Source organism: Streptomyces sp. R41 (assembly GCF_041053055.1).
Classification (GTDB): Bacteria; Actinomycetota; Actinomycetes; order Streptomycetales; family Streptomycetaceae; genus Streptomyces.
On the sequence record NZ_CP163443.1, the window covers coordinates 1,190,254 to 1,247,523 of the forward strand.

Annotated in this window: 51 protein-coding genes (2 of these 51 cut by a window edge); 26 read left to right on the forward strand and 25 right to left on the reverse strand. The window is 70.7% G+C overall.

Annotation, left to right across the window (positions count from 1 at the left end; genetic code table 11):
- The 4 genes from AB5J53_RS05850 to sbnA form a co-directional block, all read left to right on the forward strand.
- A protein-coding gene (locus AB5J53_RS05850; RefSeq protein WP_369244530.1) for an amino acid adenylation domain-containing protein crosses the window boundary here: on the forward strand, positions 1–575 show its end. Its footprint begins 2,713 nt before the window's first position; the window shows 575 of its 3,288 coding nt (coding positions 2,714–3,288); its start codon lies beyond the left edge, outside the window; it ends in the stop codon at positions 573–575.
- Positions 576–598: 23 nt separating this feature from the next.
- Complete coding sequence (locus AB5J53_RS05855; RefSeq protein WP_369244531.1) at positions 599–1,603, forward strand: TauD/TfdA family dioxygenase; 1,005 nt, start codon at positions 599–601, stop codon at positions 1,601–1,603.
- Positions 1,600–2,670, forward strand: coding sequence for a 2,3-diaminopropionate biosynthesis protein SbnB (sbnB, locus tag AB5J53_RS05860; RefSeq protein ID WP_369244532.1), 1,071 nt, complete (start codon positions 1,600–1,602; stop codon positions 2,668–2,670). The genes AB5J53_RS05855 and sbnB overlap by 4 nt, the downstream gene beginning before the upstream one ends.
- Positions 2,671–2,881: 211 nt before the next feature.
- Positions 2,882–3,967 carry a 2,3-diaminopropionate biosynthesis protein SbnA gene (gene sbnA, locus AB5J53_RS05865; protein WP_369244533.1) on the forward strand — a complete coding sequence of 362 codons (1,086 nt, stop codon included), beginning with the start codon at positions 2,882–2,884 and terminating at the stop codon, positions 3,965–3,967.
- A gap of 18 nt (positions 3,968–3,985) precedes the next feature.
- On the opposite strand, the gene glpK is transcribed toward sbnA, so the two are convergent.
- Entirely contained in the window at positions 3,986–5,500 is a 1,515-nt protein-coding gene (gene glpK / locus AB5J53_RS05870; protein WP_369244534.1) for a glycerol kinase GlpK, read from the reverse strand.
- A 39-nt stretch (positions 5,501–5,539) separates the two neighbouring features.
- Complete coding sequence (locus AB5J53_RS05875) at positions 5,540–6,307, reverse strand: IclR family transcriptional regulator (RefSeq protein ID WP_369244535.1); 768 nt, start codon at positions 6,305–6,307, stop codon at positions 5,540–5,542.
- A 197-nt stretch (positions 6,308–6,504) separates the two neighbouring features.
- Between AB5J53_RS05875 and AB5J53_RS05880 the strand changes: the two genes are divergently transcribed.
- Entirely contained in the window at positions 6,505–6,930 is a 426-nt protein-coding gene (locus AB5J53_RS05880; RefSeq protein ID WP_369244536.1) for an ATP-binding protein, read from the forward strand.
- Between the two features lie 56 nt (positions 6,931–6,986).
- Here the strand turns inward: AB5J53_RS05880 and mca are convergent, their stop codons facing one another.
- The 5 genes from mca to AB5J53_RS05905 form a co-directional block, all read right to left on the reverse strand.
- Positions 6,987–7,868 carry a mycothiol conjugate amidase Mca gene (mca, locus tag AB5J53_RS05885; protein WP_369244537.1) on the reverse strand — a complete coding sequence of 294 codons (882 nt, stop codon included), beginning with the start codon at positions 7,866–7,868 and terminating at the stop codon, positions 6,987–6,989.
- Between the two features lie 413 nt (positions 7,869–8,281).
- On the reverse strand, positions 8,282–8,842 hold the full coding sequence (locus tag AB5J53_RS05890; protein ID WP_369244538.1) for a DoxX family membrane protein: 561 nt from the start codon (positions 8,840–8,842) through the stop codon (positions 8,282–8,284).
- A gap of 340 nt (positions 8,843–9,182) precedes the next feature.
- Entirely contained in the window at positions 9,183–9,440 is a 258-nt protein-coding gene (locus tag AB5J53_RS05895) for a hypothetical protein (RefSeq protein ID WP_369244539.1), read from the reverse strand.
- 313 nt (positions 9,441–9,753) lie between these two features.
- The gene (locus AB5J53_RS05900) at positions 9,754–11,262 is read right to left on the reverse strand and encodes an MFS transporter (protein ID WP_369244540.1); all 1,509 of its coding nucleotides are present in this window, start codon (positions 11,260–11,262) and stop codon (positions 9,754–9,756) included.
- A gap of 577 nt (positions 11,263–11,839) precedes the next feature.
- On the reverse strand, positions 11,840–12,403 hold the full coding sequence (locus tag AB5J53_RS05905; protein WP_369244541.1) for an NADPH-dependent FMN reductase: 564 nt from the start codon (positions 12,401–12,403) through the stop codon (positions 11,840–11,842).
- 141 nt (positions 12,404–12,544) lie between these two features.
- Here AB5J53_RS05905 and AB5J53_RS05910 point away from each other — a divergent pair, with 141 nt between their 5' ends.
- Entirely contained in the window at positions 12,545–13,093 is a 549-nt protein-coding gene (locus AB5J53_RS05910) for a MarR family winged helix-turn-helix transcriptional regulator (RefSeq protein WP_369244542.1), read from the forward strand.
- 247 nt (positions 13,094–13,340) lie between these two features.
- Positions 13,341–14,285 (forward strand): ornithine cyclodeaminase family protein, encoded by a 945-nt coding sequence (locus AB5J53_RS05915; RefSeq protein ID WP_369244543.1) that lies wholly within the window; start codon positions 13,341–13,343, stop codon positions 14,283–14,285.
- Positions 14,286–14,437: 152 nt separating this feature from the next.
- Here AB5J53_RS05915 and AB5J53_RS05920 read toward each other — a convergent pair whose 3' ends face one another.
- A complete protein-coding gene (locus AB5J53_RS05920; RefSeq protein ID WP_369244544.1) occupies positions 14,438–14,977 on the reverse strand; it encodes an FABP family protein in 540 nt (179 codons plus the stop codon).
- Positions 14,978–15,228: 251 nt separating this feature from the next.
- Between AB5J53_RS05920 and AB5J53_RS05925 the strand changes: the two genes are divergently transcribed.
- Together AB5J53_RS05925 and AB5J53_RS05930 are read left to right on the forward strand one after the other, a co-directional pair.
- Positions 15,229–15,816, forward strand: coding sequence for an RNA polymerase sigma factor (locus AB5J53_RS05925; RefSeq protein WP_369252078.1), 588 nt, complete (start codon positions 15,229–15,231; stop codon positions 15,814–15,816).
- A complete protein-coding gene (locus AB5J53_RS05930; protein WP_369244545.1) occupies positions 15,806–16,561 on the forward strand; it encodes a hypothetical protein in 756 nt (251 codons plus the stop codon). Before AB5J53_RS05925 ends, AB5J53_RS05930 begins: the two co-directional genes overlap by 11 nt.
- Positions 16,562–16,601: 40 nt before the next feature.
- Here AB5J53_RS05930 and AB5J53_RS05935 read toward each other — a convergent pair whose 3' ends face one another.
- From AB5J53_RS05935 to AB5J53_RS05975, 9 genes are all read right to left on the reverse strand, one after another.
- A complete protein-coding gene (locus AB5J53_RS05935; RefSeq protein ID WP_369244546.1) occupies positions 16,602–17,516 on the reverse strand; it encodes a serine/threonine-protein kinase in 915 nt (304 codons plus the stop codon).
- Positions 17,513–19,375: an ABC transporter ATP-binding protein gene (locus AB5J53_RS05940; RefSeq protein WP_369244547.1), complete on the reverse strand. Its 1,863-nt coding sequence runs from the start codon at positions 19,373–19,375 to the stop codon at positions 17,513–17,515. Before AB5J53_RS05940 ends, AB5J53_RS05935 begins: the two co-directional genes overlap by 4 nt.
- A 503-nt stretch (positions 19,376–19,878) precedes the next feature.
- Entirely contained in the window at positions 19,879–21,312 is a 1,434-nt protein-coding gene (locus tag AB5J53_RS05945; RefSeq protein WP_369244548.1) for an aminobutyraldehyde dehydrogenase, read from the reverse strand.
- On the reverse strand, positions 21,305–22,618 hold the full coding sequence (locus AB5J53_RS05950) for a flavin monoamine oxidase family protein (protein WP_369244549.1): 1,314 nt from the start codon (positions 22,616–22,618) through the stop codon (positions 21,305–21,307). The genes AB5J53_RS05945 and AB5J53_RS05950 overlap by 8 nt, the downstream gene beginning before the upstream one ends.
- Before the next feature lie 41 nt (positions 22,619–22,659).
- Positions 22,660–23,730: an ABC transporter ATP-binding protein gene (locus AB5J53_RS05955; RefSeq protein WP_369244550.1), complete on the reverse strand. Its 1,071-nt coding sequence runs from the start codon at positions 23,728–23,730 to the stop codon at positions 22,660–22,662.
- A 4-nt stretch (positions 23,731–23,734) separates the two neighbouring features.
- Positions 23,735–24,610, reverse strand: a complete 876-nt coding sequence (locus AB5J53_RS05960; RefSeq protein ID WP_369244551.1) for an ABC transporter permease — start codon at positions 24,608–24,610, stop codon at positions 23,735–23,737.
- Positions 24,607–25,506: an ABC transporter permease gene (locus AB5J53_RS05965; protein WP_369244552.1), complete on the reverse strand. Its 900-nt coding sequence runs from the start codon at positions 25,504–25,506 to the stop codon at positions 24,607–24,609. The genes AB5J53_RS05960 and AB5J53_RS05965 overlap by 4 nt, the downstream gene beginning before the upstream one ends.
- Position 25,507: 1 nt before the next feature.
- On the reverse strand, positions 25,508–26,692 hold the full coding sequence (locus AB5J53_RS05970) for a spermidine/putrescine ABC transporter substrate-binding protein (RefSeq protein WP_369244553.1): 1,185 nt from the start codon (positions 26,690–26,692) through the stop codon (positions 25,508–25,510).
- Positions 26,693–26,818: 126 nt separating this feature from the next.
- A complete protein-coding gene (locus AB5J53_RS05975; protein ID WP_369244554.1) occupies positions 26,819–28,003 on the reverse strand; it encodes an aromatic ring-hydroxylating dioxygenase subunit alpha in 1,185 nt (394 codons plus the stop codon).
- A 512-nt stretch (positions 28,004–28,515) separates the two neighbouring features.
- Between AB5J53_RS05975 and AB5J53_RS05980 the strand changes: the two genes are divergently transcribed.
- The 9 genes from AB5J53_RS05980 (at position 28,516) to AB5J53_RS06020 (ending at position 38,134) form a co-directional block, all read left to right on the forward strand.
- The gene (locus AB5J53_RS05980; protein WP_369244555.1) at positions 28,516–28,929 is read left to right on the forward strand and encodes a hypothetical protein; all 414 of its coding nucleotides are present in this window, start codon (positions 28,516–28,518) and stop codon (positions 28,927–28,929) included.
- Complete coding sequence (locus tag AB5J53_RS05985; RefSeq protein ID WP_369244556.1) at positions 28,926–30,158, forward strand: NADH-ubiquinone oxidoreductase-F iron-sulfur binding region domain-containing protein; 1,233 nt, start codon at positions 28,926–28,928, stop codon at positions 30,156–30,158. Before AB5J53_RS05980 ends, AB5J53_RS05985 begins: the two co-directional genes overlap by 4 nt.
- 56 nt (positions 30,159–30,214) lie before the next feature.
- Positions 30,215–30,406 (forward strand): ferredoxin, encoded by a 192-nt coding sequence (locus tag AB5J53_RS05990; protein WP_369244557.1) that lies wholly within the window; start codon positions 30,215–30,217, stop codon positions 30,404–30,406.
- 1 nt (position 30,407) lies between these two features.
- Positions 30,408–32,459, forward strand: a complete 2,052-nt coding sequence (locus tag AB5J53_RS05995) for an acetate--CoA ligase family protein (protein WP_369244558.1) — start codon at positions 30,408–30,410, stop codon at positions 32,457–32,459.
- 41 nt (positions 32,460–32,500) lie between these two features.
- Complete coding sequence (locus tag AB5J53_RS06000; RefSeq protein WP_369244559.1) at positions 32,501–33,673, forward strand: acyl-CoA dehydrogenase family protein; 1,173 nt, start codon at positions 32,501–32,503, stop codon at positions 33,671–33,673.
- A gap of 41 nt (positions 33,674–33,714) precedes the next feature.
- Entirely contained in the window at positions 33,715–34,890 is a 1,176-nt protein-coding gene (locus AB5J53_RS06005; protein WP_369244560.1) for an acyl-CoA dehydrogenase family protein, read from the forward strand.
- Positions 34,891–34,982: 92 nt separating this feature from the next.
- Positions 34,983–35,885 (forward strand): 3-hydroxybutyryl-CoA dehydrogenase, encoded by a 903-nt coding sequence (locus tag AB5J53_RS06010; protein ID WP_369244561.1) that lies wholly within the window; start codon positions 34,983–34,985, stop codon positions 35,883–35,885.
- Between the two features lie 47 nt (positions 35,886–35,932).
- A complete protein-coding gene (locus AB5J53_RS06015; protein WP_369244562.1) occupies positions 35,933–36,544 on the forward strand; it encodes a TetR/AcrR family transcriptional regulator in 612 nt (203 codons plus the stop codon).
- A gap of 195 nt (positions 36,545–36,739) precedes the next feature.
- Complete coding sequence (locus tag AB5J53_RS06020) at positions 36,740–38,134, forward strand: MFS transporter (RefSeq protein ID WP_369244563.1); 1,395 nt, start codon at positions 36,740–36,742, stop codon at positions 38,132–38,134.
- A gap of 54 nt (positions 38,135–38,188) precedes the next feature.
- On the opposite strand, the gene AB5J53_RS06025 is transcribed toward AB5J53_RS06020, so the two are convergent.
- The 4 genes from AB5J53_RS06025 to lnt all read right to left on the reverse strand — a co-directional run bounded on the left by AB5J53_RS06025 (position 38,189) and on the right by lnt (position 43,193).
- Positions 38,189–40,114, reverse strand: a complete 1,926-nt coding sequence (locus AB5J53_RS06025) for a helix-turn-helix domain-containing protein (protein ID WP_369244564.1) — start codon at positions 40,112–40,114, stop codon at positions 38,189–38,191.
- An 80-nt stretch (positions 40,115–40,194) separates the two neighbouring features.
- Positions 40,195–40,995: a 3-hydroxybutyrate dehydrogenase gene (locus AB5J53_RS06030; protein ID WP_369244565.1), complete on the reverse strand. Its 801-nt coding sequence runs from the start codon at positions 40,993–40,995 to the stop codon at positions 40,195–40,197.
- Between the two features lie 60 nt (positions 40,996–41,055).
- Entirely contained in the window at positions 41,056–41,529 is a 474-nt protein-coding gene (locus AB5J53_RS06035; RefSeq protein WP_369244566.1) for an NUDIX domain-containing protein, read from the reverse strand.
- Between the two features lie 50 nt (positions 41,530–41,579).
- Complete coding sequence (lnt, locus tag AB5J53_RS06040; protein WP_369244567.1) at positions 41,580–43,193, reverse strand: apolipoprotein N-acyltransferase; 1,614 nt, start codon at positions 43,191–43,193, stop codon at positions 41,580–41,582.
- A gap of 238 nt (positions 43,194–43,431) precedes the next feature.
- Between lnt and AB5J53_RS06045 the strand changes: the two genes are divergently transcribed.
- Entirely contained in the window at positions 43,432–44,493 is a 1,062-nt protein-coding gene (locus AB5J53_RS06045; protein WP_369244568.1) for an O-antigen ligase family protein, read from the forward strand.
- A 29-nt stretch (positions 44,494–44,522) separates the two neighbouring features.
- Here the strand turns inward: AB5J53_RS06045 and AB5J53_RS06050 are convergent, their stop codons facing one another.
- Together AB5J53_RS06050 and AB5J53_RS06055 are read right to left on the reverse strand one after the other, a co-directional pair.
- Entirely contained in the window at positions 44,523–45,065 is a 543-nt protein-coding gene (locus AB5J53_RS06050) for a hypothetical protein (protein ID WP_369244569.1), read from the reverse strand.
- A 116-nt stretch (positions 45,066–45,181) separates the two neighbouring features.
- Positions 45,182–45,967 (reverse strand): glutamate racemase, encoded by a 786-nt coding sequence (locus tag AB5J53_RS06055; RefSeq protein WP_369244570.1) that lies wholly within the window; start codon positions 45,965–45,967, stop codon positions 45,182–45,184.
- A gap of 58 nt (positions 45,968–46,025) precedes the next feature.
- Here AB5J53_RS06055 and AB5J53_RS06060 point away from each other — a divergent pair, with 58 nt between their 5' ends.
- Entirely contained in the window at positions 46,026–47,201 is a 1,176-nt protein-coding gene (locus tag AB5J53_RS06060) for a glycosyltransferase (protein WP_369244571.1), read from the forward strand.
- Between the two features lie 4 nt (positions 47,202–47,205).
- Here the strand turns inward: AB5J53_RS06060 and AB5J53_RS06065 are convergent, their stop codons facing one another.
- Positions 47,206–48,573, reverse strand: coding sequence for a TerD family protein (locus AB5J53_RS06065; protein WP_369244572.1), 1,368 nt, complete (start codon positions 48,571–48,573; stop codon positions 47,206–47,208).
- A gap of 280 nt (positions 48,574–48,853) precedes the next feature.
- On the opposite strand from AB5J53_RS06065, the gene AB5J53_RS06070 reads away from it, so the two are divergent.
- The 4 genes from AB5J53_RS06070 (at position 48,854) to AB5J53_RS06085 (ending at position 53,545) form a co-directional block, all read left to right on the forward strand.
- Entirely contained in the window at positions 48,854–49,291 is a 438-nt protein-coding gene (locus tag AB5J53_RS06070; RefSeq protein ID WP_369244573.1) for a DUF6643 family protein, read from the forward strand.
- Between the two features lie 45 nt (positions 49,292–49,336).
- Positions 49,337–50,161, forward strand: coding sequence for an MOSC domain-containing protein (locus tag AB5J53_RS06075; protein WP_369244574.1), 825 nt, complete (start codon positions 49,337–49,339; stop codon positions 50,159–50,161).
- A gap of 187 nt (positions 50,162–50,348) precedes the next feature.
- Positions 50,349–50,954: a hypothetical protein gene (locus AB5J53_RS06080; protein ID WP_369244575.1), complete on the forward strand. Its 606-nt coding sequence runs from the start codon at positions 50,349–50,351 to the stop codon at positions 50,952–50,954.
- Between the two features lie 158 nt (positions 50,955–51,112).
- Positions 51,113–53,545, forward strand: a complete 2,433-nt coding sequence (locus AB5J53_RS06085; RefSeq protein WP_369244576.1) for a right-handed parallel beta-helix repeat-containing protein — start codon at positions 51,113–51,115, stop codon at positions 53,543–53,545.
- A gap of 65 nt (positions 53,546–53,610) precedes the next feature.
- Here AB5J53_RS06085 and AB5J53_RS06090 read toward each other — a convergent pair whose 3' ends face one another.
- Positions 53,611–55,965: a hypothetical protein gene (locus AB5J53_RS06090; protein ID WP_369244577.1), complete on the reverse strand. Its 2,355-nt coding sequence runs from the start codon at positions 55,963–55,965 to the stop codon at positions 53,611–53,613.
- Positions 55,966–56,245: 280 nt separating this feature from the next.
- Here AB5J53_RS06090 and AB5J53_RS06095 point away from each other — a divergent pair, with 280 nt between their 5' ends.
- Positions 56,246–57,076 carry a DeoR/GlpR family DNA-binding transcription regulator gene (locus AB5J53_RS06095; protein ID WP_369244578.1) on the forward strand — a complete coding sequence of 277 codons (831 nt, stop codon included), beginning with the start codon at positions 56,246–56,248 and terminating at the stop codon, positions 57,074–57,076.
- Between the two features lie 129 nt (positions 57,077–57,205).
- A protein-coding gene (locus AB5J53_RS06100; RefSeq protein ID WP_369244579.1) for an SRPBCC family protein crosses the window boundary here: on the forward strand, positions 57,206–57,270 show its 5' portion. 415 nt of this gene lie beyond the right edge of the window; the window shows 65 of its 480 coding nt (coding positions 1–65); its start codon is at positions 57,206–57,208; its stop codon lies beyond the right edge, outside the window.

Consider the following 57,270-nt stretch of genomic DNA (forward strand, 5'->3'; position numbering starts at 1 on the left):
TGGTCGAGCAGGTCGTCGTCGAGATCATCCGGCGTGGCCTGACCAGGGTCCTGCTGTGGGGCCACTCCTCGGGCACCGCGTTCGCCCTGGAGACGGCCGGAAAGCTGCGCGAGCGCGGAGTGGACGTCCAACGGGTGTTCCTCGGCGCGCAGTTGCTCGGCAACGCCGCCGACCGGCGCGCCGCCATCACGGAACTGACCGGGCGGAGCAACGCCGAGATCGCCGCGAGGCTGAGCGCGGACGGCGGGTACACCGAGCTCGGTGAGCTGGATACGCGGCACGCCGAGCACATCGGTGCCGCCTACCGGCACGACTGCGTGTCCGCACACCGCTATTTCGCCGATGTCCTGGACAGCCCGCCAACGCTGAAGCTGTCCGCGCCGGTCACCGTGGTCGTCGCCGCCGACGACCCGAGCACGACGGAGTACCGGCGCCAGTACCGCGACTGGCAGCTCCTGGCCGACCAGGTCGACCTGCACGAACTCGCCGATGGCGGCCACTACTTCCTGCGCACCCGTCCGGCCGAGGCGGCACAGGCCGTGCTGCGCGCCGCCGAATTGTTCGCTTCCTCCTGAGTGGCAACGGAAAGGAAATCGAGATGTCGTCCCAATCCACGGCGTCGCTGGTCGACGTGGAACTCAAACCCGGCAAACCTCCGCTTCTGCGGGCCGAGGCCACCAGCGGCGCGCCGAGTTGGGCGGCCGAGCACCGGGACGCGCTGCGCGCTGTCGTCGCCGAGCACGGATCGGTCCTGGTCCGCGGCCTCGGGCTGCGCGACGCGGCCGACACCGGCGCCGTCTTCTCGAGGCTGGCCACTGGTCTGATGACCGAGAAGGAGGCCTTCACGCCCCGGCAAACCTACTCCGACGGCGTGTACTCCTCGTCGAAGTGGCCGCCGAACCAGCCGATGTGCATGCACCACGAACTGAGCTACACGCTCGAGTTCCCCGGCCTGATGATGTTCGCCTGTCTCAGCGCGCCCACCGAGGGCGGGGCGACCGCGGTGGCCGACTCGACGACCGTACTTGACGCGCTGCCCGCCGAGTTGACCGAGCGGTTCGAGCGGGAGGGCTGGCTGCTCACCCGCAGCTACAACGACGAGATCGGGGCGTCCATCGCCGAGGCGTTCGGCACCGAGGACCGTGACGCCGTCGAGAGCTACTGCCGCGCCAACGCGATCACGTTCGAGTGGCAGACCGACGGTGGGCTGCGGACCAGGCAGCGCCGCAGCGCCGTGGTGCGTCACCCGGGCACCGGCCGACGCTGCTGGTTCAACCAGATCGCGTTCCTCAACGAATGGACGATGGCCCCCGAGGTGCGCGAGTACCTGGTGGACGTCTACGGCGCCGACGGGCTGCCGTTCAATACTCGCTTCGGCAACGGCGACCCGATCGGCGAGGACGTCGTGCAGCTGCTCAACAGCGTCTACGAGGCCAACACCGCACGCGAGCCGTGGCAGGCCGGCGACCTGATGCTCGTCGACAACGTCCGCACCGCGCACAGCAGGGAGCCCTTCGAGGGACCGCGCGAAGTGGTCGTCGCCCTGGCCGACCCGGTGCATCTGTCCGACTGCTCGCCGACCGTCGAGGTGACCGCACGATGACCACCATCGATTCCACCGCAACCGATTCCGCGATGCCCGCGCCGATGATCGTGCCACCGTTCGCGGTGATCTCCGGTGCCCAGGTCCAGCGCGCGCTGCACGGACGCGAGAAACAGATCGTGGAGTTGGTCGAGGCCACCTACCGGGTGCACGGCGCCGGTGATTCGGTGAACCCGCCGTCGTACTTCCTGCGTTTCCCCGACCGCCCGTCCTCCCGGATCATCGCGCTGCCCGCCTCCATCGGCGGGGACGTACGGGTGGACGGCCTGAAGTGGATCTCCAGCTTCCCGGAGAACGTGAAGGCCGGGATCCCGAGGGCCTCGGCCGTGCTGATCCTCAACGACCATGACACCGGCTACCCGTTCGCCTGTCTGGAAAGCTCGATCATCAGCGCCACCAGGACGGCCGCGTCGGCGGCGTCGGCGGCCGACTGGCTCAGCCGCGGCCGGCCCCGCCCGACGCGTGTCGGGTTCTTCGGAGTGGGCTTGATCGCCCGCTACATCCACACCTTCCTGGCCGGCACCGGCTGGTCCTTCGACGACATCGGCGTGCACGACCTGTCCGCCGACAGCGCGGCAGGCTTCCGGTGCTACCTGGAACAGGCGGGCGCCACCGGCCGGATCACCGTGCACGACAGCGCCGAGCAGTTGATCCGAAACAGCGACCTGGTGGTCTTCGCCACCGTCGCCGGTCAACCGCATGTCAACGACCTCTCCTGGTTCGCGCACAACCCACTGGTGCTGCACGTGTCGCTGCGCGACCTCGCACCGGAGATCCTGCTCTCCTCGACCAACATCGTCGATGACATCGAGCACTGCCTGCAGGCCAACACCTCGCCGCATCTGGCCGAGCAGCTCACCGGCAACCGGGAGTTCCTGCACGGCACGTTGGACGACGTGATGGCCGGGCGGGTGAAGGCGCCGGCGGACCGGCCGGTGGTGTTCTCGCCCTTCGGCCTCGGGGTCCTCGACCTCGCGGTCGGCAAGCACGTCTACGACGAAGTGGTCCGCTGCGGGGAGTTGCACATCGTCGACGACTTCTTCCACGACCTGAGCCGGTACGGATGACCCTGCCGAGAGCCAAGGAGGCTTGTCCAGGGCTGACCCCAGGAGAGATCGCCGGTCAAGTCGCTGCAGGTCAGGACTGACGAGACAGCGGCCACTGACGCAGGGCCCCTCCGGCCTGGTTGGACACGGGCTCCCGCCCCCGAAGCGAGAAGCCCGCTCACGGTCGGACGGACGTTCCGAAAGTGCTCTGCTCCAGATAGAGGAGACCATCGTGCCCGTCATATCCGTTCCCCACGACTTCAACGAAGAGGAGCTCTATGTCGACCTTCGGCCGACATTCGGGCACGCCCTCTTCCTGAAGTGTGAGGGCTTCAACTTCGCCGGCTCGATCAAGTTGAAGGCCGCGACCGAGATGGTGGAGACCGCGGAGCGAGATGGACTCCTGAAGCCGGATTCGATCCTGGTCGAGTCCTCGTCCGGGAACCTCGGTGTGGCTCTGAGCATGATCGCGGCAAGCAAGGGCTACCGGTTCCTGTGCGTGACGGACTCCCGCTGCAACCTGTCGACCAGGATGATGATGGAAGCCCTGGGCAGCCAGGTGCACATCATTGCCGGCCAGGAGGCCAACGGCGGCTTCCTCGGCGCGCGGATCGAGTACGTCCGCGCGCTGTGCGCCTCCGATGAGCGATACGTGTGGCTCAGCCAGTACACCAATCCGAGCAACTGGAAGGCGCACTACCGCAAGACGGGGCCGGCGATCGCCCGCCAGTTCCCCGAGCTGGACGTGCTGTTCCTCGGGACCGGCACCGCCGGGACCCTGATGGGCTGCGCGCGCTACTTCCGGGAGTGGCACCGGCCGGTACGGATCATCGCACTGGACAGCGTCGGCTCGGTGGCCTTCGGCGGTACCCCAGGGCGCCGGATGATCCCCGGCCTGGGGATGAGCATGCGCCCGCCGCTGCTCGACGAGTCCTATGTGGATGAGGTGATTCGGGTCGAGGAGGCGGACACCATCCGTGCCTGCCATCGTCTGGCCAGGCGCGGATTCCTGTTCGGCGGCTCCACCGGCACGGTGGTCAGTGGCGCCATGGGCTGGCTGGCCCAGCATGACGAGCGCGAACTCACCGCCGTGGCCGTCGCCCCGGATCTCGGCGAGCGCTACCTCGACACCATCTACCAGACCAACTGGCTGCACGATCTTTACGGCGCAGACGTGCTCACATCGGACGAGGTGGCCGTCGGTCCCTGGGCATCCTCCCCCACGCCACGCACACAGTGGGGCCGACCGCTGGACCTGAAGAACGCCGACCGCAATGGCAAACGGCGCCATCAGTTCCAAAGACGTAAGACCTGGTGAGCCGAGTTCCACCCGGAATCAGGTGGACCTCGGCGGTTTGATCCACCCCAGCGAACGCTCGACGGCGCGCTGCCAGTTGTCGTATTCCGACTCCCGCCGCTCGGGGTCCATGTCCGGCAGCCATTGGCCGGCCCGGTGCCAGTTGCGGCGCAGGACTTCCAGGTCCGGCCAGTAGCCGGCGGCGAGGCCCGCGGCGTAGGCGGCGCCCAGGGAAACCGTCTCGACGACCATCGGGCGCACCACGGGCACGTCGAGCACGTCGGCCACGAACTGCATGAGCAGGTTGTCCGCTGTCATGCCGCCGTCCACCTTGAGCTGCTTCAGGGCGACCGAGAAGTCGGCGTTCATGGCGTCGACGACCTCTCGCGTCTGCCAGCCGGTGGCCTCCAGGACGGCTCGGGCCAGGTGTCCCTTGGTGATGTACGAGGTGAGGCCGACGATGACACCGCGTGCGTCGCTGCGCCAGTGGGGGGCGAACAGACCCGAGAACGCGGGGACGATGTAGCAACCGCCGTTGTCCTCGACCGTCCGCGCGAGCGTCTCGATCTCCGGCGCGCTGCTGATCAGTCCCAGACGGTCACGGAACCACTGGACCAGCGAGCCGGTGACGGCTATCGAACCTTCCAGGGCGTAGACCGGGGGCTGGTCCCCGATCTTGTAGGCGACGGTCGTGAGGAGTCCGTGCCGGGAGCGCACGACATCGGTACCGGTGTTCAGCAGCAGAAAACTGCCCGTTCCGTACGTGCACTTCGCCTCGCCCGGGGAGAAACAGGTCTGGCCGAACAGGGCGGCCTGCTGATCACCGAGGGCGGCCGCGATACGGACCCCCGGGAGGACCGAACGGGCATCGCCGTAGCCCTCGGCCGAAGACCGGATCTCGGGCAGCATGGGGCGGGGCACCCCGAAGAACGCCAGCAGCTCCTCGTCCCAGGTGAGCGTGTGGATGTTCATCAGCATGGTGCGGCTGGCATTGGTGGCGTCGGTGATGTGCAGGCCGCCGTCCGTGCCCCCGGTGAGGTTCCAGATCAGCCAGCTCTCCATGGTGCCGAAGAGCACCTCGCCGTCCTTGGCGCGCTGATCCAGTCCACTGACATGGTCGAACAGCCAGCGGATCCGTGGCGCCGAGAAGTAGGTCGAGGGGGGCAGACTGCAACGCTCGAGGAAGAATTCGTCTCCTGGTTGGTGTCTCAGCTCCTCGACGATCGGTCCTGTGCGGGTGTCCTGCCAGACGATCGCCCTGCCCAGCGGAGCACCCGTCTGCCGGTCCCAGAGCACCGTCGTCTCCCGCTGATTGGCAATCCCGATGGCGGCGATCTCTCCCGCGCCGACACCGGCCTCGGACAACGCCTCGGGAACGACGCGCTGCAGATTGCGCCAGATCTCGACGGCGTCGTGCTCGACCCAGCCGGGCCTCGGGAAGTGCTGCTGATGCTCACGCTGGGCGACCGACACCAACCGCCCATGGTGGTCGAACAGAATGCATCGGGTGGAGTTAGTGCCCTGATCGATGGACATCACATACCGTTCAACCATGATCGGATCTGCCTTCCGATGTGTCGAGGAGGCGGGGATTTACCAGCGAGCTGCTCCCAGGTCTCTGGAGATCGCCCGTGCGGCCTCACGGAGCAGGGTGATCAGGCTCGGTCGGGGACGGCCTTGGCTGTCGCAGATCCTCTCGACCGGCCCGGACAGGCTGATGGCACCCACCACGAGGCCGCCGTGCCCTCGGATCGGCGAGGCGACACCGGCTTCGCCCATGCTCATTTCCTGGACCTCGGCGGCCCATCCGAGTTCCCGGACCTCGGCGAGCGCCCGAGTGAGTTGCTCCGGGACGACCAGGGTGTGCCGGGTGTATGCCTCCAGCCCGGCTTCCAGGGCCGGATCGAGGGGCGCCGTCCCGAAGGCCAGCAGAACCTTGCCGAGCGAGGAGGCGTGGAGGGGCAGCAGCGCACCCACGTCCAGGGTCTGGAGGGTGTCATCCGGCCGGAAGACGTGGTGGATGACGAGGACGTTGCCTTCCAGGGGGGTGCCCAGGCGGACCGCTTCCCCGCTACGGGCGGCCAGGGCATCGGCCCAGTTGATCGAGCGCGACCGCAGCTCATTGACGTCGAGGTAGCTGGTGCCGAGGTGCAGCAGGGCGGCCCCCAGCTGGTATTTTCCGGTCGCGGCATCCTGCTCCACGAAATCCACATGCTGGAGGGTGCGCAGAATGCCGTGGGCGGTGCCCTTCGCCAGCCCGAGCGAAGCCGCCACCTCGCCGAGGCCGAGCCGACGGGGCCCACCGGCGAGCAGACGCAAGATCGCCGCCGCCCGTTCGATCGACTGGACTGGGCCGGCCATGAAACGAGCCTATTACCGCCAGGGAGGGTCCGCTTTACGTGCGGGTGGGTGCTTCACCACTGAATGACCGTAGACGTTCGGTAATGCCGACCGCCATTCATTGACCCTCCTCGCCGCCCTCCATAACGTGCTCGGAGGCCCGGCAACGTCCGCTGAGGCCCGGCATCCGGCCGACAGCGGTCACCGGAGGAGAGCACATGGCGGTACAGCTCAATACGATGCCTCGGCAGGCAGTCGAACAGGTCTTTCCGCTGCCGCATTTCACCGGGGCCGTGTCGGCCGTACGCCGACGGGTGAGAGCACTCCTCGCCGACTGGAACGTCTACCCGCAGATCGTCGATGACGCACTCCTGGTGGTGACGGAGCTGGTCACCAACGCGATCGTGCACGCCCTGCCCCCGGCGGAGCTCCGGCTGACCTGGGTCCGCAGCGACGGGCTCGGCACCCTGCGCGTCGAAGTCACCGACGCGGGACGTGTGCTTCCGGCCGGGCAGTCACCCGCGGGAATCGACCCGGACGAGCACGGCCGGGGCGAGGAGATCGTCCACGCACTGGCGACTCGGCACGGCATACATGTCCACGTCGGCGGGGTCACCCGGTGGGCCGATCTCGTCGCAGCATGAAAAAGGCGGCCCTGCTGGTCGGCCCCGGTTGGAATTGCCGACAAGAGCGGACAGGGTCAGACGGTGATGTCGGCGGTGACGCCGGCGAACAGGTCGTCCTCAGGGAGCGAGGTGTCGACCAGCGAGCGGGCCAGCTCGTACTCCTCGGTCGGCCAGACCTCGCGCTGGACGTCGAGCGGTACCCGGAACCATGGGCCGTCCGGGTCGATCTGGGTGGCGTGGGCGATCAACGCCCGGTCGCGCACCTCGAACCAGTCGGCACACTGCACACGGGTGGTGAACTCGCGCTCCTTGCGGCCCTCCTTCTCCCAGCCGGCGATCCACTCGCCGTAGGGGGACTCGTGGCCGTGTTCCACCAGGTAGGCGTGGAGGGCTCGGATCCGGGCCATCGACATGCCGTGGTTGTAGTACAGCTTCAGCGGCTGCCAGGGCTCACCGGACTCCGGGTAGGCGTCGGGGTCCCCGGCCGCATCGAAGGCGGCCTTCGTGATCGTGTGGGTCATGATGTGGTCGGGGTGCGGGTAGCCGCCGGTCTCGTCGTACGTGGTGATCACGTGCGGGCGGAACTCGCGGATGAGCCGCACCAGCGGCTCCGCGGCCTTCTCCCCCGACTCCAGGGCGAAGCAGCCCTCGGGCAGCGGGGGCAGCGGGTCGCCCTCCGGCAGGCCGGAGTCGACAAAGCCCAGCCATGCCTGCTTGACGCCGAGGATCTCCCGTGCGGCATCCATCTCCTTGCGCCGGACCTCGTGGAGGTTCCCCTCGATCTCCGGGTCGCCCTGGAGCTTGGGGTTGAGGATGGAACCGCGCTCTCCCCCGGTGCAGGTGGCCACCAGGACGTCCACGCCCTGGGCGACGTACTTCGCCATGCTGGCCGCGCCCTTGCTGGACTCGTCGTCCGGATGGGCGTGGACCGCCATCATCCGCAACTGCTCTGTCAACGCATGTTCCTTCCGAATCGCCCCGCTGCGGGGCGGGAGTCCTCAGCCGGGGCCCTCCGCACCGAACAGAGGACCACTCACCGGCCTGCCATGCCTTTCATGGCCGTAATGTTGTGTGCGTATCGGTCCACCGTCGCCGTGGCGGTCAACTCGAGTTCTTCGTCGAGCATCTGGGTCCACGTCATGGTGTAGACGCCCTGCCCGGACGCCGCGGGCTGTTCAGCAGGCCGTTCAGCCTCCACGTGCCGTCGGCGTCGCACCGGGTTGCGGATCGCGTGGCTCAGCTCGTACGCCCCCGTGCTCCTTGTCGAGCCCGTGGGTTGCGCGGTGAGGTGGGGCCCGGAGCGGGACACCCGCTGCGGCGGCCGCGATCCCGATGCCCGACGCCGGGGGGCTGTCAGACCGGTCCGCGGTCAGGCGCGGAACAGCAGCACGATCGTGGCCACGAGTACGCCGAGAGCCACCGCGGCGACGCCGTAGCCCGCACGGTGCGTCCGCACGCCGGGCAGGTGAGCGTCGAGAGCGAGGCGGCCGGGCCCGCTGAGGGCCAGGGCCGCCGCCCCTGCGGCAAGGGTGAGTTCGTACTCCACACCCGTCGGGGCGAAGAAGCCGCCACCCCACTTCACGGCCACGGCGTTCACCATGATTCCGACGACCGCCGCTCCGGCGAGCGGCGTCAGCAGCCCCAGGGCGAGGCCCAGCCCGCCGAGCAGTTCGCTCAGCCCTGCCATCACGGCCATCGCCTTCCCGGACGGATAACCAACGGAGGTGAAGAACTGTCCCGTACCGTCCACACCTCCCCCGGAGAACCAGCCGAACAGTTTCTGCGCTCCGTGGCTCGCCATCGGCAGGCCGAGGGCCAGGCGCAACAGCAGCAGCCCGGCGTCGTGGGCGTGCAGCCGGGTACCTGGCTCACCGGCTCCGAAAGCGCGGGAGTCGGAGTGGTCCAGAGTGTCGACAGGCAAAACGGACATCTGGGAGTCCTTTCTGAGGATGCTTTGTACGGCCTGCGAGCCCGACGCCGCGTCGCGCCGCGCGACCCATGAGGGCGCAGCGACTGCATGGCGAGGAGATGCCGGGTCGCATGTATCGGTCCGGAGGTTCCGGAACGGGAGATCAAGCAGGGCGCCGACCGGCGGGCTCGCAGTCGTCCAGGACCTTCCTGGCGCGCTTGGGTGCAGCCGGGCGGCGTCGGACGGTGTGAGGACGCGCGGGTGCGTGCAGGACGGGTGCACCCTTGCGGCTTCGCCTTCTCGGCTAGCACGGGCCGCCACGCAGGAGGACGGCCCTTCATTTGAACTTTCATGTCACACTCTAGAGCAATGACTCATGAATGTTCAAGTGTGACGCCGCGAACCCGACCCCACCAACGGCCGCTACACCCAAGCGATCCTGACCGAAGCCGGCCACGCCCACCTCGCCGAAGCCGCCCCAGGACACGTAGCCCGGGTACGCGACCTCGTCTTCGACATCCTCGACCCCGCCGAACTCAACACCCTGCGCACCACCGCCGAGAAAATCAACGAGACGATCGACCGCCAGGAGAAGAGCGGCTGAGTGGGCCGGGAACACTGCTCCGCCCACAAGGGGGCCAGTTCGCGATACTCACCGACGAGGGTGTGGCGGTCTGCGGCGCACGACGCCGGGCCGTGTGACCGCCGTGCGCCAGGCGCTGTTCGAGCGGCTGGCCCATCCGAGCAGCAGAGAGCCTCGACGAGAACATGAGATCGTCGCCGAGGGTCTTCATCTGAACCTAGCGGGTGTGCACCTGCCCCGGCTCCGCTGAGCCGCTCATTCAGGAAGCCGGGACAGGTGCCGGGGATCCGTGCCTGCACGGCGTCCCTCAACACCCCCACGACAGGTTTCCTCAGGGCTACCCGGTGCCTCAGTGGGCAACCACCGGCACCGCCACCTCGTCCTCGACGCCCTCACTGCCCGCGCGTCCGGCGTTGACCAGGGCCAGGACGATCAGCGTGGCGATCACCAGCATGCCGACGGCGAACCAGATGGCGTTGGCGTAGCCGTGCACCACACCCTGCAGCTGGACCAGCTGCCACTGCGGCTCCGTCGCGGCGTCGGCGATGTGGTCCTTGACGTACGAGGTCGTCGCGGAGGCGGCGATCGTGTTCAGCAGGGCCGTGCCGATCGCGCCACCCACCTGCTGCGAGGTGTTGATCATCGCGGAGGCGACACCGGCGTCCCGGGGCTCGATGCCCAGGGTGGGCAGGGACATGGCGGGCGTGAACGTCGTACCCATACCGAGACCCAGCAGCACCAGCGCTGGCAGGACGGTCGAGGCGTACGACGAGCTGACCTCCAGCTGCGCCAGCAGGAGCATGCCAGCCATGGCCACCAGGAAGCCGGGGCCCATCAGGAACCGGGGCGGGACGCGGGTCACCAGACGCGTGCCGATCTGGGTCGAGCCGACCATCATGCCCGCCACCATCGGCAGGAAGCAGAACCCGCTCTTGACCGGCGAGTAGCCCTTCACGACCTGCAGGTAGTACGTCAGGAACAGGAAAGTGCCGAACATCGCGATGACCGCGATACCGAGGGAGAGGTAGACGCCACCGCGGTTGCGGTCGGTGACCACGCGCAGGGGCAGCAGCGGTGCCTTGACCTTGGCCTCGGTGAAAACGAAGGTAAGCAGCAGGACCACCGACACGACGAACAGGGAGATGGTCGTGGTGTCGCCCCAGCCGTCGGACTCGGCACGGGTGAAGCCGTAGACCAGCGAGACCAGGCCCAGGGTGGACAGGACGACGCCGGGGATGTCGAGCGGCGAGTGGTTGCGGCCGCCCTCGGGCTCACGGACGACGAAGTAGGCGCCGGCCGCCGCGGCGATCGCGAACGGGACGTTGACGAAGAACGTCCAGCGCCAGTCCAGGTACTGGGTGAGCACACCTCCGAGGATGAAGCCGACGGCGCTGCCGCCACCGGCGATGGCGCCGTAGATGCCGAACGCCTTGGCGCGCTCCTTGGCGTCCGTGAACATCACGGCGAGCAGCGAGAGCGCGGCCGGGGCGAGCAGGGCGCCGAAGACGCCTTGGAGGGCGCGGGCGCCGAACATCATCGCGCCGGTGGTCGCCGCGCCGCCGAGCGCGGAGGCGGCGGCGAAACCGATCAGGCCTATGACGAAGGCGCGCTTGCGGCCCCACAGGTCGCCCACCCGGCCACCGAACAGGAGCAGACCGCCGAAGGCCAGGGCATATGCCGTGACGACCCACTGCCGGTCACCGTCGGAGATGCCCAGATCCTGCTGGGCGGAAGGCAGGGCGATGTTCACGATGGTGGTGTCGAGGACGACCATCAGCTGGGCGAGCGCGATGAAGACGAGCGCTTTCCAGCGGTTGGCGTGCGCGTCACCGGGAGCCTTGAAAGCTGTTCGAGACATGAAGGTATCCACTTCGGAACTTCGTGAGGAAAAGGCTGGCTGAAGGTGCCTGAGGGCGCGCCTCGAAGGGATCACCGCTCTCCGCGAGGGCCTCCGCCACGGATGAGGTGATTACTTGTCCGGCCATTCCCGCTCGCGTCGTCGCGTTCGGCAGTACTGCGCCCCCAGACCCCCGCCCCCGTGCCCGGTCAGGGCGTGAGGTCGATGATGCGGAGCGGCTGGTCCCTCGGACGGCCTGCCCCGTGGACAGTCATCCACTGGGCCGGCCGTCCTCGATCGGGGAGTGGCGAAGGCGGCTAGGCGGACAGGGCCGACACGGTGAGCGAGTTCCCAGCGGTGGCGACGGCCAGAGAAACTGTTGGACTCCTCCCCGCCGTCCAGGTCGATCCGGACGGCAGCGGTACGCCGCATCGTGAAGCGGCCCGAGGGGCCCTCCCGGTCGAAGAACCACTCCGTGGCCGGTAGCGGGAATGGTGGGGCTCTCAGGTGCGGTCCCGGAACTGGAACGCAGTCCGTTCCGGGACTCACCTGAGAATGGACGGTCTCCCCGTCGCCCGCCTTCCGACGGGCGAGGGCGTCAGACCCGGACGGTCTTGAGGGCGCGGGCCCAGGACTCGAGCTGGTCGAACAGGGTGGTCGCGGCAGCGTCGTGCTGCTCGCCCGGCTTGAAGACGGAGAAGTTCTCGAAGTCGGTGAACAGCGAGAAGGACAGCTGCTGACGTACGTGGGCCAACTGCAGTTCGCTGGCCACGCCCCGCAGGTGCTCGATGGCCCGAGCGCCGCCGAGCGAGCCGTAGGAGACGAAGGCGGCGGCCTTGTTGTTCCACTCGCCGTACAGGTAGTCGATCGCGTTCTTGAGTACGCCGGAGGTGGAGTGGTTGTACTCGGGGGTCACGAAGATGTATCCGTCGAACTCGGCGATCTTGGCCGCCCACGCCTTGGTGTGCTCACCCTGGTACTGGCCCATGGCCGGCGGAATGGCCTCGTCCAGGTGGGGCAGCGGGTAGTCGGCGAGGTCGACCAGCTCGTACTCGACGCCGGTGCGGGCGCCGGACCGGTCCACCACCCAGTCCGCGACAACCTTGCCGTTGCGACCGGGCCGGGTGCTGCCGAGGATGACGGCGATCTTCAGGTCACTCATGGGGGTCTTCTCCTTGATGGGCCGCCGATGCGAGGCCGGCCCTTTCATATGAACTTTCATGTCACACCCTAGAGCAGTGACTCATGAATGTTCAAGTGTGAGCCGCGACTCCTGAACGTTCATGCCAGATAGACTCCGGGCATGCCTGAACAGCCTCCGCACCCGAACGATCAGCGCCGCTGGCTGACCCCGGCGGAGCTAAAGACATGGCAGCAACTCGGCCTGATGATGCAGAGATTGCCCAGCGCCCTGGAAGCGCAGCTGCAGCAAGACGCGCACCTCAGTTACATCGAGTACTACGTCCTCGCCGGGCTGTCCGAGCAGCCGGGACACCGCATGCGCATGAGCGACCTGGCCATCCGCGCCAACTCCGAACAGTCCCGCCTCTCCCACCTGATCAGCAGGCTGGAACGCCGAGGATTCGTCCGCCGCGAACCCGACCCCACCAACGGCCGCTACACCCAAGCGATCCTGACCGAAGCCGGCCACGCCCACCTCGCCGAAGCCGCCCCAGGACACGTAGCCCGGGTACGCGACCTCGTCTTCGACATCCTCGACCCCGCCGAACTCAACACCCTGCGCACCACCGCCGAGAAAATCAACGAGACGATCGACCGCCAGGAACAGCAGGCCAACCCCCGCAAGAACACCGCCCCTCGGCAACCACAGCAGGACACCACGCCACAATGAACCTCGACGCGAGCAACGCCGGACATCCGACGTCGCACGCAACGGCGCCGGCAACAGCCGTCACGGTGACGCCACTCATCCCCATCCCAGACGTCGTGAGATCCCTACCGGACCCGGGGCGGTTTCATCACACCGCTTGGTCCGGGCAAACGGGCGGGACCGGCCGGCGGCAGCCGTCGCCGACGCCCATACAAGCCACGCGCATGTACGGGGGCAGAGACCTGAAGCCCAGAGAGATCATGAGTGAATGACCCGCCTACTGACTCGAAGTGACTTGCAGGCCGTGCTGGAGCCGGTGTCTTGCATGGCTGCGCTGCGCGACGGCTTCCGCGCCGCCGCCTCCCCGATAGCCGGACAAAGAATACGTACTGACCTGCCATTTCCCGGAACGGCCACGGCTCTGATCCCCGGTGTACTGCCTGGCATCAAGGCGTACACGGTGAAAGTCAACGCCAAGTTCCCAGGTGCCCGACCAGCTCTGCGCGGAGTTGTCTGCCTCCACAGCGGTGATGACGGTCGACTTCTCGCGCTGATGGATTCCGCCACCATCACCGCATGGCGCACCGGACTGGCTGCGGCCCTGGGAACCCACCTTCTGGCCAGCCCCGCCTCGGCGGCCGGGTCAGTACTCGGAGTGATCGGCGCAGGCGCGCAGGCCGAGCTCGTGATGCATGGTCTGAGTGCCTTGCGACGGCATCGCGAGATCGTCATTCACGACTCGGATCCGGATCGCGCCCACGCCTTCGCCTCACGCCACGACGGCCGCCTCCTGACATCTGCCACACAGGTCGCCGCAGCCGCTGACATCGTCCTGCTCGCCACCTGGTCACGCTCACCGCTGCTCCGGCTGGCCGATACCCGGCCAGGACAACACATCACAAGCCTAGGAGCCGACGAACCCGGCAAACAGGAACTCGCCGCCGACCTGCTGGAATCTGCACTCCTGGTCGTCGACGACCGGGAACTCGCCGCGACCACAGGCGCGCTGTCGGCCGCCGGCCTTGCGGCCTGGGCTGCCGAGGCCACACTCAGCGAGGTTCTGCGTGGCGACCATCCGGGACGTACCCGCGCGACGGACCGCTCCGTCTACGCGCCTGTCGGACTTCCCTGGCAAGACCTCGCTCTGGCGTGGGTCGCCTACCAGCAGGCAGAGCAGCATGACATCGGACAGAAGATCGACCTGCTCTCCTGACGCTTCTCCGGCAGGTGGACCCACTGCGTTCCGGTCTGGAACTTGTAGGCGATCGCGTCGATCACCTCCCGGGCAACGGCTCGAACCGAGCCCACGGCGCACCTGTTAACGGCACCCCCGGACCGACGACCGACCGATCCAGACGAAACCGCCTAGCCCCTGCGTCGCAGCCGTGCCGAGAGATGGTGCTGCATGGGCTGACCGACCGCCTCGAGGTCGTGGTCGAACGTGAGTGTGTCGTCGGCCAGTGTGTAGCGGCGACGGGTGGCGTCGACCTTCTTGGCGGTGGGGGCGAGGGCCACCTCGTGGCTGGACAGGTCGACCGTGTTGTCGGTCGCACGGCCGACCATGATCTCCGCGATGCCGGTGGGCTGGGTGATCAGCGCCTCCACCCGGCCGTCGGGCTGGAGCCGCCACCAGCCGCTCTCCCGGGCCGACGGACGCAGCGGTGCGTCATCGGCGTCGAGCAGCCAGGCCCGGGCCTCGTAGCGCAGGAAGGGGCGGCCGTCATGGCTGAAGGTCACTTCCTGCGCGTACGTGAAATCCCTGGTGAGGGTCGGGTACCCGCCCTGGCCCCGGCCGTACCAGGAGCCCAGGAGGCCGAGCACGGGCTCGAGCAGTGCGTGCGGTGCGGGCGCCTCGTCCGGTCGGTGGCTGTCGGGGTACGGGTACTCCGGTGCGGGGTCGAACACGGTGTGCGCTCCTGGGGTCGGTGCCGGTGCCGGGTGGCAGCCTAGGGTGTCGATCCACTCGGCGACGCGCACGGGAGGCGGTCCTCCGGCCCGTCACCTCGTGCGGACCACTGACGAGCAGGTCGCAGAGCGACGCTTCCATCGGCAGCTGGGTCCATTCGCGCCCCGCACTCCGAAGCGAGAAGAATCGGAACATGAACTTCCGCAAAGGGCGGGCAATCTCCTGGCGCGGGCAGACCGTATATACGGGTATGCAAGGGTTCCGGTTTTCGGTGGGCCGCCTTCCGGACGAGGCTCTGCTGGCCGGACTGGCCACCGGTGACCCGGAGCTCGCCGTCACCTTCGTAAGAAGGTTCCAGCACACGGTCTTCGGTGTCGCCATCGCCGTCATCGGGGATCCGCAGCTCGCCGAGGACATCGCCCAGCAGACGTTCGAGCGTGCATGGCGTCATGCGCAGATGTACGACTCGCGCCGCGGCTCGGTGACGACCTGGCTGACGACCATCGCCCACAACCTCGCCATCGACGCCGTCCGTTCGCGGCGGCCGGAGCCGGTGGCGCCAGAAGACCTCGACGCCATCCTGGGCATCGTCAGCGAGACTCCCGAGCAGCACGCGTTGGCCGACGAGGCGTCGTCCCGGCTGCGGGCCGCCGTGGCGGAGCTGCCGCGCGAACAGGGGCGCGCCCTGGTGATGGCGGGTATCTACGGAATGACGGCCCAGCAGATCGCCGACTGGGAGAAGATCCCGCTGGGCACCGCCAAAACGCGTATCAGGACAGCGATGGGGAAGCTGCGGACCACGCTCGCGTCTCCGAAGCGAGGCAATGATGTCCAGTGACGTGACCTGCGAGAAGCTGCGGGAACTCGGTGCCGAGCTGGCTCTCGGCGTGCTGCCCGGCCGAGAGCGGGCCGGCGCGGTCGCCCATCTGGACCACTGTGCGGACTGCCGGGAGTACATCGAGCAGCTGACCCTCGTGGGCGACGGGCTGATCGGGCTGCTGCCGGGCAGTGAGCCGCCGGTCGGGCTCGAGACCCGGGTGACGCAGGCGCTGACACAGGCGGCGTCGGCGCGCGAGGGGCATCCGCAGGCTCACGGCTCCGGCATCCCTCGCATGGGCCTCGGCGGCCGGGTACGCCTGCGCGTCGCCTCCTCCGTGGCCGCGCTCCTGCTCGCCGTCGGGTTCGGCGGCTGGGCGGTCGGCACGGCGATCGAAGAGGTCACGGCCGGCTCTTCCCAGTCCACCGAGGCCGAGGCGGGCCTCTTGGAGGGAGGACTGACCTCGGCGCGCGCCCCCGGGAGGCCGACCGGTGATGTCTACGCCCACCCCGGGTCTCCGGGCTGGATCTACATGACCGTCAACCTCGCCGTAGCCGGCACTCCGTACAGCGGCAAGGTCACCTGCCTGCTGGAGAACAGTGACGGCAGCGTGGTTCGCGTCGGCAACTTCACCTTGCACGAGGGCTATGGCTTTTGGGGTGGCCCGGCCTCCGTCGACCCCGCGGCGCTCTCGGGCGCCCGGCTGACGTCGCCCGACGGCACCGTGCTTGCCACAGCCCACTTCGACACGGACGACCTGGCGTAACCCGGCGGGCTACGCAGCAGCGAGGGCGCCGGACCCGACCTCAGGTGGGCACCACGCGAAACCTATGGCCCGGCAACACCGCGGCGAGGGCCGCCGCCAGCTCGGGGACCGTGGGCCGGACAGACGGGTCGTCCCGCAGGCAGCCGTCGATGCTCGCGGCGAGAGCTCGTGGCAGGCGCCGCCGGGACGCGATCGGCGGGGCGCTCGCCTCCAGCTGCGGATACCAGTCGTCCCGGCCCCCTGTGGCCTTGTCGTCCTCCGCCTGTGCGGTCCCCCCGTCGTAGGGCTCATCCGTGATCTCGTCGCAGTCGAACGGCACGTCACCACTGGCCACCTCGTACAGCGTGATGCCGATGCCCCACACGTCGGCAGCGGCCGACAGCCGTCCGCCACGCGCCTGCTCCGGCGAGAGGTAGCAGAACGTGCCCACCCCGGCAGGAGCGACCCCGGGCGGCCGCGCCACGCTGAGGTCGAGCACCTTCGCGTGGCCGCAGTCCACCACGATGTTGGACGGCTTGAGGTCCAGATGCAGCACGCCCTGCCCATGCAGGTAGTGGATGGCGGAACACAGCTGCACACCGAGCAGTGCCACGTCGGCACCGGCCGGCCGGCGCCGCAACCGGTCGATGAGGTGGGACAGCGTCTCCCCGGTGAGCGTCTCCAGGACGACGAGCGGCTCGGGCGAGTCGAAGGTCTCGTACGCGCGGACCAGGTGCGGATGGGCGAAGGTCCGCAGCCACCGGCCCTCCCGCAGCAGTCGACCGCGCAGCCGCGCATCGTCGCGGCGGTCCGGACGCAGCACCTTGATGACGCAGCGGCAGGCCCGTTCCTCGCTCCAGGAGTCGTACAGGTCCAGCCATCCCGTGCGCGCCAGGTGCCCCAGGATCTCGTAGCCCGGAACCGGACGGGTGCCCGGTGCCAGGGGCGGGGCCGGTTCTGCCTGAGCATCGGTCATGACAGCACCGTTCCCGGTGACGAGGAGCTCGCCTGGGCGGGTCCGGTCATCGCGTGCAGCCGGTGGAGCCGGGCGTACGTCCCGCCGTGCACGAGCAGGTCGTCGTGGGGCCCGGACTCGACGACCCGGCCACCGTCGAGCACCACGATCCGCGTGGCGTCACGGACGGTGAGCAGGTTGTGCGAGATGACGATGGTCGTCCGCCCGGCCATGAGGCGGCGCAGCGGGTCCATGATCCTTCGGCCCGACTGTACGTCGAGGCCGGTGGTCGGTTCGTCCAGGAGCAGTACGGGCGCGTCCCTGATCATCGCGCGCGCGATCGCCAGGCGCTGGCGCTGTCCGCCGGACAGCGTCCGACCGCGCTGGCCGACCATCGTGTCGTAACCCTCGGGGAGCAGCTGAATGAACTCGTGGGCGTCCGCGGCCGCCGCTGCCGCGACGATCTCCGCCTCCGTCGCCTCGGGTCGGCCGTAGGCGATGTTCTCGCGCACCGTGCCGTGGAAGACGAGCGTCTCCTGCAGCACCACCGCGACGCTCTCCCGCACGTCGGACAGGAACAGGTCCCGCAGATCGCGCCCGTCGAGACGGACCGTGCCCTGATCGGGGTCGTAGAAGCGGAGCTGCAGTTTCGCGACCGTGGACTTGCCGGCCCCGCTGGCCCCGACCAGTGCCAGGGTCTCGCCGGGGGCGGCGTGGAACGACACACCGGACAGCGCCCAGCGCGACGTACCGGGATAGCGGAAGGACACGTCGTCGAACTCGATGTCGCCCCGCGCCCGGCCGATCCGCCGGGCGTGGGCGGACTCGACGACCTGGGGGCGCTGGTCCAGCAACTCGATGATCCGCTCCGCGGAGGCCGACGCGGCGTAGAAGCTGTTGCCGAGGCGGGAGAGGTCGCGGATCGGACTGTAGAGCTTGCCGATCAGCGCCAGGAAGACCAGAAGCCCGCCCAGTGTGAGCTGGCCCTGCGCCAGTTTCCAGGTGCCGAGCCCCATGACGGCGAGGGCGCCGGACACCTCTATGGTCTCGACGAGCGGTCGGTAGACGGCACGGATCCGGGCCGACGCCATCGCGGCGTGGAACTTGCCGACGTTCTCACGCTCGAAGCGGCGCTCCTCCCAGCCCTGCCGGTTGTACGCCTGGACCAGGGCCACGTTGCCCAACGACTCCTCGGCGACCGCGCTGAGCGAACCGCTGCGGCGTCTGCGCTCCCGTGACGCCTCCTTGATCAGCCGGGAGAAGTGCCGGGCGGCGCGCCAGAACAGCGGCACGATGACGAGCGCGAGGAGCGTCAGGTCCCATTGGAGGTACAGAAGAAGGCCGAGGAAGACGCCCAGCCGGATCACCTGGTAGAGCGCGTCCGCGACACCCGAGAGCAGGAAGGTCTCGACGGCGTCCACGTCACCCGTGACACGCGACAGCACGTCTCCCAGGCGCCGCCGTTCGAAGAACCCGAGTGACAGTCCCTGGACGTGCCGGAACACGTCGGAGCGCAAGGCCACGAGGAAGCGCTCGCTGACCCATGTGGACGTCATGTCGTCGGCGAACCCCAGAAGGCCGGAGCCGACGATGAGCCCCAGGTAGGTCGGCGCGATCCACAGAAAGGGCTTCAGATCTCGCGGGACGAGCACCTCGTCCACCACGATCTTGAAGAGCCACAGTTCGGCAGCGTCGACGAGGGGTCCGATCAGGCTGAAGAGGACAAGAGGGACGAGCCAGCGCCGGCGACCGCGTGTGTAGGGCCAGAAACGCCGGAACACCTCGCGCGGGGGCAACGGTGGCGCGGCCGCCACCACGGCATCGGCATCCTCGCCCACCGACAGCAGACGTCGCAGAACGTGCCGCGGGATACGCACCATGGCAAGGGTCCGTTGTAGCTCGACGACGAAGCGGACCGGGCCCTCCAGGCCCCGGTCCGCTCAGCCCTCAGTCGTCGTGGTGGTCGTGACCGTGGTGACCGTTGTGACCGTGGTGACCGTCGGAGGAACCGCGACGATGGCGGCGGTGTCCCCTCATCGAGGTGTCGTCGCGCCTCGAGGTCGAATCATTCCGGTGGTCACGGTGTTTGGCAGGAAAGAGATCACTGAAGATCGCCATTGCATTCCTCCCGCTGAAATTTCCCTCGTAGGAGATACGCGCCGAGGCCGGAATTGGATGGCGTCTCCCGGAAAAAAGACGGACTTCTTTCCAGGGCTGCGAGTGTCGGGGGTGGCATCGGCGGACGCGGAGCCGCCTGTGGTCCGTCGGCCGTGCTTGCTGGACGAGGAAGGGGACGGCCCACGACAGGTGCTGCGCGCACTCGGTTCAGGTGGGTCCGCGCGATCGGTCCGGCTCCGGCTCCGGCTCCCGGTCCCGGTCCCGGTCATAGCATGACGTGCTTGACCTGGGTGTAGTCGAGCAGGCCGGTGAGGGAGAGGTCGCTGCCGTAGCCGGAGTGGCGTACTCCGCCGTGTGGCATCTCCGACACCGTGGTGCCGTGGGTGTTGACCCACACGATCCCCGTGTTCAGCGCGCGGCCCGCGCGCATCGCCCGGTCGTGGTCGCGCGTCCAGACACTGGCGGCGAGCCCTTGTGGCACCCCGTTGGCCATGCGGAAGGCCTCCGCCTCGTCGGCGAACGGCTGGACGGTCACCACCGGCCCGAACACCTCGCTCTGCACGATCTCGTCCTTCTGCCGCACCCCGGCGACGACGGTGGCCTGATGGAAGAACCCGGGGCGGGTCAGAGCGGATCCACCCGTGACGACTTGGGCGTGTGCGGGCAGTCGGGCCAACAGGCCCCGTACCGAGTCGAGTTGGGCACAACTGTTGAGGGGGCCGAAGTCGGCGTCCTCCTCCTCGGGGCCGCCGGGCACCTGGAGCACGGCCCGGCGGGCGAACGCCTCCAGAAAGGCGTCGTGGACACGGCGGTTGACGAGGATCCTCGTGGCGGCCGTGCAGTCCTGGCCCGCGTTGTAGAACGCCAGCGAGGACAACTGCTCCACGGCGTCGTCGAGATCGGCGTCGTCGTGCACCACCACGGGTGCGTTGCCGCCGAGTTCCAGGTGGAGCCGTTTGAGGTCGGCCGCCGCCGCGGCGGCGATCTCCTGCCCCGCCCGGACGCTGCCCGTGACGGCGACCAGCCGCACGTCCGGGTGGGCGACCAGAGCGCGCCCGGTGTCGCGGTCGCCGCACACCACGTTGAGCACGCCCGGCGGCAGGTGCTCGGCGGCGATACGGGCGAGCAGCGCGGCGGAGGACGGGGTGGTGTCGGACGGTTTGAGGACGACGGTGTTGCCTGCGGCGAGCGCGGGGGCGATCTTCCACACGGCCATCATCAGCGGGTAGTTCCAGGGGGTGATCTGGGCGCACACGCCGACGGGTTCGCGGCGCAGCACCGAGGTGCGGCCCGGGGTGTACTCGGCGGCCGCGGCGCCCGGCAGGTTCCGGGCGGCACCGGCGAAGTAGCGCACGGTGTCTAGGATCGCGGGCAGTTCGTCGGCCTTGAACAGGGTCCGCGGCTTGCCGGTGTCGCCGACCTCGGCGGCCACCAGGGCGTCCGTCCGCCGTTCCATGGCGTCGGCGAGGTGCAGCAACGCCGTCTGCCGTTGCGCCGGGGTGGTGGTCGACCAAGTGTCGAAGGCGTCCCGGGCCGCCCGGCATGCCGCGTCGACGTCCTCGGGGCCTGACAGCGGAGCCGCGCCGCCGGTCTGCCCGGTCACGGGGTCGACCAGGCGCAGTGTGGCTCCGGAGGCGGCGGGCAGGTCCTTCCCGCCGATGTGGTTGAGGACGGTCCTGGGGCGGGCGGGGTCAGCCACGGCGCAGTGCCTCCTCTGCGGCGGCGCGGCCGGTCCGGACGGCGCCTTCCATGTATCCAGCGACCCACTGGTCGGAGCCGCAGACGTAGAACGGCGGTTCGTGCGTGCCGTGCAGCGGGCCGACGGCCATCAGCTCGCCCGGCGGCCACTGGGTGACGTATCCCTGGGTCCACGGGTCGGTGCCCCACAGCCTCAGGTAGGAGGCGAGCGGCCGGTGGGCCTCGTCGCCGAACATGCCGGCGATCTCGGCGAGCAGCTCGGGAATGCGCAGGTGGGGCGGCGTGCCGAGCAGGACGCCGTAGCGCTCCGGCGGTATCAGCGCCGAGAGCACGCCCTCGCTCTGCGGCCAGGTGGAGCCCAGAACTCCCTCGGACTCGGACAGGCCGTTCAGACCGGCGTCGCGCCAGAACGGCGTGGCGTAGACGGCGGCGAACTTGGCGGCTGTCGCCTGGCGCTGGCGGTGCAGCGAGGCCAGCCGCGCTTCGCCGACCCCGCTGACGGCGACCGACCGCAGTGGGCCCACGGGCAGGGCGCCGACCACGGCGGCCGCGGTGAGGGTCTCGCCGGTCACCAGGCGGACGGTGCAGCGGCCTGGACGTACGTCCAGGGCCGTGACAGGTGAGCCGAGGCGGATGCGTGGGCCGAGTGCGCGGCCCAGGACCTCGGCGAGGGTCGCCGAGCCCTCGGCCAGACGCAGGCCTTCCCAGTCCTCGTAGTCGTAGTGGCCGCTGCTGGGGACGGCCGCGTTCTTGCGCAGTGCCGCGAGCAGGGAGATCCGCTCGTACGAGCCGCCGGCCAGGGCCAGTTGGCCGATGTCCCACAGCCGTACGACGGCGGGGGTGGCGTGCTGGTCGCGGAGCCAGTCGGCCACCGACAGCCGGTCGAGGGCGGTGGCCTCAGGGTGCGACCAGGGGTCGTCGGGGTCGACGGTGTCGGCAAGCGCCACGAACTGCGCGGTGAGCCGCTCGTGCACGGCCGTGTCGCCGGGTCCGAACCAGTGCGGCGGCTCGCCGGCCGAGCGGCCCTCGGGAGTGGCGCGGGTCATCCGTCCGGGTTCGGCGACGTAGCTGGGCACGGTCTTCAGGCCCAGTTCCCCGGCGAGTTCGAGGTAGGCGGTGTGCGCGCGGCCCACCACCTCGCCGCCGAGCTGGACGGTACGGCCGTCCGGCAGCCGGGCCTGCTCGACCCGGCCGCCGACGCGGTCCCTGGCCTCCAGGACCAGGACGTCGGCGCCACCGGCGGCGAGGTCCCGGGCCGCGGCGAGCCCGGCCAGTCCGGCGCCGAGCACGATCACGTCGTGATGCATCAGCTTCGGTTCCTTCGTTCCAGGACGGTCGAGGCGCGCGGTCAGGCCAGGACGAGGCAGTGCTCGGGCCGCCAGCCGAACTCCACCGTCTCGCCGCCGCTCCAGCGGTCCTCCATGCGGGCCCGGGCCGTGTTCTGCTCCAGCACCGACAACGTCACGCCGGGGGCCAGTTCGATGAGGTAGGTCGTGGTCGGGCCGCTGTAGACGGTCTCGCGGATCACGCCGCTGAGCACCGACATGCCCGCTTCGAAGTCGGACAGCCAGATCTTCTCGGGGCGCACGGACACGCTGACCGCGGCGCCGTCGGCGATGCCGGGCCGCCGGCCGACCGGGAGCCCGGGACCGTCGGCGAGGGCCACTTCGCCGTCGCGGTAGGTTCCGCTCATCAGGTTGGAGGTGCCCATGAAGGCGGCGACGAAGCGGCTGGTGGGGTGCTCGTAGACGTCCTCGGGGGTGCCGCACTGCTCGATACGGCCCTCGTTCATCACGGCGATCCGGTCGGACATGGCCAGCGCCTCGTCCTGGTCGTGGGTGACGAAGACGAAGGTGATGCCGACCTCACGCTGGATCTGCTTGAGCTCCACCTGCATCTGCCGGCGCAGCTTGAGGTCCAGGGCGGCCAGCGGCTCGTCGAGCAGCAGCACGGCGGGGCGGTTGACCAGGGCGCGGGCGAGGGCGACGCGCTGGCGCTGGCCACCGGAGAGGGTGCGGGGCCGCCGCCGGGCGAGCCCGGCGAGCTGGACCAGCTCCAGCATCTCGCCCACCCGTTGCCGGATCTCCGCCTTGGCCACGCCCTTGCGCTTGAGGCCGAAGGCGACGTTCTCCTCGATGCTGAGGTGGTCGAACAGGGCGTAGCTCTGAAAGACGGTGTTGACGTTGCGCTTGTTGGGCGGCAGCGCGGTCACGTCCTCGCCCGCGAGCACGACGGCACCCTCGGTCGGATCCGTGAACCCGCCGATCATGCGCAGCGAGGTGGTCTTGCCGCAGCCCGAGGGGCCCAGCAGGGAGAAGAACTGACCGGCGTCGATGTCGAGGCTCATGTCGTGGACGGCGTAGGAGTCGGCGAACTGCTTGGAGACGCCGTCGAGCCGGACTGCGTGGATCGCGTCCATGGATTCACTCCCCGGAGAGGATGTCGAGGCCGCCGCGCCGGCCGAACAGGCGCGGTATGAACAGGGCCAGGGCGATCAGGGCGATGGATCCGGCGAGCATCAGCGTGCCCACCGCGTTGATGGTGGGCTGTACCCCGAAGCGGATCGCGGAGTAGATGCGCACGGACAGCGGCTGGGGGTCGACGCCGGTGGTGAAGTACGCGAGAACGAAGTCGTCGAAGACGAGCGCGAAGATCAGTACGGCGCTGGCGAGTACGGCGGGCAGCAGGGCCGGCAGGGTGACCAGGCGCACCGCCTGCCAGCGGGTCGCGCCGAGATCCATCGCGGCCTCCTCCACCTCGGGATTGAGGGCCGCGACCCGGGAGCGCAGGATGACGGTGACGTAGGAGATGGAGAAGGTGATCTCCGAGAGCATCACCGTGCCGGTGGACAGCGTCACGCCCAGGCCCTTGAACAGCAGCATCGACGCGACGCCGGTGACGATCTCCGGGGTGATCAGCGGCACCAGCATGATGAGTCCGGCCAGTGAGCCGAGCCGGGTGCGGCTGCGCACCAGGCCGAGCGCGAGGGCCACGCCCAGCACGACGGAACCCGCCATTGCCACCAGGGAGATCCGCAGGCTGGTGCCCAGCGAGGAGATCAGTACGTCGTCGTGGAGGAACGCGCGGTACCAGCGCAGGCTGAAGCCGTCGAAGACGGTCAGGGATTTCCTGGCGTTGAAGGAGAACAGCGTCACGACGGCGATGGGCAGGTACAGCAGGGCGAAGAACAGGGCGGTGACGGCGATGAGGATCCGTGGTCGGCGCTCGGCGCGGCCGCGCCGGGTCCGGGGCCGGGGCCGGGCTGATGCGGCGGCGGAGGGGAGACGGAGCAGGGTCATCGGCGTGCCTCCGCTTCGTCCTTGCGGGTGCGCCGCAGGTAGCCGATCATGCCGAGCAGCAGGACGAGCATCAGCAGCATGGTGAGCGCGGAGCCGAGCGGCCAGTTCTGTCCCTGGAAGAATTTGTCCTGGATGAGGTTTCCGATCATGATCTGGTCCGGGCCTCCCATGAGCTGTGCGCTGACGAAGTCGCCCATGGCGGGCAGGAAGACCAGGACGAGCCCGGCCGTCGCGCCCTGCCGGGTGGCGGGCAGCGTGACGAAGAAGAAGGTGCGCACGGGGCCGCCGTACAGGTCGCGGCCGGCCTCGATGAGGGAGACGTCCAGCCGTTCCAGGGCGGCGTACAGCGGGATGATCATGAAGACAACGAATCCGTAGACGAGCCCGGCGACCACGCCGAAGCCGGTGTTGAGGATCTTCGTGCCGCCGTCGGCCAGGCCGAGGGTGCGCAGCGCGCGCAGGAGGGGTCCGTCGTCGGACAGGACGACCGACCAGCCGTACATGCGTACCAGGTAGTTGGCGAAGAACGGCACCACGATCGCGGCGATCATCGCGTGCTTGTAGCGGCCGCCGTGCAGGGCGATGGTGTACGCCACCGGGTAGGCGATCAGCAGGCAGATGACGCAGGTCAGCAGGGCGTAGCCGAGGGAGCGCGCGAGGACCTCGGTGTAGGCGGGGTCGGCGAGGGCGCGGATGCTGCCCAGGTCGAAGCCGAAGCGGGGGTTGCCGAGTTCGTCGGTGGTGCCGACGGCGAGGACGGAGACCAGCAGCAGGGCGGCGATGAGGAAACCGGTCATCCACAGCGTGCCGGGGAGCATGAACCAGGTCCACATACGGGTGCCGGCGGCGCCGGAGCCGCGGCGGCGGGTACGCAGGGGGCGACGGAGCAGCGTCATCTCAGCCCGCCTTCACATGGGTCCACGCGGTGTCGCGGGCGTCCTCCGCGGCGCGGCTGCCGTTGCGGAAGAACAGGTCCGCCTTGAGGTCGTCCTCGCTGACGACGCACTCGGGGAAGGGTTCGACCAGCGCGGCGTAGATCTTCTCGGAGCCGGCCACCGGCATCGGGTAGCCGATGTACTCGATGTTCTTCTTCACGTTCTCCGGCCGGAGCATGTAGTCGATGAACAGCAGCGCGGTGCCGGGGTGGGGCGCGTTCCAGGGGACGGCGTAGCAGTCGGAGTTGATGGGTGTGCCCTCTTTCGGAGCCGCGAAGCCGAAGACGGAGGGGTCCTTGGCCTGGTTGAGCATGGCGGCCATGTCGCCGCTCCAGGCCTGGGTCATGAGTGCGTTGCCGTTGAGGAGGTTGTTGTAGCTGTCGCTGGAGAATCCGCGCAGTCGCGGCCGCAGGCTCTCCAGCAGCGCGGTGATGCGGTTCAGGTCACCGGTGTTGCCGGTGCTGACGTCCAGGCCGAGTTCGAGGGCGCCCATGCCGAGCACCTCGTCCCGGTCGTCCAGCAAGAAGACCCTGCCCTTGGCCCTGTCGTTCCACAGGTCTTTCCAGGACCCGGTCAGGTCGCCGATACGATCGCGGCGCCAGCCGATGCCGGTCTTGTAGACGGTGAAGGGGACGGTGTGCGCGGAGCCGGGGTCGTACCAGGGGTCGGTGAAGTAGGTGTGCTTGCCGAACACGGCCTGGGAGTTGGCGAGTTGGGTGTGGTCGATCCGGCGTAGCCGACCGCCGCGGGCCAGGCGCTGGGCCCACTTGGCGGTGGGGAAGATGATGTCGTAGCGGTTGCCCGCGTTGAGCTTGGCGACCATGCCTTCCATCGAGTCGAAGTTCGACTGGATGACCTTGACGCCGTACTCGTTCTCGAAGCCCTTGAAGACCGAAGGGTCCACGAAGTCGGCCCAGTTGAAGTAGACGAGGTCGCCGTCGACGCGTGCCCTGACCGGGGCCAGGTCCTTCTCGTCGGGGGTTTTGGCGGGCATGAACCCGCAGCCGCCGGCTGCGGCGCCGAGCAGACCGCAGGCGCCCGCCCGCAGTACGGCACGCCGGGACGGTGGAGGTACCTCGGGGGACATGAACGTCCTCTCCGTCGAGGAACGGCACAACTCCAGGGCGGGACCGGCTGGTCGGCTCACGGAGGCCCTGACTCCGTAGTGAAGACCGGTCTGGGGAGGGTGCGAACGTGCGTCAGCGGGGGCCGGGTAAGCCGGACGGGAGGAGTACGAGGCGCAGGTGCGGCCCGGCCGCCGGGCGGCGGGGCGTCACCGGCTCTCCCCCTCCAGGTCGTCCCGGACCCGGCGGGCGAACCAGCCGACGGCGGCCTCACGGCGCGAGAGCGGGCCTGGCTCGAACCCGGGGGTGGACAGGCCGGCCTGCACGCGTTCGACCAGTTCCGCGTCCTCGTCGTTGGTGACCCAGCCGATGTGGATGTTCAGTCGCCGGGCCAGCCTGGTGCGGGCGCTCTCCCCGTGCCGGGTGTAGAAGGCGCCGGGGATCGCCGCCCGGTCCTGGGCGGTGGGAAGGGCGGTCCACGCGAGCACGTGGTCAGGGTAGAAGTCGATGAGCGTGTTGGGGTAGATCACGGCGTAGCGCCATACCCGCCGGTCGGCCTCGGTCAGTCCCGGCATCTGAGTGGCCAGCCGCTGGTAGAGCCGCTCGGTCCAGTTCGAGGAGGGCTTGTCGCGCAGCGGCGACTCGAAGAGGACGTAGTTCTCCTGTACGTCCACCGTGTACGCCTGGTAGTCGAGCAGGCGCATGAGCGCGGGGTGGGCGACGGGGACGTGGTAGCCCTCGAGGTAGTTGTCGACGATCACCTTCCAGTTGGCGTGCTGCTCCTCGCCGCCCTCGGTGTCGTGGATGCGATGCCTGCCGATGGGTACGAGGTCGGCTCCGGCGTAGTGGCCGACGGCCTCCGCGAGCCCGGCGCAGCTCTCCGCGAGCGGGAGCGCCTCGAGGTGGAGGTTGACGAAGACGAAACCGAGGAAGGACTCGACGTTGACCGGGTACAGGCCGAGCCGGGGCTTGTCCAGGCAGGGGATCCGGCGCGCCTCGGGGGCGCCGACGAGCCGTCCGTCCAGCTTGTACGTCCAACCGTGGTACGGGCAGCGGATCGCCTTGCCGGACGGTTCCGGGTCGGTGACCAGGCGGGTGCCGCGGTGGCGGCAGACGTTGAGGTGGGCGGCGAGAGTCCCGTCCTCGGTGCGGACGACCAGGACCTCCCGGCCGGCCGCGGTGGCGGCGAGGCGGGCTCCGGGTCCGGGGAGGTCGGACTCGTGGCAGACGAGCTGCCATGACTTGGCGAAGATGCGCTCGGTCTCGGCCGCGGCGACGGCCGGATCCGTGTAGTAACGCGCGGGCAGTGCTTCCCCGGGGTGGTCCGGGGGCGGGGCGGGCCTGCCGGGCGGAGCCGGGGAGGCGGCGGGTGCCCGGGTGGTCGAGGACTGCATGGGTTCCTCCTCCGCGCCGCGGCGGCGGCGATGGGCGGTGAGGCAGAGCGGGGATCGGGGGCCGATGCGGCTCCGGCGCTGCGCGATCCCGGCTGACTAATTGGTTAGTCAGACTGGGACCGGCGCAGGTCAATGTCAAGACTTGTGGGCTGACTAATTAGTTAGTTAGTCTCGTTGCAGGCGGACCACCACAGGCCCGTACCGCTCCGTGGTCCGCACCGCAGGCTCGCGGACCACGGAGCGGTACGGCTCGCGCAACGCGAACCGCATGGCCTGTTCACCCTCGGTCCGCACACCACAGGGACCCCGGGCTCCGCACGGCCCGCGCAACCGGATCCCGCCCACTACCGACCGGATCCGGCCCACTACGTCGACGCGATACACGGCCCCCTCGGCCGGTACCTCGCACGGCTCCCCGCCCGCTCGCCCAGGGCACCGGAGCATCCCCCGTCCACGCCATCGCTGCGCCCCCCGTTCCGTACGGCCGGAACGGTCAGACCCCGGAGGCACGCATGAGCGCTCACCGCAGTCTGGTCTGGCTCGGCCTCACCCCCGAGCCCGAACGTGAGCTGCCCGCCGCCGTGGCCGCCCTACGGGCCCCCACGGCGGGCCGCACACCGCCGGCCCTCGTCACCGCCGAGCGGCACCGCGTGGAACGGCTCGTCCTGCGTGGCACCCAGCGCAGCTGGCTGCGTTACCTCGGTGAGGTCACGGCGCTGGTGGTCGACGCCGCCGAAGGGCCCGGGACCACCGACCCGGCCGCGGCGCTCGTGGCCGGCGAGGTCGTCCTGGACCACCACCGCATGCTCATCGGCCTGCCGGGCCCCGGGTACGAACGCGCCGCTCCACAGCGCCGGGCCCTGGAGCGCGCGGTGGTGAGCCTGAAGTCCCGTTCCTGTCACGGCGAACCCGGGAGTACCGCATGACCGGCATCCTTTCGTTCCTCCCCGACGGACAGCCCGGCCTGCTCACCGTCCCGCCCGGCGGCGAGGATCTCGCCCACTACCTCGCGGCCGGCGGCTATGCGCCCGTGCCCGCGCCCGGCACGTTGCTCGGCCGGGTGGCCGTGACGGAACTGCGCGGCCGCGGCGGCGCCGGCTTCCCCACCGCCGTCAAGCTCCGCGCCGTCCGCGACGCCCCCGGCCGGCCCGTCGTCGTCGCCAACGGCGAGGAGGGCGAGCCGGGCTCCGTCAAGGACCGCTGGCTGCTGCGGCACCGCCCCCACCTGGTGCTGGACGGCGTACGGCTGGCGGCGGCGATGACCGGAGCGGGACGCGGCTGTGTCTATGTGTCGGACGTCCGCGCCGAGCAGGCCGTCCGCCGGGCCCTCGCCGAGCGGACTCCCGACCTCCGCGTGGATGTCGTACGCACCGATCACACGTACGTGGCAGGGGAAGAGACCGCGGTCGTACGCCGTATCGACGGCGGCCCTGCGCTGCCCACGGCCAAACCGCCGCGCCCCTTCGAAAGCGGGGTGGGGGGCGCGCCCACTCTGGTCGCCAACGTGGAGACCCTGGCCCGCATCGCCGTGCTGCACTCCCGCCCCGACGCCGCGGCCGCGATCGCCGACACCCACCTCGTCACCCTCTCGGGGACGGCGGGCGAGCCGGCACTGGTCGAGGCGCCCGCGGGCACGTATCTGAAGACTCTCGCCGATCTGTGCGGCCATGGCAGGGCCGAAGCGGTCCTGCTGGGCGGGCTGTTCGGCGGGCTGCACGGGGCGGGCTGGACGGACCTCCGGCTCGACCACGACGGGCTGGCCGCGGCGGGCGGCGCGCTCGGCTGCGGAGCCCTGTACTTCCTGCACCCCCAGGACTGCCCGGTGGCCGTGGCCGCCGGCGCGGCCGGGTACCTCGCCGCCCAGAGTGCCCGGCAGTGCGGGGTGTGCGTCTCGGGCACCGGGGCGCTGGCCGGGACGCTCGCGGCGGTGGCGCGCGGCGAGGCCGGCGACGACGGCACCGCCAAGCTGCTCCGCTGGTCGCGGCAACTGCCCGGCCGCGGTGCCTGCGGACTCCTCGACGCCGCGGCGCGCATCGCCGCCACCCTCATCGCGCACTTCCCGGACCGGGTCGAGGGCCACCGGGACACCGCCTGCCCCGCCTGCGGCGACGCGGCACCGCACGACGGACGCCGCTTCGCGGTGGCCGTCCCCTGACCTCCACGTGAAACCCGCACCCACATCCGTCACCGGGTCGTCGAAAGGACCACGTCATGAAACTCCTGCTGGACCCCACCCGCTGCCAGGGCTACGGCCTGTGCCAGGAACCCGCGCCCGAGCTCGTCGACCTCGACGAGTGGGGCTACGCCCAGCCGCGCGGGACCACGGTCCCCGACGGCGGCGCGGAAGCGGCCGCCGCGGCCGTCGCCGCCTGCCCCAACTCCGCCCTGCGGCTGGTGAAGTGACATGGGACGCGACCTGTCGGCGCTCTTCGACCCCGTCTCCGTGGCCGTCGTGGGCGCGAGCGACGATCCCGCCAAGTACGGCCACGCCATCGCCGCCCAGGCCGTCCGGGCGAACGGTCGCCGCCCCGTCCACCTGGTCAACCGGCGCGGCGGGACGGTCCTCGGGCGCACCGCCACACCCAGCCTCCGGGCGATCGGCGAGCCCGTCGACCTGGCGGTCGTCTCGGTGCCCGCGGCCGGCTTCGAGGCAGCGGTCGACGAAGCCCTGGAGTGCGGGGCACGCGCGATCGTCGCCATCACCGCCGGGTTCGCGGAGACCGGAGCCGCCGGACGGGCACGCCAACACGCCGTCGCGGAACGCGTGCGCGCCGCCGGCGCCGTGATGGTCGGCCCCAACTGCCTGGGCCTCGCGGACAACACCACCGACCTCTTCCTGGCCTCGGACACCTTCACGCCGGGCGGCGTGGCCCTGCTCAGCCAGAGCGGGAACCTCGCCCTCGAACTGCAGCTCCGGTTCCACCCGCACGGCCTGGGCTTCTCCCGCTTCGTCTCCCTCGGCAACCAGGCCGACGTCACCCTCGTCGACCTGCTCGCCGACTGCGCCCGGCACGAGGGCACCCGGGCCATCGCGGTCTACGCCGAGGACTTCGCCGACGGACGCGCCTTCGCCGAAGCCGCCTCGGTCGCCGGGAAGCCGGTGGTCCTGCTCACCGCCGGACGCGGCGACGCCTCCGCGCGCAGCGCCCAGTCGCACACCGGCGCTCTGACCACGTCCGCCGACGTCGTCGCCGCCGCGTGCCGCGACGCCGGGGTCGAACTCGTCGCCACGCCACGCGAACTCACCGTCGTCCTCGCGTCGTTGGCGGGCGGACGCCGGGCCGCCGGCCGCCGGGTCGCCGTGCTCACCGACGGCGGCGGTCACGGAGTCATCGCCGCCGACGCCGTCGAGGCGGCCGGGCTGGCCGTGCCCGAACTCGAGCCGCCGACCCAGCTGCTCCTGCGGGAGGCACTGTGGGAGCAGTCGGCCGTCGGCAACCCGGTGGACCTGGCGGGCATGGGCGAGCAGGCCCCCGGCTCGTACGCCGAGACCGTCGCCGCGCTGCTGGCGGCCGAGGAGACGGACGCCGTGCTGATGACCGGCTACTTCGGTGGCTACGCGGCGGCGGGCGGGCTCGGCGGGGGCGGGGCCACGCTGGCGGAAGGAGAGCAGGAGGCCGCCCGTCTCATCGCCGCCCACCACCGAGTCACCGCCAAGCCACTGGTGGTCCAGTCGATGTACCCGCACTCCCCCAGTTGCCGCATCCTCATCTCGGCCGGCATCCCCGTGTTCGGCGCGACCGAGGACGCGGCGCGCGCACTCGCCGCGACGGCGCCGACCGCCTACGACATCGGTCTCACGCCCCTCCCGCGCGCCGCCGGGCCGCTGCGGGAGTCCGGCTACCTCGAGACCCGCCGGGCGCTCGAAGCCGCCGGGCTCCCCTTCCCCGCCGCGCGCGAAGTCCGCGACGAAGGCGAACTGCTCGCGGCCACACGCGAGTTCGCCGGCCCCTACGTACTCAAGGCCCTGCACCTGCTGCACAAGTCGGACGCCGGTGGTGTGGCGCTGGGCCTGGCCGACCCCGACGAACTGCTCGCCGCCTTCCGCGAGATGAACGCACGGCTGGGCGCGCCCGCCTACTCGGTGGAGGCCATGGCGGACCTCTCCGACGGAGTCGAGCTGATCGTCGGCGTCGACCGCGACCCGCGCTTCGGGCCGGTCGCCATGGTGGGCCTGGGCGGAGTACTGGCCGAGCCGCTGCGCGACGTCATGTTCACCCTGGCTCCCGTGCCGGCCGACCGTGCCCTGCGGCTGCTGCGGGAGTTGCGCACCGCCGCCCTGCTGGACGGCGTACGCGGCCGGCCGGCCGTCGACGTGACCGCGGCGGCCAGGGCGATCGAGACCGTCACCGCGTTCGCCGCCGCCCACCCCGAGATCGCCGAACTCGAGGTCAACCCCCTGCTCGTGCGACCCACCGGAGTCCTCGCCCTGGACTCCCGCGCCGTACTGGCCTGACACCCGCCCCACCCGCCGTCCCCGTACCGAAGAGGTCCCCCATGGACATGCGCTACACCCCTGAACAGGCCCGCCTGAAGCGGCGCGCGGCCGACTACGCCCGGCTGCTCATGCGTTACGAGGAACAAGCCGAGGAGGCCGGCGGCCCCCTCCCGCAGGAGACCGTCGCCGAACTGACGCGTGCCGCGATGGACGCGGGCGTCTACGCCATCAACATGCCCGCCGAGTGGGGCGGCGCCGGGCTCAGTCTGCTCGACCAGGTCATCGTCGAGGAGGAGTTCGGCAAGGTCACCAACTGCCTGTGGGACATCCCCTGGCGGCCCGCCAACGTCCTGGCCCAGGGCGACGAGCGTCAGCGCGAGAAGTATCTGCTGCCCGTCATCCGCGGCGAGAGGTTCGACGCGTTCGCCGTCACCGAGCCGGGCGCCGGGTCCGACCCCGCCTCCGGCACGTCGACCGCCACCCGGACCGACGGCGGCTGGCTGCTCAACGGCGAGAAATGGTTCGTCACCTGCGGCGACATCGCCGACTTCCTGCTCGTCCAGGCGGACGCCGGGCCCGAGCGGCTGCCCACGCTGTTCTTCGTCGACAGAGCCGCCCCGGGCGTGGCGATGACACGGGTGCCCCGCTTCATGCACTCCGCGGTCAACGGGCACCCCGAGTTCACCTTCACCGATGTCTTCGTCGCCGACCAGGACGTGCTCGGCGGCGTCGGCAACGGCTACGAGCTCACCAAGCAATGGTTCACCGACGAGCGCCTCATGATCGCGGCCCGCACGGTGGGCGCCGCCGAGCGCGCCCTTCAGCTCGCCCGCGACTGGGCCGTGGAACGCCAGCAGTTCGGCGCCCCCATCGCCTCGTACCAGCTGATCCAGGGCATGCTCGCCGACTGCGCCGTCGACATCGCGGTCAACCGCGCCTACACCCACCAGGTCGCGTGGGAGGCCGACCAGCCGCACACCGACCGCAAGACCCTGCACGCCAAGGCCTCCACCGCCAAGCTCGCCGCCAGCGAGGCGGCGGGGCGGGTCGCCGACCGGTGCCTGCAGATCTTCGGCGGCCGCGGCTACGACCGCACCTGTCCAGTCGAGCGCATGTACCGCGAACTGCGCGTCGACCGGATCTGGGAGGGCACCTCCGAGATCCAGCGACTGATCATCGCCAACGAGCTCGTCAAACGCGGCACCCGCGCCCTGGCGCTGCCGACCCCGTGACCCCCGCGCCACCCACACATCACCGAGCAGCGAGGACTTCCATGGACTTCCGCCTCACCCCGCGCCAGGTCCGGCTCAAGGCCGACGCGCGTGCCCTCACCGACTTCATCACCCCCTACGAGCTCCCGTGCGAGGAGGGCAACGGCCTGCCCGAGAGCGCGCACGCCAAGATCCGCGACGCGGTGCTCGACGCCGGGCTGCAGGCCGTCAACATGCCCGCCGAGTGGGGCGGCGCCGGCCTCACCATCGCCGAACAGGTCACCGTGCAGGAGGAGTTGGGACGGCTCACCGGCGCCCTGTGGGACATGGTCTGGCGGCCGGCCAACGCGCTGCGCCACTGCACGCCCGAGCAGCGCGAGCGCTTCCTGATCCCGGTGATCAGGGGCGAGCGCCGGGACTGCTACGCGGTGACCGAGCCGGGCGCCGGCTCGGACCCGCGGAACCTGGCCACCACGGCGACGAAGAACGACCGCGGCTGGGTCCTGAACGGCGAGAAGTGGTTCGTGACCGTCGGCGACCACGCCGACTTCATGATCGTCCTCGCCGCGGCGGGAGCGAACCGCGCGCCGACGCTGTTCCTCGTCGACAAGGACGCACCCGGCATCGAGATGACGCGCGTACCGCGCTTCATGCACACCTTCGTCTACGAGCACCCCGAGTTCACCTTCACCGATGTGCAGGTCGGCGAGGACGCCGTGCTCGGCGGCATCGGCGAGGGCCACGACATCACGCGCTCGTGGTTCACCGAGGAGCGCCTGATGATCGCGGCGCGCACCATCGGGGCGGCGGAGCGGGCCCTGGAACTGTCCCGGGACTGGGCCGTGGAACGCGAACAGTTCGGGGCGCCCATCGCCACCTACCAACTGGTGCAGGGCATGCTCGCCGACTGCGCCGTGGACATCGCGGTCAACCGCGCCTACACCCACCAGGTGGCGTGGGAGGTGGACCAGGCCTCGCCCGAGGACCGCAAGACCGTGCATGCCAAGGCATCCATCGCCAAGCTCGCCGCCAGCGAGGCCTCGGGCCGGGTGATCGACCGCTGTCTCCAGATCCACGGCGGCCGGGGCTACGACCGGTCGTACGCCGTTGAGCGGCTCTACCGCGAGCTGCGGGTGGACCGCATCTGGGAGGGCACCTCCGAGATCCAGCGACTGATCATCGCCAACGAGCTCGTCAAGCGGGGGTCGGGGGTCCTGGACCTGCCCGTCACCCGGTGACGGTGCCGGGGCCTGCGCGGCCCCGGTCCAGCCCGTCCCGTAGCAGGCCGCTGCCCGGGGCGCGGACGGATCCGAGACGAAGAGGAGAACCAATGGGCGCCATCGGGCGGCTCGGAGTAGTGGGCTGCGGTCTCATGGGCGCGGGCATCGCCGAGGTCGGCGCGCGGGCCGGAGTGCCGGTGACGGTCGTGGAGCGCGACGCGGGGGCGGCGCGGGCGGGCCGCGGGCGCATCGTCCGCTCGCTGGACCGGGCCGTCGCGCACGGCAGGCTCACGGCCGAACGGCGTGCGGCGGCCCTGGGCCTGATCACGGTGGTCGAACAGATCGAGGCCCTGCACGACTGTGACCTGGTCATCGAGGCCGTCGCGGAGGACGTGCGGGTCAAACTCGACCTGTTCAAACGGCTGGACTGCGTGGTCAGCGCGCCGGAGGCCATCCTCGCCACCAACACCTCCTCGATCCCGGTCATCCGGCTGGCCGCCGCGACCTCGCGGCCCGGCCAGGTCGTCGGCGTGCACTTTTTCAACCCGGTTCCGGTGCTGCGGCTGGTCGAGGTCGTGCCGTCACTGCTGACGTCGGCGGACACCACGGCACGCGCCGGCGCCTTCGTCGTCGGCGTGCTCGGCAAAGAGGTCGTGCATGCCCAGGACCGGGCCGGCTTCGTCGTGAACGCGCTGCTCGTGCCCTATCTGCTGGCCGCGGTCCGCATGGTGGAGTCGGGCGCCGCGACCGTGGAGGACATCGATCGCGGCATGGTCCTGGGCTGCGCCCACCCGCTCGGTCCGCTCGCTCTGACCGACCTGATCGGCCTGGACACCACGCGGGCCATCGCCGAGTCTCTGTACGCCGAGTTCAGGGAGCCGCTGTACTCCCCGCCGCCCCTGCTGTCCCGCATGGTGGAGGCGGGCCTGCTCGGCCGGAAGTCCGGCCGGGGCTTCTACCCTTACCCGGAACGGGGACCGAGCGAGGCGGCGGCACCGGTGACCCGGCAGTGAGAGAAAATGGTGGCGGCGTACAGCCGCCGGACGAGGGGAGTCGCAGGGTGTCAACCAAGGTGCGCACGGCGGACACGCGCGAGCGCATCCTGACCGCCGCGTGCGAGGTCATCGCCGAGACCGGTTTCGAGAAGATCCGGATGCGGATGGTCGCCGAGCGGGCCGGGGTGTCGACGGCGCTGCTGCACTACCACTTCGACACACGCGAAAAGCTCTTCACCGAGGCGATGACCCATTCCTTCGCCAACACGGCCGTCGACGTGGGGCGCGACGCGGAGTCCGTGCCGGCCGCCGTCACCCTCGCCCGCATTCTCCGCAGCCTGCTGCCGACGGACCCCCAACTGCACCAGGACTGGCGGCTGTGGCAGGAGCTGTGGGTACGAGCGCTGCGCGACGAGACGACACGGCAGTTCGCGGTGGACCTGTACGCCCAACTCCACGAGTGGGTGGCCGACGCGGTGCGGCGCGGCATCGCGTCCGGTGAGTTCACCCCGACCGACGTGGACGAACTCAGTACGCTCCTCCTCTCCCTGAGCGACGGCTACGGAATCCGGCTGATGCTGCGCGATCCCACCGTCACCCTGGAGACGGCCCTCACGGCCATCTGGCGCCACTGCTCCGCCGCGCTCGGCCTGCCCGACACGATCCCGGAGGCCTGAACCCACGCGGGCGGACGTCCGCCCGTCATGCCCTGTTCCGGTACGGCTCCGGAGAGCGCCCGAACGGAGGCATGGGGGCTGCACGCACACCCCGCCCTTGAACTATGTTGTCCCAGCACATGTGCGCCTGACCTGTGTCTTCCTACGGTGTGCCGACACGTACCCGTCCCCACCGACCACGAGGAAGTGGCGCACATGGCCTCCGCAGCAACCGCTCCCCCACCACCCGCCAGCCTCAAGCGCATCGTCGTCGCGAGCCTCATCGGCACCACCATCGAGTGGTACGACTTCTTCCTCTACGGCTCCGCCGCTGCCCTCGTCTTCAACAAACTGTTCTTCCCGGACTACGACCCGCTCGTCGGCACGCTGCTGTCGTTCCTGACGTACGCGGTGGGCTTCGCGGCCCGGCCACTGGGTGCGCTCGTCTTCGGGCACTACGGAGACCGGCTCGGCCGCAAGAAGCTGCTGGTGCTGAGCCTGCTGCTGATGGGTGGGGCGACGTTCGCGATCGGCCTGCTCCCCTCGTACGCGACCATCGGCGTGGCCGCCCCTGTACTGCTCACCGTGCTGCGTCTGGTGCAGGGCTTCGCGCTGGGTGGCGAGTGGGGCGGCGCCGTCCTCCTGGTGTCCGAGCACGGCGACGCCAAGCGGCGCGGGTTCTGGGCCTCGTGGCCGCAGACCGGGGCGCCCGCGGGGCAGCTCCTGGCGACCGGAGTGCTCTCGCTGCTGACGGCCACGCTGTCGGACGACGCTTTCGGCTCCTGGGGCTGGCGCATCCCGTTCCTGCTCTCCGGCGTCCTGGTGATCGTCGGTTTGTGGATACGTCTGTCTGTCGATGAATCGCCCGTGTTCAAGCAGGCGTTGGCGCAGGCCAAGGCTCGCGCGGCGACACGGGACGGGCAGGCCGCGGAGGCCGAGAAGCTGCCACTGGTCTCCGTGCTGCGCCACCACTGGCGTGATGTGCTCGTCGCGATGGGCGCCCGCATGGCGGAGAACATCAGCTACTACGTGATCACCGCCTTCATCCTCGTGTACGCCACCACGTCGGCCGGCGTCTCCAAGCAGACGGCGCTCAACGCGGTGCTCATCGCGTCCGCCGTGCACTTCGCCGTCATTCCGGCCTGGGGCGCGCTCTCGGACCGGATCGGCCGCCGGCCCGTCTATCTGCTGGGCGCCGCCGGAGTCGGCCTGTGGATGTTCCCGTTCTTCTCCCTCATCGACACCGGCGGCTTCGGGAACATGGTGCTCGCCGTCACCGTCGGCCTGGTCCTGCACGGCGCGATGTACGCACCCCAAGCCGCCTTCTTCTCCGAGATGTTCGCGACCCGGATGCGCTACTCGGGTGCCTCCATCGGCGCCCAGTTCGCCTCGGTCGCGGCGGGCGCACCCGCACCGCTCATCGCGACCGCCCTGCTGTCCGACTACGGCAGCTCCACACCGATCGCCCTGTACGTGATCGCGGCGGCCGTCCTGACACTGATCGCGGTGGGAGCCGCCAAGGAGACACGCCACCGCGACCTGGCCGAGGTCGAGACCCCGACCGACGACCGGCCGGCGACGGCCCCGACGGCGGACGCGCGCACTGCCTGACCTCCTGATCCCCACCTCGTCCTGGCCCCCGTACGCGGATGACGCGTGCGGGGGTCAGTGCGGTGCGGCCGACGACAACCGATGCAGCCGCAGGGCGAGTTGGATCTCCAGCGCACGGGCCGGACTCTGCCAGTCGTCCCCGAGCAGCCGTCCCACCCGCTCCAGCCGCTGCGCGACCGTGTTCACATGCACATGCAGATCGTCCTTCGTGCGCGCCGGGCTCATGCCGCAGGCGAAGTACGCGTCGAGGGTGCGCAGCAGATCGGTGCCGCGCCGTTCGTCGTATGCCACGACCCCGCCGATGGTGCGGTCGACGAAGCCGGAGATGTCCCGGTCCCCGGCGAGCAGCAGCCCCAGGAACCCGAAGTCCTCCGCGGCTGCACCGTCTCCGGCGCGGCCGAGCAGACGCAGGGCGTCCAGGCAGCGCTGTCCCTCCGCATACGCGGCGGCCACCGCGTCCGGGCGGGCGGCGAGCTGCTCGACGGGCGCGGAGGCACCGACGGTGACCCCCTCGTGCACCGCGGTGCCGAGGTGCTTGGCCGTACGGCGGGCCAGGGTCGTCGCGGTGTCGCCGGGCGCGAGGGGGAGCAGCAGGACCGTACCGCCGTCGCGGGCGGCGGCCAGCCCGTGCCTCGTGGTGGCGAGATGGGAGGCGGCGGACCACAGCCGTCTGCGGGCGGCGGACTCCTGGCCGGCGTCGGCGGCCGTGGCGTCGAGCCGGGCGGCCAGCACCACATGGGGGCCATCGAGGTCCGCGTGCAGGCGGGCGGCCCGCTCACGCAGCAGGCGTGGATCGCGGTCGCGGGCGTCCAGCAGGTCGTCCAGCAGCTCGCCGCGGACGCGCTGTTCGGCCTCGGAGGCCGAGCGTCTGGCGAGCAGGAGCAGTGACGTGACCATCGCGGCCCGTTCCAGGGTGCGCTGGTCGACGGGGTCGAGGCCCGGATGCCCGCGCAGCACCAGCGCGCCGAGCAGCTCGCCTCCGGCGGCCACGGCGGCGACCCAGTCGTCCCCGTGCCGCACGGCGTGGCCCTCGGTGCGGGATGCCTCCACAGCAGCCGTCGACGCGCCGCCCGATTCGGCGAACTCGACGGTCCCGTCGAGGACTTCGGAGACGGCGGCGGCCACGTCGTGCACGCCGCCGCCGCGCAGCACGAGCTCGGCGAGCCGGTCGTGGACGTCCGACGCACGCTCGATCACCCCGCTGCGGTCCTGGATGATTTCATTGGCGCGGCCCAGCCGGTCGAGGGCCGAGCGGGTCTCCGCGAGCCAGTTCGCCGTGTCGATGGCCGCCGCGGCCAGGGCCGCGAACGAGCCGAGGAGGGCGATCTGCTCCCGCTCGAAGACCCGCGCGCGGCGGTCCGCCGCGAACAGCACCCCGATGACCTGGGGCCCGATCATCAGCGGCACGCCGAGAATCGCGACGAGCCCTTCGTCCCGTACGCCCGCGTCGATGGTGTGGGTGTGCTGGAAACGCTCGTCCTCGAAGTAGTCGTCGGTGACATAGGGGCGGGCGGTCTGTGCGACGAGTCCGCCCAGCCCCTCCCCCATGCCGAGCCGCAGCTGCTGGAAGCGCGCGGCGACCGAGCCCTCGGTGACCCTCATATACGTGTCGCCCCTGGCCTCGTCGTTCAGGCTGAGATACGCGATGTCCGTGCCGAGCAGTGACCGGGCCCGCTGCACGATCGCCTGCAGTACGGCGTCGAGGTCCCGCAGGCCTGCCAGGTCGTGCGCGGTCTCGAACAGCGCGGAGAGCTCGGCCTCACGACGGCGCCGTCCCTCTATCTCCGAGCGCACACGCAGGGCGAGCAGCTTGGCCTGTTCGAGCGCTGCGATGCGCTCGGGCGGCCGGCCCTCGGCGCGGGCGAGCAGCACCGGCTGCTCGTACGCGTCGGCGGACGCGCCTCTGGCCAGGAGTTCCAGAAACGGCGCCTCGGCGCTGTCGGCCGAGCGCTCGGCGGATTGCACGTGATCGCGGGACATGCTCACAGGATTACGCATCGGCGGGCCGGCACCAGAGGACCTGTGGACAACTCACGACCAGGCTCCGGTTCGGCCCCGGCTCAGTGCGCGGTCCAGCCCCCGTCCAGCACCAGGGACGTACCGGTGATGAAGGACGCCTGCGGACCGCACAGATAGGCCACCGCTTCCGAGACCTCCGCCGGCTCGATGAGCCGCTTGACCGCGCTGTCCTGCAGCAGCACTTCGGCCAGCACACGCTCCACCGGAATCCCGTGCGCCTGCGCCTGGTCGGCGAGCTGCGTCTCGACCAGTGGGGTGCGCACATAGGCCGGGTTCACACAATTCGAGGTGACTCCATGGGGCGCGCCTTCCAGAGCGGCGGTTTTCGAGAGCCCCTCAAGGCCATGCTTCGCGGCCACATACGCAGACTTGAACGCCGAGGCTCGCAGTCCATGGACCGACGAGACATTGACGATACGGCCCCAGCCCTGCCCGTACATATGGGGCAGCGCTCCGCGGATGAGCCGGAACGGTGCCTCCAGCATCACGGTCAGCACGGTGTGGAAGACATCGGGAGGGAACTCCTCGATGGGGCGCACCAGCTGAAGCCCGGCATTGTTCACGAGGACGTCGGTGCCCGCGGCTGCCTGCTCCGCCGCGTCGAGGTCGGTGAGGTCGAGGACGTGCGGCTCGACGGTGCCCGCCAGGCCTTGGGCCTGTTCGGCCAGCGCGTCCAGGCCCGTGGCGTCCCGGTCGACCGCTCTCACCTTGGCGCCGGCGGCGGCGAGCCGCAGCGCGCAGGCGCGGCCGATGCCGCCTGCGGCGCCGGTGACAAGGGCGGTGCGGCCGCCGAGGTCGAGTGCGGGGGCGTGGGGGCCCGGGAGGGCGCTGGGCGCGGTCATGCCTCGACCCTAAGCAGCGCCCACGCCCCAACCGATGTGGTCACCACACACACTTCACCCTCAGGTCGTGGGTGCAAACCATGTGGGTGCATCGGACAGTGCCTGCTTGATCCGGAAGAGGGCGTGCTCGCTCAGCTCCGGCAGGGCGTCCACGTCGAACCAGCCGACCTGCAGCGACTCGTCGTCGTTGACACGGGCTTCGCCGCCGACGGCCCGGCACCGCAACGTGGTGTCCATGAACTGGCAGATGTCACCGTTGTCGAAGGTGACCTGCTCCCCGGCTTGGACAAGAACGACCCGCTCGACTTCGCACCGTACGGCGGTCTCCTCGTACACCTCGCGCACCGCACAGGCCGCGGGCTGCTCGCCTGGATCGGGCATACCGGAGATCAGCGCCCACCGACCGTTGTCCGAGCGCTGCCCCAGCAGCACTCTGCCCTCGTCGTCGAAGACGACGGCGCTCACCCCGGGGAGCCAGAGAAGCTGATGGCCCGCGGAGGCCCGGATCGTGTGAATGAAGTCTGGAGTAGCCATGACTCGACCCTAACGGCCGCGCTCCGTTACCCCCTGGCGGCCGGGGCGTCCTACCTGCTGACGTTCCGACGTCCACGAACCGTCGTCGCCACCGCCCAGCCGAGCCCGCCCGCCGCGACCAGCAGCAGAGCCATCTCGGGGAGGATGCCGAGCTTCGTGGCAGGGGTCTGGGAGGAGCGCAGCGGCACCTTCTGGACCAGCGAGTCGGCCACGAACATCCCGGTCTTCTGGGTGATCTTCCCGTCCGGCATGATCACGGCGCTGACGCCACTCGTCACCGGTACCGTGACGGTGCGGCTGTGCTCCACGGCGCGGACGCGGGACATCGCGAGCTGCTGGTAGGTCATCTCGCTGCGGTCGAAGGTCGCGTTGTTGCTCGGCACGGAGATCAGCTGCGCGCCGTCGGTGACCTCGGAGCGCACGGCCCAGTCGAAGGCGGCCTCGTAGCAGGTGACCAGGCCGACCTTGGCGCCGTCCATCGTGAACACGCCCGGCTTGGTGCCCCGGCTGAAGTCCTGACGGACCATGCTGGTCCAGTTCTTGTTGATCGCCCCGAGCAGCGACCGCATCGGGAGGTACTCGCCGAAGGGCTGGACCTGCCGCTTGTCGTAGGTGTCGGTCGGCCCCTTCTCCGGGTCCCAGAGGATCTGCTCGTTGTAGAGCTTGCCGTCGCGCTCGACGACACCGCCCACCGAGATGGGAGCGCCGATCGCCTTGGCCGCGCTGTCGATCACGGCGCGCGCGTCGGCGTTGGCGAACGGGTCGATGTCGGAGGAGTTCTCCGGCCACAGCACGAAGTCCGGCTGGGCGAACTTGCCCGCCTTGACCTCGGCGGCCAGCCGCTCGGTCTCCCGCGCGTGGTAGTCGAGAACGGCGCGTCGCTGGGCGTTGAACTCGAGCCCCGCACGCGGCACGTTTCCCTGGATGACCGCGACGGTCGCCGTCCCGTTCTCGGCCTTGTCACTCACCAGCGTCCGCGCGGCGAGCGCCCCCACCACGGGCACGACGACACTCAGCAGTGCCACCGCGGCGGCACCTCGCCGGACGACACGGGTTCGCCGGCCTTCGACGACCAGGCGCACGATCTCGTACAGACCGAAGCCGCACAGCACGACGGCGAAGCCGAGCACAGGGGTGCCGCCCACCGCGGCGAGCGGAAGGAAGACGCCGTCGGCCTGCCCGAAGGCGATCTTTCCCCAGGGGAAGCCGCCGAACGGCGCACGCGCGCGTGCCGCCTCTCCCGCGATCCACACCGCGGCCGCCCACAGCGGCCACGCGGGCAGCCGGGAGACAAGCGTGACGCCCGCGCCGACCAGCGCTATGTACACCGCCTCCACCGCGACGAGAGCCAGCCACGGCCCGGAGCCGACCTCGACACCGGTCCACACGAGCAACGGCAGCAGGAACCCGAGGCCGAACAGATAACCGAGCCCGAGACCCGCCTTCCAGGTGCGGCCGCGCAGGACCCAGGCGAAGACCGCGAAGGCCGGCAGGGCCAGCCACGACACGGTCCGCGGCGGAAAGCTGACGTACAGCAGCACTCCGGAGAGCGCCGCGGCGGCGTACGGAGCGAGACGCCGCGCCAGTCCGGCAGCGCGCGAGGCGGGTGCGGCCTGGGGTTCGAGCTGTTCCGGCTCTTCTACGGTGGTTGCTGTGGCGGTCACTCGGGGAGTGTACGGCGCGTGACCTTGGCACCGACAGCACGGTCTCGTCGGCCTCGGTGGGCGAACGGCTGCCGGCAGGACGCGCCGCACGCATCTGCTGCAACGTTTCTGCGCAACTTGTCCACAAACCGGTGCATCACCCGTTACCGTGTGCCCGAGCCTCTGACGTGCGGCCGGATGCGGCCACGACGACCGGGGCCCGTCATACACGGGGGGCGACGGGGTGGGGTCCACGGGGATGACGTCCGCGGCCGATTCGGCGGCCGCGGACGAAAGACGCAACGCTTCGGACGCCGTGGGCGTGATCGTGCTCGCGGCCTGCGCCGTCTGGTCCTTGATCACGGCGGCCGCGCATGACGGCAGACCCGAGGGCGTACTGCTGGCGGTACTCGCGGTGGCGGCCGGATACGCCTCGGGACGGATCTTCGGGGCGCTTCTGCCGGTCGCCGCGCCCTGCGCCGGGGCGCTTGCCGGACTCGGCCTCGCGATCGCCACTCCCGGCCCGCAGATCACCCTGCAGCTCGGTCACACGGGCGCCACGGCCGCACTGCTGACGCTCTCCACCGGCGCCGCGTGCTGCGCGGCCTGGGCGGCACGCCCGCCGGCGCTGCGCCTCACGCTGAGGCTGCTGGCCGCCGGGGTCGCGGTGACCGCGGCGGTGCTGGGGTCGACCACGGGGTTCGTCACCTGCGCCGGGGTCCTGCTGTGTTCGGTGGCCACCGCCCGCATGCGCCACCGCGCCCTGGGCCTCGCGGGTCTGGCGCTCACCGCGGCCCTGGTGACGGGAGCGACCTGGGCGATCGCCGAGGACGCGCTGCCCGACGGCCTCACCGCCTCCTTGGAGGGACAGCTGACCCAGCACCGGGTCCTGCTCTGGCGCGACGCGCTCCGCCTGGCCCGCCAGGATCCGGCGCTGGGTGTCGGTCCCGGGCGCTACGGAGAGCTCAGCCCGACGGTCACGCAATCCCTGCTCCCCGACGGCAAGCCCCACTCAGCGCCACTTCAGCAGGCGGCCGAGCAGGGCCTGATCGGCGTGGCACTGCTCGCGGCGGCGTTCTGCTGGGTCCTGTACGCCCTGTGGCGCACTCCGCGCACCACACCGATCGCGCTGACGGCGGGCGCGGCCCTGACCGCGCTGGCCGCAATCGCGTCCATCGGCAACGCGCTGAGCTTCACCACGGTGACGGCCGGAGCGGGTCTGCTCGCGGGGCTCGCCACGGCACGGCCGCTGGCCGACGAGGGGCCGGAAAACGTCATGGCCACCATCGAGCGTCGCCGCGGCGACCAATTGGAGCCGTGAAGCGCGGTACGCCGGCGGGCAGGAACGGGTCAGATCACGGTGCCGGGGCTGGCCGGGCGCAGACGGTCACGGATGATCCGTACCGCCGCCTCTGCGTTGTCCACCGTGATCGTGAACGTATGCCCGTCGCCGAGACGCAGCACCACGCCCTCGCCGCGTCGGACGATCACGGCGGTCCCCTTCTCAGGCCGCCAGCGGTAGCCCCAGCCGCCCCACTGGCGGGGAGTGACGCGGGGCTCGAAGTCGGCACCCACGACGCTGGAGAGCGGAATGCGGCGGCGCGGCAGACCGATGTGGCCGCAGCGCACCTCGACGCAGTCCTTGTCGACCTTCACGGCGACGTGCACGAACGCGAGCGTGCCGAACAGGATCAGCAGCCCGGCCGCGATGCATCCGACCACGGACATGACGAGCGGGGCCGTGCCCGACGTCCACACGGAGTCGACGGCCAGCTCGATACCGAGCGCCAGGCAGGCGGCGCCGCCGAGCGCGGGCAGCCATTGGACGCGGTTGGTCGCACGCCCGGTCCAGACCTCCGAGTGCGTGCTTTCGCCGTGTGGATGGTCCCTCATGTCAATGAGACTACTCAGGTTCCGCACCGCGGGCACCGTGTCGCGGAGCGTTACTCCTCCGGGTGGGCCGCCGCCGTACGGAGGGCGTCCGCGCGATGACCGGCGGTGACCGTAAGTCAGCGTGCGGGACTGACCGCCGACAGGAGGCGGCCTTCCTCGTACTCCAGCGCGGTCGCGGGCAACGCGCCCTCACGACCGCTGAGGAGCACCGTGACGGCGGAGTCGGCGGGAGCCTCGGGGTCCGGGAGCTCGCCGATCCTGCGCAGCGCCTGGGCGGCGACCGCACCGGCGGACCCGTGCAGGACCAGCGGCGGAAGTCCGGGCTGCTGTACGGCCGCGCGGATGCGCTCGGCGACCAGCTCGTAGTGGGTGCAGCCCAGAACGACGGCCCTTACATCCTCAGGGGTGCGCTCCGCGGCGGCGGCGATCGCGGCATCGATGGCTGTCTGATCCGCGTGTTCCACGGCGTCGGCGAGGCCGGGGCAGGCCACCTCGGTGACGGTCACTCCGTCCGCGAACTCACGGATGAGTCCCCGCTGATAGGGGCTGCCGGTGGTGGCGGGCGTGGCCCAGATCGCGACGGGACCGCCGCCCGCCGCGGCCGGCTTGATCGCCGGGACGGTGCCGATGACGGGCACCTCCGGCTCAAGGCGGGCGCGCAGTGCGGGCAGGGCGCGTACGGAGGCGGTGTTGCAGGCGACGATCAGCGCGTCCGGCCGATGCCGCGCAGCGGCCTCGGCGACGGCGAGGGCGCGTGCGGTGACATCCTCCGGCGTACGCGGCCCCCAGGGCATGCTGCCAGGGTCCGAGGAGAGCACGAGATCGGCGTCGGGCCGCAGTCGACGTACTGCGGTGGCAGCGGCGAGCAGTCCGATTCCGGAGTCCATGAGCGCGATCTTCACCCGGTCACCTTAGACGATCCGCCTCAACGGACGGCCGGGGTGGGGCAGACTGCGGCGGGTGAGCGCCGTTGTGTGGATCGCTGGGGGATCACTGGCCGCGTGGCTGTGGCTGCTGCTCGGCCAGGGCTTTTTCTGGCGTACGGATGTGCGGCTGCCGCCGCGCCGGGATCCGGACGACTGGCCCTCTGTCTGTGTCGTCGTACCGGCGCGGGACGAGGCGGCTGTTCTGTCCGTGAGCCTGCCGTCGCTCCTCGCCCAGGACTATCCGGGGCGGGCGGAGATCTTCCTCGTCGACGACGGCAGTTCGGACGGCACCGGGGAGCTCGCTCGTGAACTCGCCCGCACGCATGGCGGGCTGCCGCTCACCGTCGACTCGCCCGGGGAGCCGCCCGCGGGCTGGACGGGCAAGCTCTGGGCCGTGCGCCACGGAATCGACCTGGCACGCGCGCGTGGACCCGAATATCTGCTGCTGACGGACGCGGACATCGCCCATGACACTGCCAGCCTGCGGGAGTTGGTGGCGGCCGCGCGCACTGGCGGCTTCGACCTCGTCTCGCAGATGGCCCGGCTGCGCGTGGAGAGCGTGTGGGAGCGGCTCGTCGTGCCCGCCTTCGTCTACTTCTTCGCACAGCTCTATCCCTTCCGACGGATCGCGGTGAAGGGCTCGCGGACGGCGGCCGCGGCGGGCGGCTGTGTCCTGCTCCGTACCGACGCCGCCGAGCGGGCGCGGATCCCGGACGCGATCCGGCATGCCGTGATCGACGACGTGGCGCTCGCCCGGGCGGTCAAGCGCGGCGGCGGCCACATCTGGCTGGGGCTCGCCGAGCGGGTGAACAGCGTGCGGCCGTATCCGCGGCTCCACGACCTGTGGCGGATGGTCTCGCGCAGCGCGTACGCCCAACTGCGGCACAGCCCGCCGCTGCTCGCCGGAACGGTCGCCGGCCTGACCCTGGTGTACCTGGTGCCGCCGGTCGCCCTCGTGGTGGGCCTTGCCGCGGCCAACGCGTGGGCGGCGACCGCCGGAGGGCTCGCGTGGCTGCTGATGACGGCGACGTATCTGCCGATGCTCCGCTACTACCGGCAGCCGCTGTGGCCGGCCCCGCTGCTGCCGGCCACCGCGTTCTTGTACCTCCTCATGACGGTCGATTCCGCGGTGCAGCACTACAGGGGGCGCGGCGCCGCCTGGAAGGGCCGCACCTACGCGCGTCCCGACACCGCCCTGGACGAGAGCTGATCGCTCACTTCCTGCCGGGGGTCCAGTTCATGCCCCACCCGTAGGCGTAGTCCACGGTGCGCTGCGGACTCACTCCGCGCTCGGGGACCAGGTAGCGGGCCTCGCGCTGGACGACCAGGTCGCCGCCGTTGTTGGTGATGAGGGCGAGGGCGCAGACGGTCGAGGGCACCGTGCACTCGTCGAGAGAGAAGTCGACCGGCGCGCCGCCGAGCGGCTGGAGGGTGACCGTGGCGTGCAGGTCGGCGAAGGAGCGTGCTCCTTCGTAGATGGTCACGAAGATGAGGATGCGCCGGAAGCTCTGCTTGTGATCGAGGTTGATGGACAGGTTCTCGCCACTGGCCACGGCGCCGGTGCGGTCGTCGCCGTCGAGGTGGATGTACGGGGGCTGGTGCAGCGCCCCGAAGGCGTTGCCGAGCGCCTGGACGACTCCCTTGCGGCCGTCCGACAGCTCGTACAGGGCGCACAGGTCGAGGTCGAGGTCCGCGTGCATCGCGACGGCCCGGCCCCGCTTGCTGCCCCACCCCGAGAACTGCTTGCGCACCTGCCAGTTGAGGTTCACGCGCATCGTGCCCGAGGTGCCGCCCTGTTTGGCGAGCGAGACCGAGGGAGCCTCCTTGGTGAGCGTCACCTTGGAGAGGCGGACCGGAGCCGCGGGCGGTGCGGGCGGTGCGGGCGGTGCGGGCGGTGCGGGCGGTGCGGGCGGTGCGGGCGGCGGCATGGTGACGGAAGGCGCGACCGGCGGTGGCATGGTCACCGGCGGAGCCGGGGGCGGCGGCGGACTCTGCACACGGGTGACGGGCGCGGGCGGTACGGCGGCAGGCGGTGCCGCGTGCTGCGGTTCGTCCACCGTGATCCCGTAGTCCGTGGCCAGCCCTTCGAGTCCACTGCTGTAGCCCTGCCCGACGGCGCGGAACTTCCAGGCGCCCTGGCGCCGGTAGAACTCGCCGAGCACGAATGCGGTCTCGACGGTCGCGTCGGCACTGTCGAAGCGCGCGACCTCCGTGCCCCGCTGCGCGTCGACCACCCGGATGTAGAGCCCGGGAACCCGCCCGAAAGTGCCGCCGTCCGCGGAAGCGGCCAGCACCACGGTCTCGATCGCCGGCTCCACGCGCGCGAGATCGACGAGCAGAGCGTCTGTGACCTGACCGCCGGCGTCCCGCTTGCCCTCGTGCCGCACGGCACCGGAGGAGTGCGCCGGCTGGTTGTAGAAGACGAAGTCGCCGTCCGAGCGGACCTTTCCGGACACCAGCAACAGCGCCGAGGCATCCGCGTCGGGCACCCCCGGTCCTGAACGCCAGCCCAATTCGACGCGCAGTGCGGTCGTCGGCACGGGAACATTCGATCCCTTAGGCATTGACATGTACGCCCCCATCACGTGTCTCCGCGCCGGGCCGCGCCTCGGGCAGGCCACTGACTCCGTTCCGCCAAACCTAATCCCCCGGCCCACCGAACTCCCATGCCTCGCACTGGAAGATCCGTGGTCAACCGCGGGTAACCCACCCGGAACTCGGCCTTTACACGATCCGAGCGCCGTTTGGCGTCCTTTTTTGCCGAGTTCGCTCGCATTGGGGATCCCGCGTCACTGCCGACACGGAAAACAACCCTCTTATCGGTCTCCCCAACCAGCACATCGTGGGCTTAACTTATGTGCCATGACCTCCCCCCGCTCCACCTATGGCGGCGGTTACTACTCCGCGCCGTCCTTCTTCCCGGACACCCCGATCTACGACTCGCTCGTCGCCGAGCGGGGCACCCCTCAGATCGCTCCGATCCGGGTTCCCGCCGCCTACGACACGGGCAGCCATCTGCCGGCCCTCCCGTCGGCACTTCCCGCCCTGCCGGCCGGGCCCTCCCACCAGGCTCCCTCGTACGGCTACCCGCAGGCCCAGCAGCCCGCGCCGCTGCAGCAGGCCCCCGCGCCGTACATCCCGCAGCAGGCGGGGGGACCGCGCGGCTATCCGGGCGCCCAGCCGCAGCAGCAGCGCCCAATGGGCGGCACGGGCTACGAGGCGATGCGCCCCGCGGCTCCCCGCCCCGCTCCGGCTCCCTACCAGGACCCCTACAACAACCAGCAGTACCGCGGCTACTGAGTAATTCGCGCCGGATTGTCGGTGCCTGCTGGCACCATGACGGTCATGGGGAACGCGGAGCTGCACTCGATCCATGTCCATCCGGTCAAGGCGTTCCGGGGCCAGTCGTCCCGGGAGGCCGTCGTGGAGCCCTGGGGGCTGGCCGGAGACCGACGCTGGGTACTGATCGACGACGGGGGAAAGGTCGTCACGCAACGCCAGCAGCCACGTCTGGCACTCGCCGCCGCCGAGCTGCTGCCCGGCGGCGGCATACGGCTGTCCGCGGAAGGCCGTGAGCCGGTCAGCGTTCCCGTGCCCGAGCCGATCGGCACGACGACGCTGGACATCTTCGGGGACAAGGTGGATGCCGTCCTCGCCGACGCCGCCGCGCACGCCTGGTGCAGCGACTACCTGGGCGTCGAGGTTCGCCTCGTCCACATGGACGATCCCGCCACGCGTCGGCCGGTCGACCCGGACTTCGCGCGCCCGGGCGAGACCGTCAGCTTCGCCGACGGCTATCCGCTGCTCGTGACGACACTCGCCTCGCTGCAGGCCCTCAACTCTTTGATCGCGCAAGGCGACCACGCCCATGAGGGCCCGCTACCGATGAACCGTTTCCGGCCGAACATGGTCGTGTCCGGCACGGCCGCCTGGGCCGAGGACGACTGGTCCCGGATCGCCATCGGCGAGGTCACCTTCCGCGTCGCCAAGATGTGCGGCCGATGCGTCGTGACCACCACCGACCAGTCGACCGCCGAGCGCGGCAAAGAGCCCCTGCGCACCCTCGGGCGCCACCGCCGCTTCGGCGGCCAGTTGGTCTTCGGGCAGAATCTGGTGCCCGAGTCCCCCGGCGCGGTGCGCGTCGGCGACCCGGTCACCGTCCTCGAATAGTCCGCGCGACCGAGTTCCGTGAATGTGCCCGCCGGGAGGGAACCCGGGCCCTGGGCACGATCGTTGAGACTTCGTGAGAAGTTCATGAGAGGCCCGGGGGAAGGGTGATTTCGCTCTCTCTTCCCCGTGCTCTCGCGTGAGCGGCTCCGCTGCGGGTTATCACGGACGCGGAAGGGGGTGCGGGACGGTGCGAGCTATCAGGGGACTCTGGCGCTGGCGGCACAATCCGCTGCGCCGCACGACCGATCTGGTCGAGGCCTGGCTGGCCCTGGCGGCAGTGCTGCTCGTCCTCGTCGCCGCTCCCGTCATCGGCTCCGTCGTCGGGGCCGCGGCCCAGGACGCGTTGCAGCAGTCCGTGCGGGACCAGCGGCACAGCCGCCACGAGGTGGCGGCCACCGTCGTCAAGAAGCTGTCCCGCAGCCCGCTGGATCCCGACCCCGAGACCTCCTCCGCGCGGGATGCCCACAGCCGCGTCCTCGCCGACTGGACGGCACCGGACGGCACCGCGCGCCACGGCACGGTGACAGCCGCCCTCAAGTCCCCCCACCATGGGGACCACTTCACCATCTGGACCGACCTGCACGGCCGAATAGTCGGCCGCCCACTGGACAGCGCCACCGCGACGACGCACGCCGTGCTGGCCGGATTCGGCGCGGCCCTGCTGTCCGCGGGCATCGTCGAGGGCGGCAGACGGCTGATCGTCTGGCGCATGATCCGTCGCCGGTACGCCCGTTGGGACCAGGCATGGGACAAGGCGGGTCCCGACTGGGGCAGGACCGGCACCGGCAGCTGACGGCCTTCCCGCTCCGGTCAACCCGGCGTCCCCGCGCACGCTACGGTGGACCGGCCGAACTGTTCGGCACCGCCGTGAGAGGCTGTCCTTGATCCCGACGGGGTTTCAGTACGGCCTCGCAGGACCCGCGTACGACGAGGTGGGGGCACAACAGCGCCATGGCACAGGGCACGGTCCAGGTGACGCACACCGGCACCTCGCGGTGGCGGCGCCGCACGGGAGAGTACGCATCGCTGGCCGCCGCCCTGGAGGCCGCGGCAGACGGCGATGTGCTCACCGTCGCTCCCGGCACCTACCGGGAGAACCTGGTGGTGCAGCGCGCGGTGACGCTGCGGGGCCCCGAGGGCTCCCCTGGCTCCGTGCGCATCGCTCCGGTGGACGGGGTGCCGCTGACCGTGCGCGCCTCCGCCGTGGTCCAGGACCTGCACGTGGAGGGCCAGGACTCGGCGGCGCCCGCGCTGCTCGTCGAGGAGGGCACTCCGGAGCTCCTGGACGTGCGGATCGTCACCCGGTCCGCGGCCGGGATCGAGGTGCGCGGCGGCGCCCGTCCGACCGTGCGCCGATGCACCGTCGACAATCCGGCCGGCATCGGCATCGCCGTACTCGACGGCGGCGGTGGGGTGTTCGAGGAGTGCGAGGTCGTCGCGGCCGGGCAGTCGGGCGTCGCGGTCCGCGGGGGCGCCCATCCGCGCCTGGAGCGCTGCCGGGTGCACCACACCTCCGGCGCGGGGCTGTCGGCGACCGGTGAGAGCTCGTCGCTGGAGGCGGTCGGCTGCGAGGTGTACGAGGTCAAGGGCTCCGGGGTACAGATCACCGGGCGGGCGACGGCTCATCTCACCGACTGCGATGTGCACCGTACGACCGCCGACGGCGTCACGCTCGACACGGACGCGGTGCTCACGCTCGCCGACTGCCGTATCCACGACATCCCGGAGAACGCGGTCGATCTGCGCTCGCGCTCGGTCCTCACGCTGACGCGCACGAGCGTACGGCAGTTCGGGCGCAACGGCCTGTCGGTCTGGGACCCGGGCACGCGTGTGGACGCCAACCAGTGCGAGATCTTCGACAGCACCGGCGACTACCCCGCGGTGTGGGTCAGCGACGGCGCGACCGCGGTGCTCGACTCGTGCCGGGTGCACGACGTGCCGGACGCCCTGTTCGTCCTCGACCGCGGTTCGCGTGCCGACGTCGTCGACAGCGATCTCTCCCAAGTACGCAACACCGCCGTCTCGGTGAGCGACGGCGCCACCGCACAGCTGGACGACTGCCGTATCCGGGACGCCGCGACCGGCGCCTGGTTCCGTGACCACGGCAGCGGCGGCACCCTGTCCGGCTGCACCGTGGACGGCACCCAGACCGGCGTGATCGTCACCAAGGGCGCCGATCCCACCATCGAGCGCTGCACGGTCACTTCACCGGCCGAGGCGGGCTTCTATGTGTCGGCGGGGGGTCGCGGCAGCTTCCTCAACTGCCGGGTGAACGACAGCGGGGGCTACGGCTTCCATGTGATCGACGGCTGCCGCGCGACGCTGAAGAAGTGCCGTACGGAGCGGTGTGCGCGCGGGGGTTACGAGTTCGCCGACGGCGGCGCGCAGGGCTCGGGCGGCGGCCCGGTCGTCGAGGACTGCACGAGCGACGAGAGCGCCGGACTGCGTTCCCCGGCGCACGAGAGCGCCGTACAGACGTCGAGCCCGTCGCCCAGCCTGCTGGGTGCGATCCCCGGTCAGCGCACCACCGAGCAGGAGCCCCTCGTCGCCGCCATGGAGCCCGCGCAGCCGGCGCGCACGTCGAAGGCCGTGCTCGGGGAACTCGACGCGCTGGTGGGCCTGGAGAGCGTCAAGCGCGAGGTGCGAGCCCTCACCGACATGATCGAGGTGGGCCGCCGCCGCCAGCAGGCGGGCCTCAAGGCGGCCTCCGTCCGACGCCATCTGGTCTTCACGGGCTCCCCCGGCACCGGCAAGACGACGGTCGCCCGGCTGTACGGCGAGATCCTCGCCTCGCTCGGCGTCCTGGAGAAGGGCCATCTCGTCGAGGTGTCCCGGGTGGACCTGGTCGGCGAGCACATCGGCTCCACCGCGATCCGCACCCAGGAGGCCTTCGATCGGGCACGCGGCGGTGTGCTGTTCATCGACGAGGCCTACGCGCTGTCACCGGAGGATTCGGGCCGCGATTTCGGGCGCGAGGCCATCGACACGCTGGTGAAGTTGATGGAGGACCACCGGGAGGCCGTGGTCGTCATCGTCGCGGGTTACACGGCCGAGATGGAGCGCTTCCTTTCGGTCAACCCCGGTGTGGCGTCCCGCTTCTCACGGACCATCACCTTCAGCGACTACGCTCCCGAGGAGCTGCTGCGGATCATGGAGCAGCAGGCCGAGGAGCACGAGTACCGGCTGGCCCCGGGCGCGGCCGAGGCGCTCCTGAAGTACTTCACGGCGATCCCGAAGGGACCCGCGTTCGGCAACGGCCGCACCGCGCGGCAGACCTTCGAGGCGATGGTGGAGCGGCACGCGGGGCGGGTCGCCCAGCTGGACGAGCCGAGCACGGACGACCTCACTCTGCTCTATGCGGAGGACCTGCCGGAGCTGCCCTGAGGCGCACCGCCGGTCGGCGGCCCTGCAGCACGTCGCCGGTCAGCTGCTCGAGGGCGCCCCGCCCGTCAGCTGCTCTGGGGCACGCCGCCTTCGTCGTCCTGTGCGCGCGGGGCCGGGACGTCCGGCCTCAGTCGTGCCAGCAGCAGTTCCCGCTCGTCCGCGAAGGCAGGGTCCGCCTGGTACTCGGAGTGGCCGAGGATCGGCGCGGGCAGCGGCTGCTTCTCGGTGCGTCCGTAGGCGAGCGGGTCCTTGAGGGGCTCGCGGTCGACCTGGGGGCCGCAGTCACCGGGCAGCCGGACGGGTCCGCCGATGGGGTCGGTCAGGCGGTACAGATTGCGCCAGCAGGCGACCTCGCGGTGCAGCGAGGTGAGGGCGGCCGGGCCGAAGTGGGCCGGGAACCAGCGCCCGTACAGGCGCTCCAGGGGTGAGCCGTAGGTGAGCAGCGCGATCCGTTTGCGTACCGACGGCTTCAGCTGCCAGGCCGCGGCGGCGGCCAGCACGCTGCCCTGGGAGTGCCCGGACAGGACGAGCCGTCCGCCGGTGGCGCGGATCCAGCTGGCCATGCGCCAGGTCAGGTCGGGCACGGCGCGCTCGGCGTAGCAGGGCGGTGCGAAGGGGTGGGCGGCGCGCGGCCAGAACGTGCCGACATCCCAGAGGATGCCGATGGTGCGGCGGGCGGCGGGATCCTTGTAGGCGCGGCGGCCCCAGGTGACGAAGAGTATGAAGCCGAAGCCGATCAGCCAGGACCCGAGCGCCTGCGCGGTCTCGGCGGCCCCCTGGACGAAGGCGTACGCCCCCCGCGCGGCCTCGCCCGGAGGGTCCTCGGTCACCAGCGCGCCCGCCAGCGCTCCGGCGCCCAGGAGCAGCGTCACGGACGAGACGACGCCGACCATGCGGGGCGCCCGGTCGGTGAGGGCGGCCATCGCGCGTGTGCTCGCGATGCGGCGTGTGCGGGCGGTGTCCTTGGGCTCTCCCTTGTAGTCGAGCTCCACGGTGTCCATCTCCCGGCCGCGCAGTTGCCAGGAGCGCCGGGCCAGCCAGCCGACGAGGCACGCCAGCACGACGAGCAGCGGGGGGATCACGGAGGCCTGCCAGGTCAGCAGGACGGGCGGGCCCGGGATCGAGTCCCGGGTGCCGTCCAGCCAGTCGGCGACGCGCTGGGACACCCCGCCGGACATCACGCCACCCAGCGCACAGGCGAGCATGGCGACGGCGGGACCGGCGAGGCCACGCATCGCGGTGCGTGTGTCGGGACGGGTGCGGTACAGGATGTGGGCCACCACGCCGAGCACGATGACAAGCAGGCCCTGGACGAGGGCGATGCCGCCGAACGTCATGTCGCCGGGCAACCGCCCCGTCGAGTGCCAGTCCGGTCGCGACCACCCGGCGTACACCAGGGTCAGGGCGAGCAGGGCGATCGAGCCGACGGGCAGCCAGCGCACGAGGGTCTGGTCCAGTTCCTGGTCCAGCCGGTTCTCGCTGCGGCCGCGGCGGCAGACCACCCACAGCACAACCGCCGCGCCCACGGCAAGGGTTGCGTCCAGGAGCCATCCCAGCGTGCCGAGTACGGCGGGGCCGCCGGAGTCGCGGTCGTAGCGGGCCGCCGAGGTGCCCACGGCCGCGGAGACCGTCAGGAAGCCCGCGGCGGTGTGCGCCGCGCGCAGCCGGGCCACCAGGCGGCGCCCGTACCAGAACCCGGGCCGGCCGAGCCCGGTGCGGCCGGTCTCCTCGTCGGGCTCGGCCCTGCGGGACATCGGCTGCTGCGACTCGTACGCGCTCCAGGTGCGGTGGGACAGGTACCACAGGAGGCCGGTCAGCGCGGCGGGCACCAGACAGGCCAGGGCGAGACGGCGGCCCGGCTGACTCCACCAGCCGCCGCCGGACACGTCGGGTGAGAGGAACCCCAGCCAGCTGTGCTCCTCGACGCACGCGCGCGTGCCAGCGCACTGCCAGGCGGTCAGGTCGAGGGCGACCTCGCAGGCGGCGGCGACCAGCAGCACCGTGAGAGTGAGGCCGGCGAGGCGGACGAGCAGGCCGTACAGGCGGACCGTCCGTTTCCGGCCGCGGGTGGTGGGGCGCATCCAGTGCGCGAGGTTGACCACCATGAAGGGCAGCAGTAACAGCCACAGGGCGCGGGCGCCGTTGCCCGAGGTGAGGTTGCACCACACGTAGGCCTCGCGCACCGGTCGGCCGCGGTAGTCGTCGGGACGCTGTTCCGCGTCGGCGTCGTCGGCGCGCCGGAAGACGGCCGCCGTCGCGTCGCCGGTGATCCGTACCGTCCGTGGATCGTTGAGCATCTCCTCCGGTGTGGTCCCGCCGACTCCGTGGACCAGGAGTTCTAGGGCGGTTTCGGCCTTTTCTGGCCGCTGTGCGGGGCTGTCGAGCTCCCCCGTCGAGGCATGTTCCCGTGCACGTTCCACTGTTCTGTACTTCCCCCGTGCCGCGTGTGGCGTGTGTCATGTGCAGGTATAAGGATCTCCACTCCGGGGGGTGTGCACACGCGTAGTCACGGAATCTCCCCGATACGTGTGACAGTGAGGGCACGGGAGGCGCCCGGTGTCCGTGCGGTGCAGTGGCGCGACTGTCGGTGACCCGTGCGAGGATGGGGCGTCCTCAGGACCTCGGACAAGGAGAATGTCCACGTGGGAGTGGGTTCGGACGGAGTGTCGGGCGGACAGTGGAGAAGGGACCGGAGCGGACGTGAGTGAGAATCAGAACCTCCTCGCGGAGCAGCGCCGCGCACTGATCCTGGACGAGGTGCGCCGCCGCGGTGGCGTCCGCGTGAACGAACTGACCCGGAAGCTCGGCGTCTCCGACATGACGGTCCGCCGCGACCTCGACGCCCTCGCCCGGCAGGGCGTCGTGGAGAAGGTGCACGGTGGCGCGGTGCCGGTGGTCGAGGCGAGTACGCACGAGCCGGGGTTCGAGGCCAAGTCGGGTCTGGAGCTGACCGCCAAGGAGGACATCGCGCGCGCCGCCGCCGAGTTGGTCGCTCCGGGCTCCGCGATCGCGCTCTCGGGCGGTACGACGACGTACGCGCTGGCCCATCAGCTCCTGGACGTCCCGGACCTGACCGTGGTCACCAACTCGGTGCGCGTGGCAGATGTGTTCCATTCCGCTCAGCGCACCTCCGGTCAGCGGCAGGGCGCCGCCACGGTCGTCCTGACCGGCGGAGTGCGTACGCCGTCCGACTCCCTCGTCGGGCCCGTGGCCGATCAGGCCATCGCGGCGCTCCACTTCGATGTGCTCTTCCTCGGCGTGCACGGGATATCGGTAGAGGCGGGCCTGTCGACGCCGAACCTGGCGGAGGCAGAGACCAACCGGCGGCTCGTGCAGTCCGCACGGCGTGTCATCGTGGTCGCCGACCACACCAAGTGGGGCACGGTGGGCCTGAGTTCGTTCGCCGCGCTCGAACAGGTCGACACGCTGGTCACCGACGCCGGGCTGCCGGCCGAGGCACGTGTGGAGGTCTCGGAACACCTGAGGCGCCTGGTGGTGGCCGGTGAGCCCGGAGACGGTACAGACATCTGACGGTCCGCCAGCTATGGTGACGCCGCCCCGCGCCGCCGGTGACGCTGTCCGCGCCACCATTGGTGCGGGCGCGCCCTGGTCATCGCCCGCTGCCGCCCGGGACTCCGTTCCCGCAAGGGGGTTTCGTTCATGGCACGCCGTCTGCGTCCGGTGGGACCCGACTTCGTCGAGAACGCTCCACTGCGTCTGGTCTT

Coding starts and splice junctions, on each gene's coding strand:
- AB5J53_RS05960 (WP_369244551.1), bottom strand. CDS start 24,610: ATGACCCTGCTCCGTCTCCCCTCCGCCGCCGCATCAGCCCGGCCCCGG.
- AB5J53_RS06005 (WP_369244560.1), top strand. CDS start 33,715: ATGGACTTCCGCCTCACCCCGCGCCAGGTCCGGCTCAAGGCCGACGCG.
- AB5J53_RS05900 (WP_369244540.1), bottom strand. CDS start 11,262: ATGTCTCGAACAGCTTTCAAGGCTCCCGGTGACGCGCACGCCAACCGC.
- AB5J53_RS06075 (WP_369244574.1), top strand. CDS start 49,337: ATGGGGAACGCGGAGCTGCACTCGATCCATGTCCATCCGGTCAAGGCG.
- AB5J53_RS05955 (WP_369244550.1), bottom strand. CDS start 23,730: ATGGACGCGATCCACGCAGTCCGGCTCGACGGCGTCTCCAAGCAGTTC.
- AB5J53_RS06025 (WP_369244564.1), bottom strand. CDS start 40,114: ATGTCCCGCGATCACGTGCAATCCGCCGAGCGCTCGGCCGACAGCGCC.
- AB5J53_RS06020 (WP_369244563.1), top strand. CDS start 36,740: ATGGCCTCCGCAGCAACCGCTCCCCCACCACCCGCCAGCCTCAAGCGC.
- sbnB (WP_369244532.1), top strand. CDS start 1,600: ATGACCACCATCGATTCCACCGCAACCGATTCCGCGATGCCCGCGCCG.
- AB5J53_RS06065 (WP_369244572.1), bottom strand. CDS start 48,573: ATGGGGGCGTACATGTCAATGCCTAAGGGATCGAATGTTCCCGTGCCG.
- AB5J53_RS05965 (WP_369244552.1), bottom strand. CDS start 25,506: ATGACGCTGCTCCGTCGCCCCCTGCGTACCCGCCGCCGCGGCTCCGGC.
- AB5J53_RS05995 (WP_369244558.1), top strand. CDS start 30,408: ATGGGACGCGACCTGTCGGCGCTCTTCGACCCCGTCTCCGTGGCCGTC.
- AB5J53_RS06010 (WP_369244561.1), top strand. CDS start 34,983: ATGGGCGCCATCGGGCGGCTCGGAGTAGTGGGCTGCGGTCTCATGGGC.
- AB5J53_RS06045 (WP_369244568.1), top strand. CDS start 43,432: ATGACGTCCGCGGCCGATTCGGCGGCCGCGGACGAAAGACGCAACGCT.
- AB5J53_RS05855 (WP_369244531.1), top strand. CDS start 599: ATGTCGTCCCAATCCACGGCGTCGCTGGTCGACGTGGAACTCAAACCC.
- AB5J53_RS05880 (WP_369244536.1), top strand. CDS start 6,505: ATGGCGGTACAGCTCAATACGATGCCTCGGCAGGCAGTCGAACAGGTC.
- AB5J53_RS06050 (WP_369244569.1), bottom strand. CDS start 45,065: ATGAGGGACCATCCACACGGCGAAAGCACGCACTCGGAGGTCTGGACC.
- AB5J53_RS05980 (WP_369244555.1), top strand. CDS start 28,516: ATGAGCGCTCACCGCAGTCTGGTCTGGCTCGGCCTCACCCCCGAGCCC.
- AB5J53_RS05890 (WP_369244538.1), bottom strand. CDS start 8,842: ATGTCCGTTTTGCCTGTCGACACTCTGGACCACTCCGACTCCCGCGCT.
- AB5J53_RS06070 (WP_369244573.1), top strand. CDS start 48,854: ATGACCTCCCCCCGCTCCACCTATGGCGGCGGTTACTACTCCGCGCCG.
- AB5J53_RS05930 (WP_369244545.1), top strand. CDS start 15,806: ATGTCCAGTGACGTGACCTGCGAGAAGCTGCGGGAACTCGGTGCCGAG.
- AB5J53_RS05975 (WP_369244554.1), bottom strand. CDS start 28,003: ATGCAGTCCTCGACCACCCGGGCACCCGCCGCCTCCCCGGCTCCGCCC.
- AB5J53_RS06085 (WP_369244576.1), top strand. CDS start 51,113: ATGGCACAGGGCACGGTCCAGGTGACGCACACCGGCACCTCGCGGTGG.
- AB5J53_RS06030 (WP_369244565.1), bottom strand. CDS start 40,995: ATGACCGCGCCCAGCGCCCTCCCGGGCCCCCACGCCCCCGCACTCGAC.
- AB5J53_RS06000 (WP_369244559.1), top strand. CDS start 32,501: ATGGACATGCGCTACACCCCTGAACAGGCCCGCCTGAAGCGGCGCGCG.
- AB5J53_RS05950 (WP_369244549.1), bottom strand. CDS start 22,618: ATGCATCACGACGTGATCGTGCTCGGCGCCGGACTGGCCGGGCTCGCC.
- AB5J53_RS05925 (WP_369252078.1), top strand. CDS start 15,229: ATGCAAGGGTTCCGGTTTTCGGTGGGCCGCCTTCCGGACGAGGCTCTG.
- AB5J53_RS05935 (WP_369244546.1), bottom strand. CDS start 17,516: ATGACCGATGCTCAGGCAGAACCGGCCCCGCCCCTGGCACCGGGCACC.
- AB5J53_RS05990 (WP_369244557.1), top strand. CDS start 30,215: ATGAAACTCCTGCTGGACCCCACCCGCTGCCAGGGCTACGGCCTGTGC.
- AB5J53_RS05915 (WP_369244543.1), top strand. CDS start 13,341: ATGACCCGCCTACTGACTCGAAGTGACTTGCAGGCCGTGCTGGAGCCG.
- AB5J53_RS06035 (WP_369244566.1), bottom strand. CDS start 41,529: ATGGCTACTCCAGACTTCATTCACACGATCCGGGCCTCCGCGGGCCAT.
- AB5J53_RS05940 (WP_369244547.1), bottom strand. CDS start 19,375: ATGGTGCGTATCCCGCGGCACGTTCTGCGACGTCTGCTGTCGGTGGGC.
- glpK (WP_369244534.1), bottom strand. CDS start 5,500: ATGGTTGAACGGTATGTGATGTCCATCGATCAGGGCACTAACTCCACC.
- AB5J53_RS05910 (WP_369244542.1), top strand. CDS start 12,545: ATGCCTGAACAGCCTCCGCACCCGAACGATCAGCGCCGCTGGCTGACC.
- AB5J53_RS05875 (WP_369244535.1), bottom strand. CDS start 6,307: ATGGCCGGCCCAGTCCAGTCGATCGAACGGGCGGCGGCGATCTTGCGT.
- AB5J53_RS05985 (WP_369244556.1), top strand. CDS start 28,926: ATGACCGGCATCCTTTCGTTCCTCCCCGACGGACAGCCCGGCCTGCTC.
- AB5J53_RS05905 (WP_369244541.1), bottom strand. CDS start 12,403: ATGAGTGACCTGAAGATCGCCGTCATCCTCGGCAGCACCCGGCCCGGT.